Annotated in this window: 50 protein-coding genes and 4 pseudogenes (1 of these 54 only partly in view); 35 read left to right on the top strand and 19 right to left on the bottom strand. The window is 67.9% G+C overall.

Annotation, left to right across the window (positions count from 1 at the left end):
- Window positions 1–56 precede the first annotated feature (56 nt).
- From SK571_RS33830 to SK571_RS33820, 3 genes are read right to left on the bottom strand one after another with little or no spacing between them, the layout of a single operon-like run.
- Entirely contained in the window at window positions 57–401 is a 345-nt protein-coding gene (locus tag SK571_RS33830) for a DUF3040 domain-containing protein (RefSeq protein ID WP_319988169.1), read from the bottom strand.
- Between the two features lie 42 nt (window positions 402–443).
- Window positions 444–731, bottom strand: coding sequence for a hypothetical protein (locus SK571_RS33825; protein ID WP_319988168.1), 288 nt, complete (start codon window positions 729–731; stop codon window positions 444–446).
- A gap of 58 nt (window positions 732–789) precedes the next feature.
- Window positions 790–1,014 (bottom strand): DUF3188 domain-containing protein, encoded by a 225-nt coding sequence (locus SK571_RS33820; protein WP_319988167.1) that lies wholly within the window; start codon window positions 1,012–1,014, stop codon window positions 790–792.
- 630 nt (window positions 1,015–1,644) lie between these two features.
- Here SK571_RS33820 and SK571_RS33815 point away from each other — a divergent pair.
- On the top strand, window positions 1,645–2,301 hold the full coding sequence (locus SK571_RS33815) for a hypothetical protein (protein WP_319988166.1): 657 nt from the start codon (window positions 1,645–1,647) through the stop codon (window positions 2,299–2,301).
- 81 nt (window positions 2,302–2,382) lie between these two features.
- On the opposite strand, the gene SK571_RS33810 is transcribed toward SK571_RS33815, so the two are convergent.
- From SK571_RS33810 to SK571_RS33785, 6 genes are all read right to left on the bottom strand, one after another.
- Window positions 2,383–2,961 carry an NAD(P)-binding protein gene (locus tag SK571_RS33810; protein ID WP_319988165.1) on the bottom strand — a complete coding sequence of 193 codons (579 nt, stop codon included), beginning with the start codon at window positions 2,959–2,961 and terminating at the stop codon, window positions 2,383–2,385.
- Window positions 2,962–3,084: 123 nt separating this feature from the next.
- The gene (gene nhaA / locus SK571_RS33805; RefSeq protein WP_406602071.1) at window positions 3,085–4,392 is read right to left on the bottom strand and encodes a Na+/H+ antiporter NhaA; all 1,308 of its coding nucleotides are present in this window, start codon (window positions 4,390–4,392) and stop codon (window positions 3,085–3,087) included.
- A gap of 135 nt (window positions 4,393–4,527) precedes the next feature.
- Complete coding sequence (locus SK571_RS33800; protein WP_319988163.1) at window positions 4,528–5,571, bottom strand: SPFH domain-containing protein; 1,044 nt, start codon at window positions 5,569–5,571, stop codon at window positions 4,528–4,530.
- A gap of 3 nt (window positions 5,572–5,574) precedes the next feature.
- Entirely contained in the window at window positions 5,575–6,006 is a 432-nt protein-coding gene (locus SK571_RS33795; protein ID WP_319988162.1) for an NfeD family protein, read from the bottom strand.
- 132 nt (window positions 6,007–6,138) lie between these two features.
- Window positions 6,139–7,245, bottom strand: a complete 1,107-nt coding sequence (locus SK571_RS33790; protein WP_319988161.1) for a PucR family transcriptional regulator — start codon at window positions 7,243–7,245, stop codon at window positions 6,139–6,141.
- A 161-nt stretch (window positions 7,246–7,406) separates the two neighbouring features.
- The gene (locus SK571_RS33785) at window positions 7,407–8,585 is read right to left on the bottom strand and encodes a YbaB/EbfC family nucleoid-associated protein (RefSeq protein ID WP_319988160.1); all 1,179 of its coding nucleotides are present in this window, start codon (window positions 8,583–8,585) and stop codon (window positions 7,407–7,409) included.
- A 403-nt stretch (window positions 8,586–8,988) separates the two neighbouring features.
- Between SK571_RS33785 and SK571_RS33780 the strand changes: the two genes are divergently transcribed.
- Together SK571_RS33780 and SK571_RS33775 are read left to right on the top strand one after the other, a co-directional pair.
- Window positions 8,989–10,350 carry a TrkH family potassium uptake protein gene (locus SK571_RS33780; RefSeq protein WP_319988159.1) on the top strand — a complete coding sequence of 454 codons (1,362 nt, stop codon included), beginning with the start codon at window positions 8,989–8,991 and terminating at the stop codon, window positions 10,348–10,350.
- The gene (locus SK571_RS33775; protein WP_319988158.1) at window positions 10,340–11,002 is read left to right on the top strand and encodes a potassium channel family protein; all 663 of its coding nucleotides are present in this window, start codon (window positions 10,340–10,342) and stop codon (window positions 11,000–11,002) included. Before SK571_RS33780 ends, SK571_RS33775 begins: the two co-directional genes overlap by 11 nt.
- A gap of 6 nt (window positions 11,003–11,008) precedes the next feature.
- Here SK571_RS33775 and SK571_RS33770 read toward each other — a convergent pair.
- The 5 genes and pseudogenes from SK571_RS33770 to SK571_RS33750 all read right to left on the bottom strand — a co-directional run.
- A pseudogene (locus SK571_RS33770) lies at window positions 11,009–11,185 on the bottom strand (hypothetical protein); the annotation flags it as partial.
- Window positions 11,186–11,257: 72 nt separating this feature from the next.
- Complete coding sequence (locus SK571_RS33765; RefSeq protein ID WP_319988157.1) at window positions 11,258–12,118, bottom strand: hypothetical protein; 861 nt, start codon at window positions 12,116–12,118, stop codon at window positions 11,258–11,260.
- Between the two features lie 351 nt (window positions 12,119–12,469).
- Window positions 12,470–12,787 (bottom strand): annotated as a pseudogene (locus SK571_RS33760) (lysine 2,3-aminomutase); the annotation flags it as partial.
- Window positions 12,788–13,005: 218 nt separating this feature from the next.
- Complete coding sequence (locus SK571_RS33755) at window positions 13,006–13,512, bottom strand: hypothetical protein (protein WP_319988156.1); 507 nt, start codon at window positions 13,510–13,512, stop codon at window positions 13,006–13,008.
- A 7-nt stretch (window positions 13,513–13,519) separates the two neighbouring features.
- Window positions 13,520–13,981, bottom strand: a complete 462-nt coding sequence (locus SK571_RS33750; protein ID WP_319988155.1) for a hypothetical protein — start codon at window positions 13,979–13,981, stop codon at window positions 13,520–13,522.
- Window positions 13,982–14,129: 148 nt separating this feature from the next.
- On the opposite strand from SK571_RS33750, the gene SK571_RS33745 reads away from it, so the two are divergent.
- From SK571_RS33745 to SK571_RS33710, 8 genes are all read left to right on the top strand, one after another.
- Entirely contained in the window at window positions 14,130–14,903 is a 774-nt protein-coding gene (locus tag SK571_RS33745) for a class I SAM-dependent methyltransferase (RefSeq protein WP_319988154.1), read from the top strand.
- A gap of 2 nt (window positions 14,904–14,905) precedes the next feature.
- Window positions 14,906–15,442, top strand: a complete 537-nt coding sequence (locus tag SK571_RS33740; RefSeq protein WP_319988153.1) for a pyridoxamine 5'-phosphate oxidase family protein — start codon at window positions 14,906–14,908, stop codon at window positions 15,440–15,442.
- Between the two features lie 50 nt (window positions 15,443–15,492).
- A complete protein-coding gene (gene tdh, locus SK571_RS33735) occupies window positions 15,493–16,542 on the top strand; it encodes an L-threonine 3-dehydrogenase (RefSeq protein WP_319988180.1) in 1,050 nt (349 codons plus the stop codon).
- Window positions 16,539–17,567, top strand: a complete 1,029-nt coding sequence (locus SK571_RS33730; protein ID WP_319988152.1) for a GNAT family N-acetyltransferase — start codon at window positions 16,539–16,541, stop codon at window positions 17,565–17,567. The genes tdh and SK571_RS33730 overlap by 4 nt, the downstream gene beginning before the upstream one ends.
- A gap of 62 nt (window positions 17,568–17,629) precedes the next feature.
- Window positions 17,630–23,851: a non-ribosomal peptide synthetase gene (locus SK571_RS33725; RefSeq protein ID WP_319988151.1), complete on the top strand. Its 6,222-nt coding sequence runs from the start codon at window positions 17,630–17,632 to the stop codon at window positions 23,849–23,851.
- Complete coding sequence (locus SK571_RS33720) at window positions 23,848–24,051, top strand: MbtH family protein (protein ID WP_319988150.1); 204 nt, start codon at window positions 23,848–23,850, stop codon at window positions 24,049–24,051. Before SK571_RS33725 ends, SK571_RS33720 begins: the two co-directional genes overlap by 4 nt.
- Before the next feature lie 464 nt (window positions 24,052–24,515).
- A complete protein-coding gene (locus SK571_RS33715; protein ID WP_319988149.1) occupies window positions 24,516–25,046 on the top strand; it encodes a hypothetical protein in 531 nt (176 codons plus the stop codon).
- Window positions 25,047–25,412: 366 nt separating this feature from the next.
- A complete protein-coding gene (locus SK571_RS33710; RefSeq protein ID WP_319988148.1) occupies window positions 25,413–25,772 on the top strand; it encodes a hypothetical protein in 360 nt (119 codons plus the stop codon).
- Between the two features lie 583 nt (window positions 25,773–26,355).
- Here SK571_RS33710 and SK571_RS33705 read toward each other — a convergent pair.
- On the bottom strand, window positions 26,356–27,744 hold the full coding sequence (locus SK571_RS33705; RefSeq protein WP_319988147.1) for a KamA family radical SAM protein: 1,389 nt from the start codon (window positions 27,742–27,744) through the stop codon (window positions 26,356–26,358).
- A gap of 130 nt (window positions 27,745–27,874) precedes the next feature.
- On the opposite strand from SK571_RS33705, the gene SK571_RS33700 reads away from it, so the two are divergent.
- Both SK571_RS33700 and SK571_RS33695 read left to right on the top strand, forming a co-directional pair.
- On the top strand, window positions 27,875–28,339 hold the full coding sequence (locus SK571_RS33700; RefSeq protein WP_319988146.1) for an FxsA family protein: 465 nt from the start codon (window positions 27,875–27,877) through the stop codon (window positions 28,337–28,339).
- On the top strand, window positions 28,336–28,896 hold the full coding sequence (locus tag SK571_RS33695; RefSeq protein ID WP_319988145.1) for a GNAT family N-acetyltransferase: 561 nt from the start codon (window positions 28,336–28,338) through the stop codon (window positions 28,894–28,896). Before SK571_RS33700 ends, SK571_RS33695 begins: the two co-directional genes overlap by 4 nt.
- A gap of 36 nt (window positions 28,897–28,932) precedes the next feature.
- On the opposite strand, the gene SK571_RS33690 is transcribed toward SK571_RS33695, so the two are convergent.
- Window positions 28,933–29,415: a toll/interleukin-1 receptor domain-containing protein gene (locus SK571_RS33690; protein ID WP_319988144.1), complete on the bottom strand. Its 483-nt coding sequence runs from the start codon at window positions 29,413–29,415 to the stop codon at window positions 28,933–28,935.
- Between the two features lie 295 nt (window positions 29,416–29,710).
- Here SK571_RS33690 and SK571_RS46470 point away from each other — a divergent pair.
- The 4 genes and pseudogenes from SK571_RS46470 to SK571_RS33675 form a co-directional block, all read left to right on the top strand.
- Window positions 29,711–29,929 (top strand): annotated as a pseudogene (locus SK571_RS46470) (helix-turn-helix domain-containing protein); the annotation flags it as partial.
- Window positions 29,930–30,025: 96 nt separating this feature from the next.
- Complete coding sequence (locus SK571_RS33685) at window positions 30,026–33,568, top strand: nSTAND1 domain-containing NTPase (RefSeq protein ID WP_319988143.1); 3,543 nt, start codon at window positions 30,026–30,028, stop codon at window positions 33,566–33,568.
- A 100-nt stretch (window positions 33,569–33,668) separates the two neighbouring features.
- A complete protein-coding gene (locus SK571_RS33680; RefSeq protein ID WP_319988142.1) occupies window positions 33,669–33,977 on the top strand; it encodes a type VII secretion target in 309 nt (102 codons plus the stop codon).
- 14 nt (window positions 33,978–33,991) lie between these two features.
- Complete coding sequence (locus tag SK571_RS33675) at window positions 33,992–35,077, top strand: DUF6973 domain-containing protein (RefSeq protein ID WP_319988141.1); 1,086 nt, start codon at window positions 33,992–33,994, stop codon at window positions 35,075–35,077.
- Between the two features lie 4 nt (window positions 35,078–35,081).
- Here the strand turns inward: SK571_RS33675 and SK571_RS33670 are convergent, their stop codons facing one another.
- Window positions 35,082–35,477, bottom strand: coding sequence for an SsgA family sporulation/cell division regulator (locus SK571_RS33670; protein WP_319988140.1), 396 nt, complete (start codon window positions 35,475–35,477; stop codon window positions 35,082–35,084).
- A gap of 102 nt (window positions 35,478–35,579) precedes the next feature.
- Here SK571_RS33670 and SK571_RS33665 point away from each other — a divergent pair, with 102 nt between their 5' ends.
- The 18 genes and pseudogenes from SK571_RS33665 to SK571_RS33580 all read left to right on the top strand — a co-directional run bounded on the left by SK571_RS33665 (window position 35,580) and on the right by SK571_RS33580 (window position 54,944).
- Window positions 35,580–36,539: a TIGR03885 family FMN-dependent LLM class oxidoreductase gene (locus SK571_RS33665; protein ID WP_319988139.1), complete on the top strand. Its 960-nt coding sequence runs from the start codon at window positions 35,580–35,582 to the stop codon at window positions 36,537–36,539.
- Complete coding sequence (locus SK571_RS33660; RefSeq protein WP_319988138.1) at window positions 36,536–38,044, top strand: alpha-amylase family protein; 1,509 nt, start codon at window positions 36,536–36,538, stop codon at window positions 38,042–38,044. Before SK571_RS33665 ends, SK571_RS33660 begins: the two co-directional genes overlap by 4 nt.
- A 70-nt stretch (window positions 38,045–38,114) precedes the next feature.
- Window positions 38,115–39,125, top strand: coding sequence for an L-erythro-3,5-diaminohexanoate dehydrogenase (gene kdd, locus SK571_RS33655; RefSeq protein ID WP_319988137.1), 1,011 nt, complete (start codon window positions 38,115–38,117; stop codon window positions 39,123–39,125).
- Window positions 39,118–40,665, top strand: a complete 1,548-nt coding sequence (locus SK571_RS33650) for an amidohydrolase (RefSeq protein WP_319988179.1) — start codon at window positions 39,118–39,120, stop codon at window positions 40,663–40,665. The genes kdd and SK571_RS33650 overlap by 8 nt, the downstream gene beginning before the upstream one ends.
- 3 nt (window positions 40,666–40,668) lie before the next feature.
- Window positions 40,669–42,240, top strand: coding sequence for a lysine 5,6-aminomutase subunit alpha (gene kamD, locus SK571_RS33645; RefSeq protein WP_319988136.1), 1,572 nt, complete (start codon window positions 40,669–40,671; stop codon window positions 42,238–42,240).
- A complete protein-coding gene (kamE, locus tag SK571_RS33640; RefSeq protein WP_319988135.1) occupies window positions 42,233–42,985 on the top strand; it encodes a lysine 5,6-aminomutase subunit beta in 753 nt (250 codons plus the stop codon). The genes kamD and kamE overlap by 8 nt, the downstream gene beginning before the upstream one ends.
- A complete protein-coding gene (kal, locus tag SK571_RS33635; protein ID WP_319988134.1) occupies window positions 42,982–43,380 on the top strand; it encodes a 3-aminobutyryl-CoA ammonia lyase in 399 nt (132 codons plus the stop codon). The genes kamE and kal overlap by 4 nt, the downstream gene beginning before the upstream one ends.
- Window positions 43,381–43,449: 69 nt before the next feature.
- Window positions 43,450–44,862 (top strand): DUF4331 domain-containing protein, encoded by a 1,413-nt coding sequence (locus SK571_RS33630; protein WP_319988133.1) that lies wholly within the window; start codon window positions 43,450–43,452, stop codon window positions 44,860–44,862.
- A 15-nt stretch (window positions 44,863–44,877) separates the two neighbouring features.
- Window positions 44,878–45,906 carry a tetratricopeptide repeat protein gene (locus tag SK571_RS33625; RefSeq protein WP_319988132.1) on the top strand — a complete coding sequence of 343 codons (1,029 nt, stop codon included), beginning with the start codon at window positions 44,878–44,880 and terminating at the stop codon, window positions 45,904–45,906.
- On the top strand, window positions 45,903–47,219 hold the full coding sequence (locus tag SK571_RS33620; protein ID WP_319988131.1) for a nickel/cobalt transporter: 1,317 nt from the start codon (window positions 45,903–45,905) through the stop codon (window positions 47,217–47,219). The genes SK571_RS33625 and SK571_RS33620 overlap by 4 nt, the downstream gene beginning before the upstream one ends.
- Window positions 47,220–47,241: 22 nt before the next feature.
- On the top strand, window positions 47,242–47,547 hold the full coding sequence (locus tag SK571_RS33615) for a hypothetical protein (protein WP_319988130.1): 306 nt from the start codon (window positions 47,242–47,244) through the stop codon (window positions 47,545–47,547).
- A gap of 71 nt (window positions 47,548–47,618) precedes the next feature.
- Window positions 47,619–47,972 (top strand): GntR family transcriptional regulator, encoded by a 354-nt coding sequence (locus SK571_RS33610; RefSeq protein WP_266035365.1) that lies wholly within the window; start codon window positions 47,619–47,621, stop codon window positions 47,970–47,972.
- Between the two features lie 310 nt (window positions 47,973–48,282).
- The gene (locus tag SK571_RS33605) at window positions 48,283–49,449 is read left to right on the top strand and encodes an acyl-CoA dehydrogenase family protein (RefSeq protein ID WP_319988128.1); all 1,167 of its coding nucleotides are present in this window, start codon (window positions 48,283–48,285) and stop codon (window positions 49,447–49,449) included.
- Entirely contained in the window at window positions 49,446–51,434 is a 1,989-nt protein-coding gene (locus SK571_RS33600; protein ID WP_319988127.1) for an acetate--CoA ligase family protein, read from the top strand. The genes SK571_RS33605 and SK571_RS33600 overlap by 4 nt, the downstream gene beginning before the upstream one ends.
- A 71-nt stretch (window positions 51,435–51,505) precedes the next feature.
- A complete protein-coding gene (locus SK571_RS33595; RefSeq protein ID WP_319988126.1) occupies window positions 51,506–52,066 on the top strand; it encodes a DUF4360 domain-containing protein in 561 nt (186 codons plus the stop codon).
- Between the two features lie 258 nt (window positions 52,067–52,324).
- Window positions 52,325–53,341, top strand: a pseudogene (rho, locus tag SK571_RS33590) (transcription termination factor Rho); the annotation flags it as partial.
- Between the two features lie 25 nt (window positions 53,342–53,366).
- Window positions 53,367–54,506, top strand: coding sequence for a Glu/Leu/Phe/Val dehydrogenase dimerization domain-containing protein (locus SK571_RS33585; RefSeq protein WP_319988125.1), 1,140 nt, complete (start codon window positions 53,367–53,369; stop codon window positions 54,504–54,506).
- Window positions 54,507–54,515: 9 nt separating this feature from the next.
- The gene (locus SK571_RS33580) at window positions 54,516–54,944 is read left to right on the top strand and encodes an SRPBCC family protein (protein ID WP_319988124.1); all 429 of its coding nucleotides are present in this window, start codon (window positions 54,516–54,518) and stop codon (window positions 54,942–54,944) included.
- 261 nt (window positions 54,945–55,205) lie between these two features.
- On the opposite strand, the gene SK571_RS33575 is transcribed toward SK571_RS33580, so the two are convergent.
- Both SK571_RS33575 and SK571_RS33570 read right to left on the bottom strand, forming a co-directional pair.
- A complete protein-coding gene (locus tag SK571_RS33575) occupies window positions 55,206–55,760 on the bottom strand; it encodes an EF-hand domain-containing protein (protein WP_319988123.1) in 555 nt (184 codons plus the stop codon).
- A 17-nt stretch (window positions 55,761–55,777) separates the two neighbouring features.
- On the bottom strand, window positions 55,778–57,671 hold the 3' portion of the coding sequence (locus tag SK571_RS33570) for an excinuclease ABC subunit UvrA (RefSeq protein ID WP_319988122.1). Its footprint extends 503 nt past the window's final position; the window shows 1,894 of its 2,397 coding nt (coding positions 504–2,397); its start codon lies off the right edge, out of view — the gene reads right to left on this strand; its stop codon occupies window positions 55,778–55,780.

The following is a 57,671-nucleotide window of genomic DNA, read 5'->3' as shown; positions in this document are numbered from 1 at the left end:
TGGTTTGCTTCAGGAGCGCTTTGCGGCGTCTTTGCGCGCGGTGCGCCGTTGAAGGATCAGATCCGGGCGCTCTCGTCATCGTCGCCCCGCTCATCGTCGTTCTCGCCGAAGTTCATCACCTGTGTGCTGGTTGGCAGGGTGAGCCGCAGAGAGAAGCCGACGACGGCCATCAGGACACCTGGCGCCATGAACAACCAGCCGAACAACATGCCCATCAGCACGATGCCGAACCCCGCCACTGTCATGGCTGTGGCGCACCTGGCCAGGGTTCGGGTGCTGAACGGCGACCAGTCAGGAGTCAGTCGTGCGGCCAGTAGCGGGTCCTCACGTTCCAGGGACGCCTCGATGTCGCGCAGACGTTGCTCTTCGCCGCGTTTCACTGCTGGCCGGCTCATCTCCATGCCACAACGGCGGCATTGCACATGTCGTGCCGGTGGTGGCCGTCAGCGCCATTGCCGCTGTGGCGTCCGCGATGGTGCGGTAGAGCTTTCGGCCGGTACCCGTCGCGGTCCTTCAGCGTCGGGAGTGTGCAGGGCCACCAACCGATGCCGGGCAAGGTGGTGCAACATCTCGGCCAGTGCATCGGGCACGATCTGTCCGTCCAGGTCCTGATGTGCGTCGAGTACTGTTCTCGAGACGACGGTCCGAGGCAGCACACCGCTGAACTCGATCGCGAGTCCGTTGAACACCTCCCGGACATCCTTGTTCGAGGTTTCGACCTGGACGGTCATTCTGCTTCCTCCTGTGCATTTCATCTCTACGATGGGCAGTCCACGTCGTGCGTCTGTCTTAAATGGACTCAATTTCAGCCCTCGTTCGGTGATCGTTGTCTCGCTGGTAGATCAGCCGCCTGCGATCGCGGTAGCGCAACGTGTATCCCGCGACCAGCAGGCCGATGGCCAAGAAGACCAGAATCGAATTGAGGAGATTTCCGTCGGTAGCGGTTGTCGCCAGTACGACGATCACGGCCAGCAGGACCAGGCTGGGTGCGATCCAGCGGAGTTTTTTGTCCATGGCCGCTCACCCTTCGCTAGTTCGGTGTCTCCCTGTTTTATCCTCGCTGGTGCCGTGGCCGAACGACATGGTCCGACTGTGCAAGTACGACGCCCCTTCCTTGCCGAGTCTCGGCAATCGCACAGTTGATCACGTCGATGCGAAACAATGTCCTAAGTGGACTTAGAGCGTCTCGGTCGCGCATTGAGGACGGCGCTCGTCGTCGAGGTCACGGTACGGTGAGGCCGCTCATGGACAGGATCTCGCAAGGTTGTGCGGCGCGAGTTCCTGGAAGACTGGCGACACGGACACTGATCTGCCGGTGCGGGTGTCCGTGGCATACCGCGGCGGAGGATCGGGTGCCGGCCGGAGGATCGGCGGTCGGCACCCGTCCGGTGGTGTAGCGCCGAAGAGCCGGGATGAACTCGCACACCGTGCTTGTCGGATACAGCGTGCGGGCATTGTCATCGCCACGCTGCGCGAGAACGGGCACACGACTGACTTCACCGTTGTCGAATCCGATCCCGGACCGGCTGAGCCGGCCTTCGTGGACGGTGTTCGCGCCGTCGTCGGGCGAGGCTGGTGCCTGCCGCAGTCTGTGGATGGCGGATACGCACCTGGCCGATCATCTCGTCGGCGGCGATTTCGCTGGTGCCGATCGCTATCGCAGCGCTGGCGTTGCGCTACTGGCTCCGGCGCCAGACCCCCCTTGATCCGTCGTCGTGGCTGCCAGCGGCGTTCCTCGTGGTAGGCGTGCAGCAGCTGTCCATCTCGATTCCCGCCTACGGCATCGCCACCAGCAGAACACTTGATGCGCTGACCGGGCCGGCCGTCTTGTTCTTCGGCAGCTGGGCTGTCGCGGTCGCGACGTGCGTGACAGCTCACCGTGCTGGCCGTGTTCTGCTCGGGCCTCTTGTCGCCGAACTCGGATCAGCAGATCTGCGCCTGACGCTCGATGTGCGGGCCGCGGTCAACGGCCCTGAACTCGTGTCGGCTCAGATCGTCGTCGATCGTGACCGCGTCGAGTGGACCGTGTACCTGCACGCGGGCCGTGGCCGGGGTTCGCGGTTGGACAGGTCGGTCCCGTTCCGAGATCTCATTCGCGTCATGCGGGTGACCTTGCCCGTTGTCCCCGAGTTGCGGCCGTGGACCGTTCTGCCCGGAGGTATCACGTTGTACGCCCAAGCAGGACCGGCCGTCCTGCTGACGTCCATCGATGACGAGTGGCTCATCCCCGTGCACGATTCGGTGCTCGTCACCGAACTGCTGAACCGTCGCCGGGAACTGTGGGCACTGGGAACGAACTGATTCACGCCCCGGCCATGTCGGCGAGCTGGGCCAGCAGCCCCTCCTCCACGATCGGGCTCATGGTTCCCATGTACGTGCCGCTCACGCGTACTTGGTACAGAGTTCGAGTAGCCGGTCGCCCGCGCGCAACACGTGAGGTCGGGGCTGGTCACGCCAGCGATGATCGCTGCCGCGCACGGCAGCGAGGATCCTCGGTGCGCATTCGGACAGATGCAGGCCGACCTCGCTCGCGAGGACGGCTCGCTCGACGAGCACCAGGTCTCCAGGGTCACGTGTGAAGTCCTCCAGCGGTGCCTCGTCCACCACGACGTGATCGGCGCCGAGATAGAGGCCGAGTTCCCGCCATTGCGGGTCATGGAAGGCGATCACCACGATCGCATGCTCGTTGAGCCAGCGGACCGCACACAGCACGCGCAAGGCGACCGCGTCGTCCGCCACCGTGACGATCACCCGCATCGCGCGTGGGACGCCGGCTTCGCGCAGCGCGACGACATCGGTGCCGTTGCCGATCACCGGCCGGGCGCCGCGCTGCGAGATGTGGTTGGCGCGAGCGAGATCGGTGTCGATCACGGCCAGAGCTTGGAGCTGGGGTCCGAACATGGCGCTGACCACCTGTTGGCCACGCTCGCCGAAGCCGATGAGGACGGTGTGTGAGCTCACTGCAACTCCCGGGTGGCGGCGCGGCAAATCAACCGCCGACCAGTCTTCCCGGCACACTTCGTACGGAAGGTTGACCGTTGGCGATCATCACCGCGTTACAAACCCAGCGTGGTGACGTGAGCGTCAGTCGTTCGTGGTTCGGTTGCTTCCCGCGGCTTCCTGATGCACGTCGGGGATCCCGTCGTTGTTCGCGTCGCGGTTCTCTTCCTCGTAGATGCGCCGGTAGACCCGGTTGCGCATGCGCAGGATCACGGTCGCGATCAGGGCGGAGAGCACCGATCCCAAAAGGACGGCGACCTTGGCATTGCTGTAGTCGCTGCTGCCCTCGCCGAAGGAGAGTTCGCTGACCAGCAGTGAGACGGTGAACCCGATGCCGGCGAGGATGGACAGTCCGACCGCGTCGATCCACGCCAGGTCGTCGTCCAGTTCCGCCTTGGTGAACCGCGCGACGAGATAGGTGGCGGCGGTGATGCCGATCGGCTTGCCCACGAGCAGGCCGAGCACGATGCCGAGTGTGACGCTGTCGGTCAGCGAGCTGACGAACCCGCTCAGACCGCCGACGGACACACCGGCCGCGAAGAACGCGAAGACCGGAACGGCGACGCTGGTCGAGAGCGGCTGCCAGCGGTGCTGGAACATCTCGGCGAGTCCCGGGCCTTCACCGCAGCGGCGGATCACCGGCACGGCGAAGCCGAGCAGCACACCCGCCACGGTCGCGTGGACACCTGAAGCGTGCATCAGCGCCCACGTCGCCACGGCCAGGGGGATCAGCAGCCACCACGATCGGACCCTGCGCTGCACCAGGAAGGTGAACAGCGTCAGCGGGACGAACATCAACGCCAGGGGCAGCAACGACAGGTGGTCGGTGTAGAAGAGCGCGATGATCACGATCGCGATCAGGTCGTCCACGACCGCGAGGGTGAGCAGGAAGGTGCGCAGGGCCGACGGGAGACAGCGACCGATCACCGCGAGCACGGCGAGTGCGAACGCGATGTCCGTGGCGGTCGGGATGGCCCAGCCTGCCAGCGCGGGGCCGCCGCCGAGGTTGATCCCGGCGTAGATCAGCGCGGGTATCGCGACACCGCCGAACGCCGCCGCGACGGGAACGGCGGCGCGCCGGGGATCTTTCAGGTCACCGGCGACGAACTCGCGCTTGAGCTCCAGGCCGGCCACGAAGAAGAAGATCACCAGCAGACCGTCGGACGCCCATTCGGCCAGGCTGAGCCGCAGGTGCAGCGATTCGGGACCGAACTCCACGGACCGCAAGGTCTCGTAGACAGACGCCCACGGAGAGTTCGCCCAGATCAGACCGATGGAGGCGGCGGCCAGCATGATGACGCCACCGACGGTCTCCAGGCGCAGCAGGTCGGAGATGCGCCTGGCCTCGGGCCAGGAACCACGACTGAACAACCGGGTCTTCACGTGGTTCAAAGCTCACTCCGGGTGTCGTCGGCCGCAACGCCGACCAGACTTCCCGGCACACCATGCCGTTCGCCACGGCAACGACCCGACCGTACCTGACGATCGGGCGTGCCGCCCCGTTCACGTGATCTTGTCCTCGCGTGTTCAGCGATCCGCCAGTTCCGGCTCGAGCCCGTTGCGCGCCGGCACCGTTTCGGAGGCTTTTTCGGCGTCGGCCACTGCGATCGCTGCCGCTTCGCCCGCCTGGGCGACGTCCTTCTCCGCCTGTGCGGTGGCCGCCTCGACGGCGTCGTCGGTCGTGGCGGCGGCCGATCGCGGCAGAGTCTCGGAGAACGCCTTCGAGACGTCGCGCAGTGCTGTGGTGACCTCGCTCGGAATGACCCAGAACGTGTTGCCCTCGCCCTGCGCGAGCTGCGGCAGGACCTGGAGGTACTGGTAGGCGAGCAGCTTGGGGTCCGGATCGTTGCGGTGGATCGCCTGGAAGACCTGGTCGATCGCGCGGGACTGGCCCTCCGCCTCGAGGATGGTGGCGGCCCGGTGGCCTTCGGCGCGCAACACGGCGGCCTGCTTGTCACCCTCGGCCGTGAGGATCTGCGACTGCCGCTGTCCCTCGGCGGTCAGGATCGCGGCCCGCTTGTCCCGCTCGGCACGCATCTGCTTCTCCATCGCCTCCTTGATGCTCTGGGGCGGATCGATGGCCTTGATCTCCACGCGGTTGACCCGCAGGCCCCACTTGCCCGTCGCGTCGTCGAGCACGCCGCGCAACTGGTTGTTGATCGTGTCGCGCGAGGTGAGGGTCTTCTCGAGGTCCATGGATCCCACGACGTTGCGCAGGGTGGTGACGGTGAGCTGTTCGACCGCCTGCAGGAAGCTGGCGATCTCGTAGGCGGCGGACCGGGGATCGGTGACCTGGAAGTACAGCACCGTGTCGATCTGCACGACCAGGTTGTCCTCGGTGATCACCGGCTGCGGCTGGAACGAGACCACCTGTTCACGCAGGTCGATCGGCGGGTAGACGCGGTCGATGTAAGGGATGACGAAGTTGAGGCCGGGCGTGAGGGTGCGCTGGTACCGGCCCAGACGTTCGACGTTGCGGGCGCGGGCTTGCGGCACGATGCGCACGGCGCGCAGCACGGTGAACGCCGCGAAGATCGCGAGCACGAGTCCGGCGACGAGCAGTGTGGACATGGCTCACTCCCGTGGGTAGACGACGGCGGTGCTGCCGTCGATGTGCAGGACGTCGACTGTGGCTCCGGCGGGGATGACGATGGACTCGTCGTACGGGCGGGCCGTCCAGTCCTCGCCCCGGATCCGCACGAGACCCTCGTGGCCGTTGACCTCACGCAGCACGTAGCCGGACGAGCCCACCAACGCCTCGATGCCGAATCTCTCGAGCCGGGGCTGGAGCATCATCCGCCGCGCCGCCGGTCTGGCGAGGACCACACCAGCGGCGGACACGACGCTGAAGACCACGAGCTGACCGGGAACCGGCAGGCCGATCGCCGCCGTGCCTGCCGTGACGAATCCAGCCACCGCGAGCATGCCGAGCGCCGCGGTGAGCGTGAAGATCTCGGCGATGGCCAGCACCAGCGCGACGATCAGCCAGACGAGCCAGGGATCCATGGTGCGACCCTCCCTAGGTGGAGGTACGCCTCGAACGCACGACGTCTCCCCACCATCGTCGGTCCGTTTCACGCTCCAGCACAGGTACCAGCCCGGCCATTTCAGGCGCCGCTGACTGCCGACGCCCGGCAATCACGGTGCGGGGCTCGGCCAGCCGAGCAGGCGCGCGCCGAGCACCGCGACCTGGAGGGTGAACCCCTGAGCCGGATCGTCGGCGCGGTACCCGGTCAGCTCGCGGACGCGGTCGAGGCGGTAGGTGACCGTGCGAACGCCGATACCCAGAGCCTGCGCCGTGCCGGTCGTCACCCGTCCCGAAGCGAAGTAGGCGTTCAGCGTGTCGACCAGGCGTTCGGCTCCGCCTCTGGCCTGTCGCAGCGGTTCCAGCACGGCGGTGACCAGTTCGCCCAGTGCCGCGCTGTCGCGCAGGAGGACCTGGTAGACGAGGAGATCCGCGGCCTTGACCAACCGGTCGGTCAGGTCGAGGCGGTCTGCCAGCTCCAGTGCGTTGCGTGCTTGTTCGAACGAGCGGACGGTGCCGCCAGGACCGGACTGGGGCTGGCCGAGACCGACCCGCCACTGCGAGCCCCGTTCGACGACCTCGCCGACGCGGCGGGCGAACTCCTCTGGTGCTCCTGCGAGATCGTGCGGGACCACACACACGAGCAGACCTTCTCGCACGGCAACGAGCACGTGGCGGGAGCTGAAGCGCAGGCTCATGGCGGACTGGACGTCCGCCGAAGCCGCATCCGAATCGAGGAAAGGCTTGGACGAGCACGCTGCGGCCACGACGTTGGTGCCCGCGAGCCTCAGCCCATAGCGTTCGGCACGTTCCGCGAGCTGGCCGACGTCGCGTCCGGTGAGAAGATCGTCGACGAACTCGCGTCGAAGGGACTCCTCCCTGCGCACCGTCCAGCGCTGAGTTTCCTCGTAGCCCTTGGTGAGCTCCCCGACAGAGTCCTCCGCCGCCCGGATCACGGCTTCGCCGACCCGTGTCAGTGCGTCGGTCGTCTGGGCGGCCGTGACACCGGGCAAGGATGCCCAGGACCGCCACATCTCTCCCAGATGCCCCGTGATCAGATCTCGCAGCGCTGTGCCTTCTTCTGCCGCACTGGCACCCGCGTTGTGCAGCTCGTGCCTCTCCTGCACCGACAGGGCTCTTCCTGCCAGGCTGATCTCCCGCAGGGTCCGGACGAACTCCGGGACGTCGGCCGACGTCGGCCTGGTGGTCTGCTTGGCCATGTGCCCTCCTCGGCATTTCAGGTGCGGGCGAGTTCCGTGCTCACTGCGGAGACCAACGCCGTCAAGGCTTCATCGGTCCACACGTCGACTCGGCTTCCACGTCAGCGGGCATTGAACGACTCCAGGGCTGCACAATCACGCTCCTTTGTGGATGATCGAGTTCATGCAGCGGACTGCGCGGGCACCTGCTGCGCGAGAAGGGACAGCTCCTTCTTCGTCGGTGAGCTGACATAGCGCTCCACCATGAGGTCTTGCACGTGCTCACGGACAGCCGCCCGTGCCTGTTCCAGGCATGCCATGAGGTCGGCCGAGACGAGCTGGGGGTTCCTGCCGCGGATCTGTTCGGCCAGCTCGATGCTGGTGGCGATCCCGTCTGCGTTCACGGTGACCGCGACGGAACCGTCATCCGTGGTCGACGTCGCTCTCGCGGCCCCGAGCATCTCCAGCATCTCCAGGTAGCGTGCGCGTTCCTGCTCCACCGCCGCCTCAACGCGCTGCTCCCACCTGACCTTGCGCAGACGCAGGAGTTCGCACACCACAGCCGCTTCCTCCGCTGGCACAGCCCAGGTTCCCGACGACGTCCGAAGCACCAGGGCGAGACGGTCGCCTTGGCTGATGCTCTTCACCGTGACCGACACGTCGTGGAGATGGCGAAAGGAGACCCCAGCGTCGAGCCGGCCACCGTCGGCGTGGAAAGACCAGTCCACCCGGTCCGTTCCGATGACGATGCGCGAGGACGAGCTTCGGAACACCAGCCGGAACGGTGTGGAGCCCAACTCGGCGACCGGCGAGGCCAGCAACGAGCGGCATGCCCGCCGGGCCAACGGCCACGCAGAACTTGCACCCAGAACTCCCAGGGCGAGCAACGCCTTCACAGCAACAGCGGTCCCGGTAGCGGTACGCACGGCGATACCGAAGCCCGGCACCACACCCAGCACCAGCTGGGTGCCGGTCATCAGCACGGTCGCTGGAAACCACGAGGCTGGATCAGCCAAGCCGTCGCGCCGGAGCCACACCACGAGCGCCAGACCGGCCGCCGCGGCCGTGAGAACCGGAATCACGGACCACCACGGCACCTCGGCGACCTGCAAGTGGGGGAGGAGCGCGAAACACAAGCACACCAGGCTGAGCAAGAACGGGACGCCCACCATGGAGATGAGGACGAAGGCTCTCGCTCGACGCCATCGCACGGCCAGCGCGATGGCGACCTGTGGGCTGTCGATCAACGGAATCATGCGCGGAACCAGAACCACGGCACACCTCACCCCAAAGTGGTCCAGCGGCGTGAACGCCTTGGAAGACAGGAAGAAGACGAGCGCCCCACATTGGTGGCCGCTCACCGAAACCGAGCCGAACGGAGGCGCAGATCAGCGTTCGGGTGGGTGTCCCGTCGTGGCGAACCGGGGGAAAGGGAGCGCGGAGGATGATCGAATCCGGGGCATGGCACCTCAAGTCGTGTAGCCGCCGCCACCGTGTTGTGACAAGCGGGCCGACCAGGCTTCCCGGCACTCCGCCCATCAAGATGCCGTAAAAGTCTGCCAGAGGCAAACCTTCACCTGGCTGAACTTCTTGGCGGCGGTGTGTGTCGCCGCGCCGTTCCTCGGCGCAAAGATGTCGTAAAGATCCGCCTGACCTGCCTGGATCATGCGGACAAACCGGGTATTGATGACATGCGACGCGCGGCAGGTGTGCGTTGCCGCTCGGTCTCGCCGGGTGCTTCGTGGACCCCGCGTGGTGGAGCTGATGAGTTCGCGGCCGTTACCGGCGCGTCCGTGGTGGCGGCTGCTACCCGGCGCGCGCCATCCCACGCAGATCGTGGTGTTCGCGTTCGCCGCGGCCACGCTGGTGGGCACAACATTGCTCATGCTGCCGATCGCGACGGAGTCCGGCTCCAGCACGGGGGCGGTACCTGCGTTGTTCACCGCGGTCTCCGCCATCTGCGTGACGGGCCTGGTCGTGGTCGACACGCCAACGCACTGGTCCACGTTCGGGGAAGGCGTCGTGCTCGCCCTGATCCAGGTCGGCGGCTTCGGCGTCATGACCCTCGCCTCCTTGCTGACCCTGCTCGTGTCGCGACGGCTCGGACTGCGCATGCAGCTCACCGCCCAGACGGAGACCAAGGCCCTCGGGCTGGGAGACGTCCGCACCGTGGTCGGAGGAGTGATCGTCGTCAGCCTGGTGGTCGAGGCCCTGACAGCGATCGCCCTGGCGTTGCGATTCATGATCGGATACGGAGAATCACCCGGCCGCGCGATCTACCTCGGTGTCTTCCACGCCGTGTCGGCGTTCAACAACGCGGGTTTCGCGCTCTACACCGACAGCATGATCGGCTTCGCCACCGATCCGTGGATCTGCCTGCCGATCCTCGTCGCCGTGATCCTCGGCGGGCTGGGCTTTCCGGTTCTCTTCGAACTCCTGCGCCGCCGCAGCCGGAAGCGGTGGTCACTGCACACACGAATCACCCTGCCGGTCTACTTCGGACTGCTGCTCGTGGGCACGCTCGCAGTGGTGTTGCTGGAGTGGCGCAACACTCTCGGCGACCTCGACGTCGAACACAAGCTCCTGGCGGGCCTCTTCCACGGAGCCATGCCCCGGACAGCCGGGTTCAACAGCGTCGACGTCGGTGCGATGCACTCGTCCACTCTGCTGATCAGCGACGTGCTGATGTTCATCGGCGGCGGCAGCGCCGGCACCGCGGGCGGCATCAAGGTCACCACGTTCGCGTTGCTCGCATTCGTCATCTTCGCGGAGATCCGCGGTGAGCCGACCGTCCACGTGTTGGGCCGGCGCATCACCGCCCAGGTGCAACGCCAAGCACTGACCGTCGCACTGCTCGGTGTCGGAGCGGTGATGACAGGGACGATCACCCTGCTCATCATCAGTCCGTTCTCCGTGGACGACGTGTTGTTCGAAGTAACGTCCGCTTTCGGCACCGTTGGTCTGTCCACCGGCATCACAGCTCAGCTGCCCGTGGGCGGCCAGCTCGTCCTGGTGGTGCTGATGTTCCTCGGCAGGCTCGGGCCGATCACCTTGGCCTCCGCGCTGGCATTGCGAGACCGTGCTCGGCGATACGAATACCCAGAGGAGCGACCCATTGTCGGATAAGCACACGTCCCATGTCGTCGTGGTCGGCCTGGGCCGGTTCGGCAGCTCGCTCGCCCTGGAGCTCACCGCACGCGGTACCGAGGTTCTCGGCATCGACGTCAACCCGAAGATCGTCCAGCAGCACGCGCAGCACCTCACCCATGTCGTCGTCGCCGACACCACCGACGAGGAGGTGATGCGTCAGCTCGGCGTCGGCCAGTTCCAGCGCGCGGTGGTCGGCATCGGCACCGACCTCGAAGCCAGCATCCTCACCACCGCCCTTCTGGTCGACTTCCAGATCCCGCACATCTGGGCGAAGGCGGTCAACCGCCAGCACGGGCGCATCCTCGAGCGAATGGGCGCGCACCACGTCGTGCTGCCCGAGCACGAGATGGGGGAGCGGGTCGCCCACCTGGTGACCGGAAGGATGCTGGACTACATCGAGTTCGAGGACGACTACGCACTGGTCAAAACCCATGCGCCTGAGGAGGCAGCCGGTGTGCCCCTGGAGCAGAGCCGCCTGAGGTCCAAGTACGGCGTGACAGTCGTCGGTGTGAAACGGCCGGGCGAGGGCTTCACGTACGCGACTGCGGACACCGTGGTGAACCGAGGTGACGTGCTCATCCTGGCTGGGCGGACCGCGGACGTCGAACGGGTGGCAGACCTCACCTGAGCATCCTCACCGCTTGCCGCGCACACCTTTGACGGTGACGAGCACCGGGTAGATCGCCGTGACGCTGACACCGAGCACGATCAGCGCGACCGACTCCAGCGCGACACCTCCGACCAGCAGCGTCAAGCCGACCACGTAGCTGAGCAACAACAGGACGACGAACAGCGCCCTGTGCGACAGCCGGTGCTGAGGAGGCGGCTCTTGAGAAGCCGGCTCCGAGCACGAACACTTCGGCCACGACGGTCTCCAATCTGGTTATTCGGGACGCGGCAGCACAACCGGAATCAAGGTCAAGCGGATGGCGCGGCGGTTGTCTACCGTGGACGCCAGGACGAACTCCCGTGGCGCGTCGGGTTCGATCGCAGGGCCCTCGGTCAGGCACTGCTTGTGCTGCTGGATGGAGGTGGCGGCCTTGTCGATGATGGCCGAAACGTCCTTGCGATCACGGACGAACAGGATCAGGGCGATGCGGGTGTCCCGCCACACCGTGTAGCCCAGCAGTTGGTCGATGGCTTCGACGAACCTCGTCTCGCCGTGCCAGATCTTGCATTCGGCGACGAACGCGTCGCGGTCCTGCCAGCGCAGGAGGATGTCCGTCTTGCCCTTGCCCAGGAAGGTCTCGCCCGTGGCAAGACCGCGGTAGTTGGCGTTGAGTAAGAAGAGGAGGACGTCGCGGATCGCCTCCTCGGACTCGCCGACGAGCTTGTCTGCCGTGGCAGGCAACCGCTCAAGCGCAACGCCGAACGACGTGATCAGTTTGACGAGGCTGTTGGCGATGTCGCCGGCGAGCGCGTGCTCGGGCGTGCCTGATGCCTTGGAACGCTCTACTTGCTCAAGCGTCAAAAGGGTCGGCGCGAGCGGCACTGCGAGAGACGCCGTTGCCACCGGTTCAAGCGGGATCGACAGGCTGGCCGCCGCGCTGCGAAGGCCGATGACGCGCGCTCGCCGCGAGTTGATGACCGGTGATATCGCGGCTCGAACTTCGGCGCGGTGCTCACCGATCCTCTGATTGGCAACCTTGGCAGCCGCCTTCTTTGAGGATCTGTTGGACTCCTTGCACGCTACCTGATCCGACTTTGTGCCAGGCAGATCGCGGCAGTCGCGCTCGTATTTCATGGTGTGGTCGCGTCCGTGCGTGCGAGATCGTCCATGACGCGGTGGAGTGTCGTCGCGTTCGTTCCTGAGAATTGATCAAGTCCACCCCTGGCTGGTTGGCGCTCGTCGTTCAGCCTCGTCGGCGAGGTGAGGGCCTGAGTCAGCTTGGGGTGTGCCGGCCCGACGCTGGACCAATCCAAGACTTTAGGCGTCCAATGTGGATGGACAGCACTGTCCTTTATGGACTTCCTGGGGCATTCTGGGGGCATTTGACGTCGAGAGCCAATGAGACTCTATGGGGTCTGATCAGGTAAAACATGCCGATGGGGTCGTCTCCGGGAGATGTCCCGAAAACGGCCCCATCGCGACCTGTCAGGCCTGGTCCGACCACCACTTCTGGCCGGCCTCGCCAAGGGTGGAGATCGGGTCGTAGTAGGGGTAGCGGCGGTCGAGTGCCTCGGGGTCTTCGAGCTCGATCCCGGTGCGGTAGTTCTTGGTCCAGTAGGAAATGCCCAGCTCACGGTCGTACTCGGCGAGCTGGTGCACCCACCGCTTGCCCACGTACGGCACGTCGCACACGATCCGAGGCGTCGCGTACCCAGGCAGATAGCCCATGATCGCGTGCTGCAGTTCCTGCGCCTCCCACACCGACACCCGCCAGTGCTCCGCGTTCGGGATCATGTCGCACATGGTCTACCGACACGCCGACGCGGCGTCCTAACCAGGGCAGACTTGTGCTCGCAACCGAAAAAGATGATCACTGGGGCCATTCTGGGGCCATTGGTCGCACGTGCGAGATCGCGAGATATGCAACCGCGGCCCTCGTGGCCGGTCCACACGCTCAGCCGGCGTGGGCGTACTGCTCGACACAGGGGTCGCCTGACCGGCCAGACCCATCTGTGCCAGGCTCAGGATGTCGTGCGCATCCGGTCCGCGACCGCCCTCACGGCGCTGATCAGCGCGGGCGCGTTCTCCGCGGGGTCGTTCAGGCGCACGAGCCGCACCGCGAACCAGGTGGTCGCGACGCGGGCGAAGATTGCGTTGTCCTCGGCGTGTTCCTCGTCGCCGATGCCGGGCACCTCGGTGAACTCGTGCGCCAGCTCGCGGTCGATGTCGAGGAACTTCTTCGCACCGTTGCCGACGAACACCTCCACCTGGGCGACCGGTCCGCTCGTCGGGTCGGCGTAGAGGCACTGGGTGGTGTTGGTTTCGGACTCCACGCCGTCCTCGAGCGGGGTGCCCGCCAACGCCTCGGCCTCCGGTTTCGGCAGCAACCGCATGCCGACACCGAAGCTTCCGCTGTAGCGCTGGTCTCCGCTCCGGTCGGCGTGGCCTGCTGTTGCTCCTGGACCGGCGGTGCCGGCGGTTCGGCGCCTGCCGAGCAGCCCGTGAGCGCTGCGGCGAGGAGTCCACACAGGACGATCATGCGGTGCACAGGGGTACCTCCGGAACGGTCTGGCTGCGGTCGATGATCGTGCCCATCAGCTCGGCCTCCAGGTCCGCCTTGAACGGCGGCAGCCCTGGGATGAGCTTCGTGATGGCCGTGATGGCCGTGGTGGCGGTGGTGCCGAGCGCCAGGCCCAGTCCGCCGCCGCCCTTGATGACGAGGTCGGCGCGGCGGCACCGGGCGAGCGGTGCGCCGAATGCGGACCCGTTGGTGATGCCGATGGACGCGCGGACCTTGCCGTAGGGGGCCAGCGATGGCGCCGGGCCGCCCCCGGCCGAGAACTTGAGTTCGACACCGGCTGCCAGCACGACGTCGAGCGCGGTGAGGCTGGTGGTCAGTCCGTTGTGGTGCTGCTGTCCGGCGTCTGTGCTGGAGACCCGGTCGTCCCCAACCTTGGCGCGTGGCTTGATGATCTGAGGCCGGTGTCGAAACCTCATCGCCAAGTGTGTCCTCGGTGTGACACTGCGTGTCCGTCGGATCCCTCGACTGGGACAGGGTGCTACCTGATCGCTGTGCTGACATCGATGTGCGGTGGAAGCACACTGGTGTGCGGTTTGCATTCCGAAACGTGGGTGGGGTGGTTTCATGCGCGGCACCGGCGTTGATGGCGAGCGCGCGGTAGCGGACCTGCCGAGTCAGTTCGACGAACTCGCCGCTCTGTACGAGGAGTTCTCCCGGCAACCGTTCCGGCAGGAGTTGGAGTTTCCCTCGGTGCTGGCCGCGCTCGGTGACGTGAGTGGTCTGCGGGTTCTCGATCTCGGTTGTGGCAGCGGGGTGTACACGAGGAAGCTCGCCGGTCTCGGTGCGGTGGTCACGGGTATCGACGAGTCGCGGGGCATGATCGAGTACGCGGAGCGTCGGGAGCGGGACGAAGCTACTGGCGCCGTCTACGTCGCCGGGCCGTTACCTGCGGAGCTTGCGGGGACGATGGATGTGGTGCTCGGTGTGTACGTCCTTCCTTATGCCACGACGGTCGCAGAGTTGACCGGTTTGTGCCGGTCTGCGGCTGACGCGTTGCGGCCGGGTGGGGTGTTCGTGACGTTGCCGATCCATCCCGGTTTCCACGCCGACGTCGACTACTACGCGCCCTACGGGTTCCGGTTGTACACGTCCACTCGCGACGACGCTGCCCCGGTCGTGCTGGACCTTCGGGCGCTTGGCCATGAGGCGACCGTCACGGCGCGGTACTGGACGGCGGCGACACTCAACGCTGTGCTCGGTGAGGTGGGTTTCGAGGCCGTCGACTGGTTGCCGCACCGCATCTCGGCTGCAGGGGAAGCCGTTGGGACAGCCTACTTCCGGCCATACCTCGCGGTGCCTCATGCCGCCCTTCTCCGCTGTGTGAAAGGCAAGGCCTGACCATGACGACGAGCGGGAGCGAATCGCTCGGCCGACGCTGCGACGATCTGATCGAGCATGCCAGGTTCATGACCCTGGCCACGTGCGGCCCGGACGGGCCATGGGCGTCCACAGTGAACTATGTGCCGATGCGTGAACCGTTGCGCCTGCTGTGGTACTCGCTGCGCGACGCACGGCACTCACGGAACATCGAGGCTGATCCGGTCGTGTCGGGCAGTGTGTTCCGTACCGGTGTGCCGAACCCGTTGGGGCTGGACGGCGCCCAGTTCACCGGTACCGCCCGTGCCGTCGACGCCGGCGAGCTCGTGGAGCTGGCGGACTTCTACTACCGGCGGAACTTCGCGGACGAACAGACCAGGAGGAAGTGGCGGCTGCCGTTGGCGGAGTTCCGAGGGGACGGACCTCGCCGCTTCTATGTGGTGACGGTGACCGCGTGGTGGCTGTTCGACCTGGACGGGTGGCTGGCCGACATGAACGACCGTCGCGTCGCGGTTGATCTTGCCGCGTTGTCCGGGAGAAGACAGGAGATCCGGGCATGACCGCTCCCGCCTCGGCCGCTGTCACCGTTACCGACCGGGTGCCAGTCGCGATGCGTGCGCTGGTCAAGGACCGCGCCGGTCCCGGTCTGCGGTTGTGCGAGGTGCCCACCCCCACACCGGCGGCCGGTGAGGTTCTGGTGCGGGTGCTGCGGGCCGGGGTGTGCGGGACCGATCTGCACATCTACCGCTGGGACGCCTGGGCGGCCCGCACGGTCCGGCTACCGCTGGTGCCCGGTCACGAGTTCGTTGGTGAGGTTGTGGCCACGGCGGCCGGGACCGGTGGCCTGCTCGCCGGGCAGACGGTGTCCGCGGAAGGACATCTGGTGTGCGGCGACTGCCGGAACTGCCGGGCCGCCGCACCCCATCTGTGCCCACGCACGCGCGGACTGGGGATCCTCCGCGACGGCGTGTTCGCCGACTACGCCGTCCTGCCCGCCACCGCGATCTGGCAACACCGCCCCGGTGTCGACCTGGACACCGCCGCGTTGTTCGACCCGTTCGGTAACGCCGTGCACGCCGCCCACACGTTCCCGTTGCGGGACAAGGTCGTCGCGATCACCGGCGCCGGACCGGTCGGTCTGATGACCATCCCCGTCGCCCGCCACTTCGGGGCGCGCGCTGTGGTCGTCGTCGAGCCGAGCCCGCACCGGCGGCGTCTCGCGGAGTGCCAGGGCGCGACGATCACCTGCCCGGACAGCGCGGATCTCGCCGGTGCGCTGCGCGATCTGGGCCGGTGCGACGGGTTCGACGTCGGCATGGAGATGTCGGGGCACCCGATGGCGCTGACCGAGTTGCTCGCTCACATGAGCCACGGTGGCCGCGTGGTGGTCCTCGGTCTGCCGGACCGGCCGGTGCCGACTGACTGGGCCGACATCTCGCTCCGCATGCTGACCGTGCAGGGCGTGTCGGGTCGGCGCATCTTCGATACATGGCACCAGGTCACCGCGCTGCTGGACGCGGGCATCCGCCCGGCGGCCGTCATCACGCACCACTTCCCCGCCGACGACTACGCCACGGCGTTCGAGGTGGCCACCTCGACGATGGCGGGCAAGGTGATGCTCGTGTGGAGTACGGAACCGCGCACCGGAGGCCGGACATGAACTACTCCGTTGCCGTGGCGACGCAGATCGCCGAACTCGACCCCGAACGGTGGGACCGGGTCATCGACCGGACCGGGGCGTCGATCTTCTACCACCGCGTCTTCCTGGAAGCGTTCGAGAAGTTCCCATTGCACCCGGTGGAGAAAGCCGCCTACCTCACGGTGACCACCGCCAACGGGGAACCGGTCGCGGTGCTGCCCGCGTTCCTCACCCACGGCACCGACCCGATGCGCGTACTGCACAACCATTTCCCGGGCGAGGCGGACGAACCCGCGCTGCTGTCTCATGTGTGGCACTGCTACCAGAGCGCCCTGCCGACCGTCGCCGGGAATTCCGACGCGTGGCCCACGACCGTCACCGTCCTCACTGAACTCGCGGGCCAGTGGGGCGCCGCCGTGCACGGGTTCGTCAACGTCGACCGGCTCGACCCGTTCTCAGCGTGGCTGGACGAGGCCGGCCACGCCGGTGTGGACATCGAGATCGGTTGGGGAACCGACCTTTCCGGCTGTGCCGGCGTCGACGCGTACCTCGGTGGGCTGAGCGCCAAACGGCGCGGGATCATGCGCCAGTACCTGCGGCGCGGGGAAAGCGCGGGCGTCCGGCGCCGGTGGCTGCCGGCGCGCGAGGGTGACCTGGACGGGTTCGTGCGGCTGGCCCGGCACACCGCGACGAAGTTCGACAACGCCGACTACTACCAGCCCGGGTTGTTCCAGAACTTCGTCGCCCACCTCGGCACCCATGCGTGGCTTGAGGAACTGCGCATCGACGGCGAGCTGATCGGTGCCGCGCTGGTGCTGTTCGACCGGCGCCGCGTGCACTTCTTCGCCACCGGGTTCGACCTGGCCGCCTGCGACCGGTTCAGCCCGTTCTACCTGCTGTTCGCAGGTGCGGTCGAGGAAGGGATCCGGCGCGGCCTGCCGTGGCTGGCAGCCGGCCGCCGCAACCCCGACTTCAAACGCCGCCACAACCTGACCTCGACCGTGCTCCGGGCACACCTGATGAGAACCGGAACCCAGGCGTTCTAGGGAAGGACGAATTCTCGATGAAGCAGTGGGTGCGCCCGGCGGCAGCGCAGGGTGAGGTCGACGTGTCTGCGACTGCGACGCTGGCGGAGTTGTTCGAACGGCGAGTCGCTGCCGATCCGCACGCCATCGCGGTGTCTGGCCCGGCTGGTGAGCTGACCTACCGGGAGCTTGACGAGCGCGCCGACCGGTTGGCGAGGCTGCTGTGTGCCTGGGGCGCTGGGCCGGAGCAGCGGGTGGCGCTCGCGTTGCCGCGGTCCGTGGATCTGGTCGTGGCCATGCTGGCCACCGTCAAGGTCGGCGCGGCGTACGTGCCGGTCGACGTCCTTCAGCCGGTGGAGCGGCTCGCTGTGTTGCTTGCGGACTCCGAACCGGCTGTCGTGATCACCGGGGACGTGCCGCTGCCGTCCGCTGTCACGTCATCGGCCCGGCCCGTGGTGCTGGCCGACCCCGCCACTCGAGCGGAACTGGCGGCGCTCGGCGCAGTCGATCTGTCCGGTCCGGTGTCGCCGGGCAACGCTGCCTACGTGATCTACACGTCCGGGTCGACGGGAAGACCCAAAGGGGTGGTTGTCAGACAGGCCGATGTCGCGGCGCTGGCCGGTGACCGGCGTTTCGCGAACGGCGCGCACCGCCGGGTGCTCGTGCATTCGCCGCACACCTTCGACGCGTTCACCTACGAGCTATGGGTGCCGCTGCTCAACGGCGGCACCGCCGTGCTGGCCGCGCACTCCGGGCCGGACATCACGGCACTGGCGGGGAGCATCACCGCCGGGCGGGTTACCGCCGTGTTTCTGACGACCCGGTTGTTCGAGCTGATCGCCTGGGAAGCACCGGAATGCCTGGCCGGGGTGCGGGAGGTGTGGACCGGGGGAGAGGCGGTGCCCGCTGACGCGGTGCGCCGGGTTGTGGCGCGGTGCCCGGAGACGACCGTGTTCGACGTGTACGGCCCGACGGAGACGACGGTGTTCGCGACGTGTCACCGGATGGTGCCCATGGCGCCGGTGCCGGACCCGGTGCCGATCGGGCTGCCGCTGGACGGGATGCGCGCCCACGTCCTAGACGCGGCGCTGACGCCGGTGCCGTCAGGTGGCACCGGGGAGTTGTACCTCTCGGGTGCCGGGGTCGCGCGCGGCTATCTGAACCGTCCGGACCTGACCGCGGAACGGTTCGTCGCGTGCCCGTTCGGCCCGTCTGGCGAGCGGATGTACCGCACCGGCGACGTGGTGCGGTGCGAACCCGGCGGGACACTGGTGTACCGGGGACGGGCCGACGACCAGGTGAAGGTACGCGGCTTCCGCATCGAACCGGGCGAGGTCGAGGCCGCGTTGCTCGCCCAGCCGGGTGTCGCGCAGGCAGCCGTCGTGGTCCGCGAGCATGGTGACGGCGACAAGCGCCTCGTCGGATACGTCACCGGCACGGTGACCGACGTTGGTCGGTTGCGGCGGGAGCTGGCGCGCACGCTGCCGGAATTCATGGTGCCGTCCGCGCTGGTGCGGGTGGACGTGTTTCCCTTGACTCCCAATGGGAAGACCGACCGCAGGCGACTGGCTGAACTGTCGCTGCCCCGGCGCCGGACGCCTGCCTCAGGCCCACTAGAGGAGGACGTCCAGCGCACCGTCGCGCGGGTCTGGGCCGACGTCCTCGGTGTCTCGTCGGTCGGCGCGCACGACGACTTCTTCGACCTCGGCGGCAACTCTCTGCACGCCGCGCGGATCGTGCACCGCATCCGTCGAGCCTACCGGGCCGACATCGGGTTGCCCGCGATCTACGCGGCGCCCACGGTGGCCCGCCTCGCCTGTCTCGTGCGCGTGGCGGACCGCAACGGCGCCCTCGACGTCCCCGTCCAGCGGCGGCCGAGACCCGCCCGGTTGCCGCTGTCGGCGGGGCAGGCGCGGTTGTGGCACCTCAACCAGGTGGACCCCGCCGATCCCAGCTACCACCTGGTGTTCGTCGTCCGGCTGTCGGCCGCACTCGACCAGGCCGCACTCGACCAGACCGCGCTCGGCGCGGCGGTGGCCGATGTCGTGGCTCGTCACGAAAGCCTGCGCACTGTCTTCCCGGCCGATGCGGGTGTGCCGGAGCAGCGTGTCCTGGAGCCGGCGGAGAGCCGGGTCGTGCTGGTCACCGAGGAGATCGCCGACGCGGCGCTGTCCGCGCGGATCCACGAGCTCGCGACGGAACCGTTCGACCTGACCAGTGAGCTGCCGGTGCGGGCCACCGTGCTGCGGACCGATTCCGGCGACACGGTCCTGGTGCTGCGGGTACACCACATCGTCTGCGACGGCGGGTCGGTGCGCCCGTTGTTCCGCGATCTGGAGCTGGCGTACCGGGCGCGTGCCACCGGCCGGGCGCCGACGTGGGCGGCAGCGCCCCTCCAGTACGTCGACCACACACTGACCCAGCTCACCCAGCTCGGCCGTGACGACGATCGCGACAGCTACGCCTTCCACCAACTGTCGTTCTGGCGGCGCACGTTGCACGGACTTCCCACGCAGCTGACCCTTCCCACGGATCGATCACGCCCAGCCGCCCCAGGCAGCCGGAGCGAGCGGGTCACCGAGACGTGGGACGCCGACCTCCACCGCCGGTTGCTCGCACTGGCACAGAACAACCGGGCGAGCCTGCTGGCGGTACTGCAGGCCGGTCTCGCAGCGCTGCTGACCCGGTACGGCGCGGGAGAGGACATCCCGCTGGGCACCGTCGCGGCCGGACGTGCCGACCCCGCGCTGGCCGACCTGGTGGGCTTCGTTGTCAACACGCTCGTCCTGCGCACCGACACGTCCGGCGATCCGGCGTTCACGGCGCTGGTGCACCGGGCCCGCAGGACCGCCTTCGACGCCCTGGCCCACCAGGACGTGCCCTTCGACCGGGTCGTGGCGGCGCTCAACCCGCCACGCTCGGCAGGCAGGCACCCGCTGTTCCAGGTCGCGCTCGCACTGCAGAACATGGCCTGGCCGGACATCGACCTCACCGGAACACCAGCACGGATCGAGGAGTGGCCCGCGGGTGGCGCGAAGTTCGACCTGCTGTTCGAGTTCTGGGAACAGCACGACGATCGCGGCAGGCCCGCCGGTGTCGTCAGCGTGGCCGAGTACAGCGCGGACCTGTTCGACCAGACCACGGCACGACGGCTGTTGGACGGCCTGCGCCTGGTCCTGATCTCGGCCGCGACCGACCCCTCCCGGCGAGTCAGCGACCTGACGATCACCCCGGCCTCGCTGCCGGTCACCGAGGTCCACCGGGCGGGGGAGTCGGTCGCGGTCCTCGCTGAGGCCTTCGAACACCAGGCCGCACGCACTCCTGGCGCGACGGCGACGCGCGGCCCGGACGGCACGACGACCTACGCGGAGCTGAACGCACGGGCCAACCGCCTGGCGCGGCTGCTGGTGCAGGCCGGCGCGGGACCGGACACCGTGGTGGCGCTGGCACTACCGCGATCCACGGAACTGGTCGTGGCCATGCTCGCCGTGGCGAAAGCAGGCGCGGGCTACCTGCCTCTCGACCCCGCCCACCCCACCCCGCGGCTCGCGGCACTCCTGGCCGACGCCGGCCCGGTGGTGGTCATGACGGACCAGGCACACCGCCACGTGGTTCCACCCGGCCAACCGGTCCTGGTGCTCGACGACCCGGCCACGTCACGGGATCGTGCCTGCCAGGACGCCGTGAACCTGACAGACGAGGAACGTCGCTCGCCCGTGCGCGCCGGGCACGCCGCCTACGTGATCTACACGTCGGGCACTACCGGCGTCCCCAAGGGCGTTGTCGTCACCCAGAACGACGTGGTCACGCTCGCCCTCGACCCGAGGTTCGCGGGGCAGGCACACACGCGGGCACTGGTGCACTCGCCGCACACCTTCGACGCGTTCACCCTCGAGCTGTGGCCGCCGCTGCTGCACGGGGGCACCGCCGTCCTCGCCGGCTGCGACGACCTGGACCTCACCGCGCTGGCGGGCATGATCGTCGACGAGCGGGTCACCGCCCTGTTTCTCACCGCGCGCCTGTTCGAGGCGCTGGTCACCCAGGCACCGCGGTGCCTGGCCGGTGTCCAGGAGGTGTGGACCGGCGGTGAACAGGTCCCGGCCGCCGCGGTGCGCAGGGTGCGGGCCTGCTGCCCTGGCACCACGGTGGTCGACGCGTACGGCCCGACCGAGGTCACGGTGTTCGCCACGACCCACCACGTCCGCGCGGGGGAGCCGGTGCCCGCGACGGTCCCGATCGGCACGCCGCGGGACGGCGTGCGGGTCCTCGTGCTGGACGCCGCGCTGCGACCGGTGCCGCCTGGCGCGCCGGGGGAGTTGTATGTCGCGGGAGCCGGGATCGCCCGCGGCTACCTGAACCAGCCCGCGCTGACTGCGGAACGCTTTGTGGCCTGCCCGTTCGGACCGCGCGGCGCGCGGATGTACCGCACCGGTGACCTCGTCCGGTCGACGGCGGACGGTGCGCTGCAGTACCTGGGCCGCGCTGACAACCAGGTGAAGGTGAACGGGATACGGATCGAGCCCGCCGAGGTCGAGGCCGCAGTGGCCGCCGAGCCCGGAGTCGCGAACGCCGCCGTGGTCGTGCGACCGGACGGCACCGGCGGACGCCGGCTCGTCGGCTACGTCGTGTCCTCCGGTGCGGCGCGACTCGACCTCGACGCCCTGCGACGCCGGCTCACCGGCACACTTCCGGGGTACCTGGTGCCCTCGGCACTGGTGCAACTGGACGCGCTGCCGCTGACACCACACGGCAAGACGGACAGAGCGGCCCTGGCCCGGCGCGCTGACGAGGCGAGGGCACGGCCGACGACCACGAGTCCCCGCGATCCGATCGAGGAACGCGTCGTCGGCGTCTGGTCCCGGATCCTCGAACGCGACCGTATCGGCGTGCACGACAACCTGTTCGACATCGGCGGCAACTCACTGCACGCCGCCCGGCTCACCGCGGAAACGGTGCGGGCACTCGGGATCGCCCCGGACCACAGCGGTCGCCTGATGCGTGCCCTGCTGCACACACCCACGGTCTCCGCCATCGCGGAAGAGGCCAGGACCCTCCTGTCGGCACGACCGGTAGCCGCGACCGGGCGGCGCGAGGTGCCCGACTTCGCCACCGACGCCGAACTGGCGCCGGACATCCACTTCGCGCAGGCCACGGCGCGGAACACCGAACCCCGGCACGTTGTGCTGACCGGTGCCACCGGATTCCTCGGTATCCACCTGCTGCGAGAACTGCTCGACACCACACCGGCGACCGTCAGCTGTCTCGTTCGCGCCCGCGACGACCACGAAGCGCGGCACCGAATCCTCGGCAGCGCCCGCCGGTGGGGCGTGCCTGTCATCGACGAGAGCAGGGTCGGCGCGATCGCCGCCGACCTCGGGCTGTCTCGGTTCGGCCTGCCGGACGATCACTACTGGAGCCTCGCTGAGGCCGACCTGATCTACCACAACGGCGCACAGGTCAACTTCCTCTACCCTTACCACGCGCTGAAACAGGTCAACGTCGACGGCACCAGGGAGATCATCCACCTGTCGTCGGCGGGCGGGGGCGTACCGGTGCACTTCGTCTCTACCCAGGCGGTGTTCTCCTCCCTGGGACTGGCCGGGGTGCGGAGCGTGGACGAGAGCACCCTTCCCGCGTGCCCGGAGCAGCTGTTCATGGGCTACCCGGAAACCAAATGGGTGGCCGAGACCATGCTCCGCGCCGCAGCCGGACGAGGCATGCCGCTGAACATCTACCGCCCCCACGACATCACCGGCAGCACGGAAACCGGCTCGTGGCCACACGACAGCTTCCTGAGCGGGCTCCTACGGTCCTTCGTGGACATCGGGGCCGCGCCGGATGCCCGGCTCCCGCTCGACTTCACCCCGGTCGACCTCGTAGCCAGGTCGCTGGTCCGGTTGTCGCTGCACCAGGGGACGGCCAGCGGGACGTGGCACCTGAACAATCCCCGGTACGCGCTGCTCGGCGAGTTCGTCGAGCAGCTCGGCACGGTCGGCCATCACGTGGCGTTGGTCTCGATGGACGAGTGGGTGCGCCGCCTCATCACTCACTGCGAGCAGCACCCGGAGACGGCCATTGCGCCTTTCGTGCCGCTGTTCACCGAACGGTGGACACCGCACAACCTCACCGTTGTGGAGTTCTATCTGGAAGACCGCATGCCGGTGCTGCACTGCGCCCGCACCTGGGAGGCGGTCAGCGCGGCGGGCGGCCCCGCTGGTACACCCCCGACAGCTGATCTCCTCCCGCTCTGCGTCGCACAACTCACCGCGCGGCAAACCACTGCCGGGAAAGCAGGCCCATCGTGACCGAGAACCCCTTCGACGATCCTGACGGCATCTTCCACGTCCTCGTCAATGACGAGCAGCAGCACTCCCTGTGGCCCGCGGAGATCTCGGTGCCTGATGGTTGGCGCGTGGCCCTGCCTGGTGTCCGCCGGACCGAGGCCCTCGAGTACGTCAACACCCACTGGACAGACATCCGGCCCGCGTCGGTGCGAACCTGTTGATGTGAGAGCAGCGGCAGTTCAGTCGCGGAGGGTCTGGCTGGGCAGTTGGCCATAGCGGTTGCGGTGGTGGGCTGCAAAGCGGCTCGCGTGGGGAATGGATGTGGACGGCGAAGTCGCGGAACATCAGCGCACGAGAGGTCATCGCTCGCCCGGACCGTGTGGTGCGGCCTGCGTGAGCGCGTGATGGTCCTCTCCGTTCCCCCGAAGCTGAGGACGGAGGCGCTGGCTGCGGGGTGCTCGTTCTTGCAGGCGTCGAGCCTGTCTTGAAGCAGGTCGTCGAGGTCCACTGGGTAACCAGGGCGAGGCTCTCCCAGAGCGAGCAAACAGCTCTCGATGTCATCGTGACCGCTCGCAAAGCTGGTCTCTGCTGCGAAGGCTTGAATACGCGGATTGCCGCCTGTACGCCTGTGGAACTCGGTGGCTTGTGCGTCTGAGACGGAGTCAAACGTCGCGTTGAGGTAGCCGTGGGTGTACTGAAGGGTAAATCCGGTCAGCTCCAGCCGCGGCGTGCCGGCCGGTGGTTTGAGCAGGTCGATCCGTTCTGTTCGGCACAACATGACCAGCCGCACGTTCGCCGGCATCGACTCCAGCATCATGTCGGTGACGAAGGTTCGTTCGCCGATGTCGCCCGCGACTTGAGCGGCGTTGTCGGCGGCGTCGATGACGATCGCGAGCAGTGCGCCAGGAGTGCGCGCCTCCAAAGCCGCGGCAGCGGTGCGCACACGCGCGAGAAAGGCCCGGCTGTAGTCCTCCGGCTGTGCGGTCCTCACCGGGATCAATGGATCGCACAGCGAATGCGTTGCCAGCTCGTTCGCCAGGTGCAAGAGGCCTTTTCTGTGCGGATGTCGAGGCTGGCTGGTGCGCCGGTAGTCACCGTTGCCGAAGCAGTCGAACACAAGGGCCAAGGAGCCGTCCGGCATGCCTTGCTGGATCCTTGTGGTGAGAACCGACTTCCCCACACCTCCGGCCGCATGCACGATCACAGGCCGATCTGAGATCTCGACGATCCGCTGGATCGTCTCTTCGGCTTGCTCCGTCACGATGAGGTGCTCGGGAGCCTCGATCAAGCTCGGGCATGGCAACAGATCAACTTCGCTGGTTCTCAACGCCATCAAGACCGTCGAGCGTGTCACAAGCGAATCCGGCTCCAGCGACGTTGCGCGACGCTCGATCATCTCCTTCAGCAAGATGTGCTCGACGTCTGAGGCGTGAGGAAGGTAGGAGCCCACTTCCACGTGGAATATCGAGTCCAGCCGCAGCAGACCCGGCGCAGAGGTGTCGATGCTGAAGCGTTTAAAGAACGCAGCTTCGTCGCCAGCGTCAGCTGAGAATCCGGAGTACTGCCTTAGGTAGCGGACGTCGTGATCTTCCGGATCTGCTGCGGCGCCGGACGCAAGGAGGTTGATCGCTTCGAGTACCGACGAGCGGACTTGCCGGTTGGAGACGAACTCGAAGCGGACCTTGTGCAACTCGTCGGCGTTTTCAGCCTTGATCTTTCGGTAGATCGTTCCAAACCCCTGGAGTGTCTTCTTCAGCCCAGAGACGGTGAACTCGTCCTCTGTCTGGCGAGTCGAGTGTTTGAGCTGGCGGTACACGACCCGGTTGGCATCCGCGAGAGCTGTTCCTCCGTAGTAGTCGGCAAGATCGATTACCTCCTCGCCGTCACCGAGGTCGGGGTCTTCGACGGCGGCACCCTCAACGTGAATCGCTGTCAGCTCTGAACTCGGGCGCAGAAGTCGAAGTGACTGGCGGGCAGCCCAACGATAGTGAAACTGGTCGCCATCCCTGCTCGGGCGAAGTAGATCTACGCCAGCCATTCGCTCAGTCGTCCTATCGCCAGCGCCTGCCACCGCGGCTCAGTGGTGTGAACGGATGGCGATCTTCGCACGCGTCCCGGAATTTCGATAGAAGGTTCAGTAGATCGGCGTGCCACGCACTCCGACTGAAGCGATTCGCCTCAGAACGCTCGTCGGATCTGTACGTACCTCACCCCGGCGCTCTTCATCACAGGTGTCCTCCTGTGTTTGGCCTATTCGCCGACCATCGTGTGCCCCTCTGGCGTGCCGCGTCTCCGCGTGTCACTCAAGTCCGAAGTCGGCCCACGCGAGCGCCGCGAAGGTAGACCAATTACAGTCTTAGTCTATCCATTGTGGACTTATTGAAAGTCCACAATAGACTTCCTGGGTCATTGTGGGGCCATTCGACGTCGAGGCCCAATGGGACTCTATGGGGTCTGACCAGGCGAAACATGCCGATGGGGCCGTCTTCGGAAGATGTCCCCGAAAACGGCCCCATCGCGACCTGTCAGCTCTGGTCGGCCCACCACTTCTGGCCGGCCGCGCCGAGCGTGGAGATCGGGTCGTAGTAGGGGTAGCGGCGGTCCAACGCCTCCGGGTCCTCCAGCTCGATCCCGGTGCGGTAGTTCTTGGTCCAGTAGGAAATGCCCAGCTCACGGTCATATTCGGCGAGCTGGTGCACCCACCGCTTGCCCACGTACGGCACGTCGCAGACGATCCGAGGGGTCGCGTACCCAGGCAAGTAGCCCATGATCGCGTGCTGCAGCTCCTGCGCTTCCCAGACGGACACCCTCCAATGTTCTGCGTTGGGGATCATGTCGCACATGTAGAAGTAGTACGGCAGGATGTTCGCTTCCCCTTGCAGCGCAAAGCAAAGATCCAGCAGGTCGTCCGACGTCGCGTTGACGCCCTTCATCAGAACGCCCTGGTTGCGCACATCCCGCACGCCGACTTCCAGCGCGGTGCGCGCGGCCTCGGCGACGAGGGGGGTCACGGACTGCGCGTGGTTCACGTGCGTGTGGATCGCGAGGTTCACTCCACGCCGGGAAGCCGTGCGCGCGACACGCTCCAGGCCCTCGACCACGCGCGGCTGGAGCCAGTGCTGGGGTAGACCGGCCAGGGCCTTGGTGGCCAGGCGGACATCACGCACCGTCTCGATGTCGAGCAGGCGCATGAGGAACGACTCGAGTTGTGGCCACGGCACGTTCGCCACGTCGCCTCCGGAGACCACGACGTCGCGGACGCCCGGGGTCTTCTTCAGGTACTCGATCATCTGGTCCTGGCGGTCGACCGGCTTCAGCGAGAGCTTGTGCTTGTCGATCAACGGCGTGGAGTTGCCGACCAGGTCCATGCGGGTGCAGTGCCCGCAGTACTGCGGGCAGGTCGACACCATCTCGGCCAGGACCTTGGTGGGGTAGCGGTGGGTGAGGCCCTCCACCACCCACATCTCCGCCTCGTGCAGCGAGTCGCGCTGGGAGTGCGGGTGCGACGGCCAGTCGGGGTCGCGGTCCGAGGAGACCGGCAGCATGTAGCGGCGGACCGGGTCGTTCAGGAACGCCTCGGTGAAGGCGTCGGGAGAAAGTTCGGCGTCGACCGCCATCGTGTTGAACATCTGCGGCGGGATCAGCATCGACATCGTCGCGAAGGCGTCCATGTCCTTGGCGAGGTCGTCGTAGAACCGGTCGGTCAGCAGGTCGCCCGCGACCTTGCGGAGCTGCTTCACGTTCTTGACGCAGTTCACCCGCTGCCACTGGGCGTCGCGCCACTGCGCCTCGGTCACGTGTGACCAGCCGGGAAAGCGTCGCCAGTCTGGTTCGACCAGCTCACGGCGGACGTACGTGTACGGCTGGCGGTCCAGCCGCTCCAGCGCCGTGGGGGCGTCGTGCACCGCGGTCATCCGTACTCCTCTGCGTCGAGGTCGCGTAAAGATATCCTGTCATATCGCTAGCTCGCCGTAAATATTTCAGATCAAGCCCTGGTCGAGGGCCGGTCGGGAGCAAAGACGCGCTGTTGTGCGTTGAACGGGCATGCCCCTCTTCGCGCTGCTGCTGCTCGGGATGTTCGCCGAGATCGCGGTCATGGTCGCCGTCGGCAACGCCATCGGCGGGCTCTGGATGATCGCGTTGCTCCTGCTCGGCACCCTCGTCGGACTGTCGCTGGTGCGCCGTCAGGGCGCGCAGACGATGGCCGCGTTCTCCGAGTCGGTGTTCAAGCGCCAGCAGCCCCACCAGGAGATGGCGGACGGCGTGCTGATCGCGGCGGCCGGCGCGTTGATCATGGTTCCGGGCTTCATCAGCGACGTCGCCGCGTTGTTCCTGCTCTTCCCGCCCACGCGCAAGCTCGTGAGCCGGCGGATCGCGCGCAAGGCGGAGGCGGCGGCGCTCAAGTTCGAGCACGAAAGGCGCTTCGGCGCCGGTCAGGTCGTCGAGGGCGAGGTCATCGACGTCGACACCGACCCGGTCGTCATCACGGAGCGGCGCGAGATCCGGTGATCCGCGCGTACCGGCCCGCCGACCTGGACGCGCTGTACGACATCTGCCTCGACACCGGCAACGGTGGCCTCGGCGCGCGTCACCTGTTCGACGATCCACGCCTGATGGGCCACGCCTACGTCGGCCCGTACGTGGCGTTCGAACCCGACCTGGTGTTCGTGGCGGAGGACGACGAGGGGATCTGCGGCTACGCGCTCGCGGCGTCCGACACGGAGGCCTTCGAGGACCGCTGCGACCGCGACTGGTGGCCTGACCTGCGCATCCGCTACCCGTTGACACCGAACGCGAACCGGATCGTGCAGCAGATCCACCACCCCGCCCGTGTCGATCTGATGGTCGCTAGCGACTATCCGGCGCACATGCACGCGAACCTGCTGCCCCGCGCGAAGGGCAAGGGGTTCGGTGGCGCGCTCGTCCGCAGCGTGCTCGAACGCTTGGAGAAGGGCGTTCATGTGCACGTGCGGCACCACAACGCACACGCGGTCGGCTTCTGGGAGCACATGGGCTTCCGCGTGGTCGACTCCGCGGAGAAGCTCGTCCTGGGACTGCGCCTCTAGCTCGCGCCGCACGTCCAGCGGTGCTCGGTCCCGCCTTCAGACGCTGGGGTTGACTCCGGTGATACCCCAGCGAAGCCGTCGCAGCGCCTCTGGGTCACGTACAGATCCACGGAACTGAACGAAGTTGAGCTGACGCAACAACAAGAGCTCTAAAGGGAGTTCGCCCGCTTCCGGAAGCAGCACCGGCACCAGTGGAATGCCGTCGGTCGCGCATCGTTCGACGAACGCCCTGATCTCCAGCCGCTGCCACCTCCCGGCTCCGCACTGCCCGAGGAACACTGCAGCGGTGCGGGTAGAGCTGATGGCCTCCTCGATCGCGTCCTGCACCCAGGTGCCGGGACGAACCCGCTCCACGTCGATCCATGGGTTGATGTCCTGCTCTCGCAACGCGGCGCACACATCCAGCACCGCGGTCAGGTCGGCCGAGTTGTAAGCGACGAAGACGTCGAAGGGCCTGCTCTGATCCAGAGCGGCGCTCCCCTGCGCGCAGCGGGGAAGTGGAATCGATGTCGCCTGCATGGGTCTCTCCTGCTCGTGGCGGCTTCCTCCTCGAAGTCAAGCAACTGGCGCGGCGAGTTAGAAGTGCGGAAGAAAATTCCGCATGAGGCCACTTGGTGACGTGTAAATCCCACACGAATCCGCACGATCCTGGCGTTTTCTCGGCCGGTTGTAATCATCCGGGTTTCATGCTGCGGGCGAGTCAAGCTCAGTCAAGGACAAGTAGTGGGCAAACTCGTGAGTAACCTTTGATTTCCCATACGATCCCGCACGATGCTCTGGCTCTGGATGGTTCATCGTCGAGGAGTGTGTTCACGTGCCGGAGGAGTACCCGCTTGACCTGGATCGGGTGTCCAGTCCGGAGGAGTTCGGTGCGACCCTCACCAGGCTGCGCAACTGGGCGGGCCTCTCCATCCGGGAGCTGGCGAAGAAATCTGGTGTCGCATCCGGCACACTGGGCAGCTACTCATCTGGTCGTCACCTTCCCCGTGACGCGAACGTGCTGCGCGACATTCTCCGTGCGTGCGGTGTCGAAGATCCAGTGCGGGTCCTGCAATGGGTCGACTGCCTCTTGCGAGTACGGGCTCCGCTCGGAAAGCCGTCGCGGTCGGGAACACCTCCGTATCGCGGCTTGGAATCGTTCCAGCTCGAAGACCAGGAGTGGTTCTTCGGCAGAACGGCGCTCACAGAACGGCTGGTGGCGACTACGACCGACCCCACCACGGAAGGGCCGGTCTTGGTCGTCGGACCGTCGGGTTCCGGCAAGTCCTCACTGTTGCGAGCAGGCGTCGCCGGGCGGCTCGCGAACACCGAGCCTGGCTGGCAGCTGGCATTGCTGAAGCCCGGCCCTGATCCGATGACGGCGCTGGCAGAGCAGTTCACGTTGCTGAGCGACGAGACCGATCCGGTGACCGGCCAAGGTGATCTCCCCGGGGTCATCGCCACGGTGCTGAGGCAGCGGCAGTCATCCGTGCTGGTACTCGTCGACCAGTTGGAGGAGCTCTTCACGCACGACGTCGACGTGGCCGGTCGGAGCGAGTTCGTTTCGGTGTTGCACTCGATCTCCTCGATCACGTCCGATGGGCACCGCGTGCAGGTGCTGGCGTCTCTGCGGTCGGACTTCTACGACGCTGCTCTGCAGATTCCGGAACTGCGGGAGTCCCTGCAGGCGCGTCAAGTCCTCGTTGGAGCGATGACACGGGACGAGTTGCGTGAAGCGATTGCGGGCCCGGCGGCCAAGGCGAGCGTGACAATCGACGGCGGGCTCGTCCACCTGATCCTGCGCGACCTGGCTTCATCGCATGGTGGATCTGGGCACGACGCTGGAGCGTTGCCGATGCTCTCCTACGCCTTGCTGGCGACCTGGAAGCGCGGCAACTCGAAGAGGATGACTGTCCAGAACTACATCGACGCGGGAGGCATCAACAGCGCGATCGCCCACTCGGCGGACGCGGTCTTCTCCGAGTTGACCGGTCATGAACAGGCGATCGCCCGGCAGCAGTTCGTGCGTCTGGTGCACGTCAGCGACGATGCTCCCGACACGCGACGGCGGGTGCGGCTGAGCGAACTGGTGGGCGGTGAAGACGAGCAATCCCGCACGAGAAGGATGGCCGTGTTGCGTCGCTATGTCGACGCCCGCCTCATCACAGCGGACTTCGACTTCGTCGAGATCAGCCACGAGGCCTTGCTCTCAGCGTGGCCGCGACTGCGTGAGTGGATCGATGCGGACCGTGCGGGCCACCGCATTCGTACCTCGCTCACCAGCGATGCGACCCGCTGGGACGAGGCGGGTGAGGACGCGGGAATGCTGTACCGCGGGCAACGGCTCGCCATGGTGCTGGAATGGCGTGACTCGGCCAGCGCTGATTGGCAGCTGAACGCGTTGGAACAGAGGTTCTTGGAGCAGAGCGCCGCAGCTGTGGACGCGGAACGCTTCCGGGAACGGCGCAACAATCGCGTGCTGCGAGTCCTCGTGTCAGTGCTGGCGGTGCTGGTACTGGTCGCGGCCAGCGCCGCCACGTTGTCCTTCGTGGAACGCGCCCGTGCGGACCAAGCACGTGAACTGGCGGTGTCGCGTCAGATTGCCGGAACCGCTGACAGGCTGAGGGAGACCGACCCGGCGCTCGCCGCGCAACTCGCTGTGGCCGCACTACGCGTCGCACCGACGGTTGAGGCGAGGTCCGCGCTGGTCACCGCGACCACCATTCCGATCGGCACCAGGCTGCCCCGTCCGAGTGGCGGGAAGCAGTCGATGGCGGTGAGCCCGGACGGCACGCTGCTCGCCGCGGCCGGGGCCACGACCACCGATGCGGACTTGCTGTTGTGGGACCTCCGCACCGCAGGCACCACCCGCTCCGCGCCGAACCCGCTGAAGGGCCACAGCAGTGGCATCTACGCCGTTGCGTTCTCGCCCGACGGGCAGCTTGTGGCGACGGCGTCTGACGATCGGACCGTGCGATTGTGGGACGTACGTGATCGTGAGCGTCCTGCAAAGCTCGGTGAAGCGCTCACCGGGCCCACAGACAGGCTTCTCTCCGTCGAGTTCTCTCCCGACGGTCGGATGCTGGCGGCGGGAACGCGCAACGCCGAGCTGTGGGTGTGGGATGTGTCGGTTCGTGATCAGGTGAAGCACTTGGCCGGTCCGGTGAGCGGCGGGGGTGAGGCGCTGCAGTCACTGGCGTTCCACACGGAATTACCGCTGCTCGCGGCGGCCGACGCCAAGAGGGCCGTTCACCTCTGGCGGGTTGACGGTGGCCGGCTCGGCGACCGCCTGCCTTCGATCCCGGTACCGACCAAGGTGAACGTTGTCGCCTTCCAACCGGGCACGGGCGTACTGGTGGCTGGTGGCAACGACACGTTGCTGCGGTTCTGGGACGTGTCTGTCCCGGAATCGCCGCGTCCGGCGGCCGAACCGCTCGCGGCTGCCAGCGGTTGGATCAACGCGGTGGCGTTCGACGGGGACGTCGTCGCGGTTGCGAGCGCGGATCACAAGGTGCACGCGTGGGATCTGGAGACTCGGAGCGAGCTCGTCGTGCTGCCTCACCCAGAACCTACGACAGGTGTGGCGTTGCGCGGCCGGCACACGCTCATCACCAGTGGGGCGGACGGCGTGGCGCGGGTGTGGCCGTTCCCGTCTCCCTCGATCCCCGGTGCGGGAAGAAAGACGACCGGTGTCACGTTCGACGGCAAGGGCACGCTGATCGCGGACGCGGGCACAGACGTCCGGATTTGGGATCTCGGTGCCGGGAGAACTCCTTCGCGGCTGGCAGGTCCGTTGCCACTGCCCGCAGGCGTCACCGCGATGGCTGGACTGGCGGAGATCGACGACGACAGCACCCTGTTCGTGTCGAGCGCACGCGACACCTTCGACGTGTGGCTCTGGGACATACGCGATCCCGCAGCTCCTCGTTTGCAGCCAAAGCCGCTGCGCGCACACACCGCCTTGGTGGAAGCGGTCGTCTTCAGCCCCATCCGGCGGCTGCTGGCCACCGGCGGCGATGACGGACGGATCGCGTTGTGGAATGTCACCGACCCCGCGAACCCGCTTCAGCACGCCTTGCTCGAGCCCAACGCACGCAACGTCTTCACCATCGTGTTCAGCCCGGACGGCAACACGATCGCCGCAGCTACCCAGTCCGGTCGTTTGCTGAGGTGGGACGTCACGAACCCCGACGCGCCGCGTGAGCTCGAACCCGTCGTTGTGTCGTCGGACTATCTCTACTCCGTGGATTACACCTCCGACTCGTCCCTGATAGCCGCCGGCACGGCGACGGGAGTTGTTCAGCTCTACTCGGTGGACGCCCAACAACGGATGACCAAGCTCGGTGAGCCGATCACCGGGCCGGACGGTTACGTGCACAGCGTCGCCTTCAGTCCGGACAACCGGACGCTCGCCGCCGGCACCAGCACTGGCCAGGTGTGGTTGTGGGACATCACCGACCGCGACGCGCCGACGGTCGTCGCTCTCGTGCAGGGACCCACGGAGGGTACGTGGAAGGTGACGTTCAGCCCGGACGGCAGTTCACTCGCCACGGTACTGGGCAACGTCACTGCAGTGCTGGATCCCGACCCCGATCGGGTGGCTCGGACAATTTGCGACTCGGCAGGTCTGCTGATCACCCGAGACGAGTGGCGCAAGCACGTCCCTGGTGAGGAGTTCCGGGCCATCTGCTGACGGTGTGGGGTTGTGTGGCTATTCGCCAAGCTGTTTCGCACACCCCCTCGTCTTTCGTTCACTGTGCTCGGCACAAGGCGGGTAGTTGAGGAGGACTCGGGTGTTCGACTGCATCGATGTGGACGCGGCGGCGCTGCGCGGCGCTGCGTCCGCAGCTCGTGAGGCGAGCGAGACGATCGTCAAAGCCGGGGAGTTGGCTGACTTCGGGGAGACGGTCGAGCGCGCTTTGAAGGGCTCGAGGACGGCCAGGTACGCGGCTGGCCTCGAAACTCTCTGGCATGAGGAGCTCATCAGGTGGTCCAGGGACGTCGCCGACTACGAGGAGAAGATGTCCGGCACCGCGGAAACCTACGAACGGGTCGATGAGGAGCGCGCCGATGCTCTACGGCGTGAGGGGAACGGCAAATGATCACCTACGGAAACGTGCGTGAGTGGGACGCCCGTCCGCTTGACGAAATGATGACCCGTCTGGACCGCAGCATCGGGCAGCTCAGGGCGGTGCTCGACGACTTCCTCCGCCGTCAGCCGTTCAAGTCCTGGGCGTCCGCGAGCGCTGAACTGGCGGCCGCCAGGCAGCGTGAGCTGGTCGAGAGGCTCGAACGGATCGAGGAAGCGATGATCCAGATTCGCAGGACGCTTTCGGAAACGAAACACCGCGTCCTGAAGCTGCGCTGTCAGGTCCGCAGGGCCGAGGACTTGGCCACAGAGAAAGGGTTTCGCATCCAGGATGACGGTGAGGTGGTGCCGAAGGCGGATCTCTCAAGCTTCCTCGACCTCATCAAGGGAGGAGGTCCGTTCGCGTACTACGAGGTGAAGGGACACGTGGAGGCGATCTTGACAGAGGCTGTGGACCTCGACGTCGACTCCAGCAAGCAGTTCGGACGCGCGGCGGCGATGGCTCGTGACAACGCGTTCGACGAGACTCTTCTCCGAGACTTCCACGTTTCGGAAGACTCCAGGGAACCTGGCTTCCAGGGCTTCCTCTGGAACTTGCTGCCGGTATCCGACTTCAATCATGTAGAGGCGGATCTCTTCTTCGGCCTCACCGATGCGGAGAAGATCGTTGCCGGCTGGATCAAGCACCACTCGGAGCAGGTTGCGATCGACCTGTTCGCCGACAAAGGCGGTGACGGCGCCTATTACGGCTACTACGAGAGCGGCGTTGTTGCCGACAACAAGGCTGACGCGTTCCGGCACGCCTACGCGAGTGCGCTGTTGGCGCACCACATCAGTCCTGAGTTCTCCGAAAGGTTCACGACGGCGCACGAGCAGAGCGGCGGCAACTCGGCGACCGCACACGCGATGGACCTGCACAACAACGCGGTCGGCCGTGAGATCGCGATCAACAGCCCGCACGCCACGACTGAGCAGCTCGCGACCCTTGTGCGCAGTGCGGTCATGAACGGGGAACTCGCCGTCATCTCCGCAGCAGGAGACCTCGTCAGGTCGAACGACACGATCTGCCGACCGGAAGCACCCGGCGTGGACCGCCCTCGTCAGGTGTGGTGACAGGTCAGCCGAGGAGGTCCTTCACCAGCAGGTCGAAGTCGACGACCTCACGCCCGGCCGGGACCGCCGCGTAGGTCGAGTCGAGGAACCGCTGCAGCTCGGCCGCCGACAGGTGGAACACCGCGTGCGAGTCCTCGGTCAGCAACTCCAGCACGAGCACGTCGCCGTCGCCCGGCCGCAGCCGCACGTCCCCGAGCCCGGTCGGGGACAGCAGCCCCTCGGCGAGCAGCTCGCGGCCGACGAGCCAGGTCGACTCCTGGTCCCGCGCCTGAAAACGCAAGGTCACGGCGTGCGGATCGTCTGATCGGTACTGGAAGTCGACGTTCATCGGCTCGACCGAGCCGTCCGGCCGAATGAACTCAACGACGGTGGCTGTGCCGACCCGGGTCTCGTTGAACATCGCCGTTCCTCCTCCGCGGTGAGGGTGCTGCACTCAACACGGACGCCGTTCGGAGTCGGTTCAAAGCTTTCCCGAACTTCTTCATTGGGTACCTGAAGTCCCATGACGGTCTATGGCATCCATGCGTCACACGAGCAGATACACCCCGCAGACCTGCTTACCGCCGTGCGCAGGGCTGAGGAGGCAGGGTTCGGCGCGGCGATGAGCTCAGACCACTTCTCACCCTGGAGCGCACGTCAGGGACAGTCCGGGTTCGCCTGGTCCTGGCTCGGCGCGGCACTGCAGGCCACCGAACTGCCGTTCGGCGTGGTCACGGCCCCGGGGCAGCGCTACCACCCGGCGATCACCGCCCAGGCGATCGGCACGCTGGCCGCGATGAACCCCGGCCGGTTCTGGGCCGCGCTCGGCACCGGCGAGGCGAGCAACGAGCACATCACCGGCGACGGCTGGCCCCGCAAGGACGTGCGCACCGCACGGTTGCGTGAGTGCGTCGACGTGATCCGCGCGCTCCTGTCCGGCGAGGAGGTCAGCCACGAGGGCCTGGTCACGGTCGACCGCGCCCGGTTGTGGACGTTGCCCGACGAGGTGCCCCTGCTGATCGGCGCCGCCGTGAGCCCGCAGACCGCCCGCTGGTGTGCCGAGTGGGCCGACGGGCTGATCACGGTCAACGCGCCGCCCGACCGGCTGCGCGAGGTCGCGGACGCCTATCGGGACGCGGGCGGCAAGGGCAAGCTGCACCTGCAGGTGCACCTGAGCTGGGCCGAGGACGACGACACGGCTCTCGCGATCGCGCACGACCAGTGGCGCTCCAACATCTTCCGCCCACCGGTCTGCTGGGACCTGGAACTGGCCGAGCACTTCGACGTGGTCTCCGAGCGCGTCACGCCGGCCGAGGTGGCCGAGGTCGTGAACGTGTCCTCCGACCTGAAGTGGCACGCCGAGCGGCTGACCGAGTACGCGTCGCTGGGGTTTGAGGAGATCTACCTCCACCACGTGGGCCAGGACCTGATCCCGTTCGTCGACGCGTTCGGCGAGCACGTGTTGCCGGAGGTGACCGCGTGATCCGCACGTCCGACGTTTGGTGGAAGAACGCCGTTCTGTACTGCCTGGACGTGGAGACCTTCTCCGGCGAGGGCTTCCGCGGCGCAACCGAACGCCTCGACCACCTCCACGCGTTAGGCGTCACGTGTGTGTGGTTGATGCCGTTCTATCCCACCGCCGAACGCGACGATGGCTACGACATCACCGACTTCTACTCCGTCGACCCAAGACTGGGCTCGCTCGGCGACTTCGTGGAGTTCGTGCGCGCCGCACGGGACCGAGGCATGCGCGTGATCGCCGACCTTGTGGTCAACCACACCTCCGACCAGCACCCGTGGTTCCACGACCCGGAGAAACGCGACTGGTACGTGTGGGCGGACGAGCCCCAGAGCGACGGACCGCAGGGGATCACGTTCCCGGACAAGGAGGACTCGCTCTGGGAGTACTCCGAGGAGGTCGGGAAGTACTACCTGCACCGCTTCTACAAGCACCAGCCCGACCTCAACGTGACCAACCCCGAGGTGCGCGACGAGATCGCCCGCATCATGGGCTTCTGGATGGAACTGGGCCTGAGCGGCTTCCGCGTGGACGCCGTGCCGTTCCTTCTGGAGCAGAACGACCCCATGGACGCGGCTGCGCTGCCCGACCCGCACGACTACCTCACCGACCTGAGGGCGTTCCTCAACCGCCGCAACGGTGAGGGCGTGCTGCTGGGCGAGGTGAACCTGCCGTACAAGGACACGATGGCCTTCTACGGCCAGGGCGTCGGCGACGAGCTGACCATGTGCTTCGACTTCGTCGGGATGCAGGCGATGTTCCTGTCGCTGGCACGGCGGTCGAGTGGACCAATGGTCAAGGCGCTGCAGGAACGCCCGGAGCCGCCACGGGACGGGCACTGGGCGACGTTCGTGCGCAACCACGACGAGCTGACCCTGGACAAGCTGCCCACCGACGAACGCCAGGAGGTCTTCGACGCCTTCGGGCCGGAGAAGTCCATGCAGCTCTACGGACGCGGCCTGCGCCGTCGGCTGCCCGGCATGCTCGACGGCGACCAGCGCCGCATCCGGATGGTCTACAGCCTGCTCTTCACGCTGCCGGGGACGCCGGTGCTGTTCTACGGCGAGGAGATCGGACTGGAGGAGGACCTGTCGCTGGAGGGCAGGATGGCGGTGCGCGTGCCGATGGACTGGGACGCCGCGGGCGATCAGCGCCACGACCCGGAGTCGTTGCTGTCCTGGATGCGGCTGATGATCGCGCGGTACCGGGAGTGCCCGGAGCTCTCGTGGGGCACGTTCCAGGTGCTCGACACAGGTGAGCCGTGCGTGTTCGCTCACCGCGCCGACTGCGACGGCGGCTCTGTGATCGCCGTGCACAACCTCGCGGATCGGGACGTCACCGTGCGGGTCCCGGCCGAAGGCGTGCTCGCCGATCTGCTGACGGGCGGCCGCGTGAAGCCCGCGAAGATCGGCGCCAAGGTCGACCTCGGGCCCTACGACTGCCGCTGGTACCGCCTGATAACTGAGTGATACTTGCGCAATCTTGACGCCTCACGTGAAGATATCTTCGAGACAGCGTCGTCGACCGAAGGATTTTCGCGTGAGCGCGTACGGACTGCACCGCGTCATCGAGCCCGCCGGTGTTCTGCCGCAGCAGGCCTGGCGGCTCGACGCGGAACCCGTGCCCGCTGCCGACGAGGTGATCGTCGCGGTCGAGCGGCTCAACCTGGACGCCGCCTCGTTCCGGCAGCTCAGGGAGCAGCACGGCAGCGGCGCGGCGGTCCGGCAGGCCGTGCTCGACATCGTCGGCGAGCGCGGCAAGATGCAGAACCCGGTCACCGGCTCGGGCGGCATGCTGCTCGGCACCGTGCTCGAGGTGGGGCCGGAGTCGCCGCTCGGCCTCAAGGCCGGCGACCGGATCGCGACGCTGGTCAGCCTCACGCTGACGCCGCTGCGGATCAACGACGGCCTGCAGGACTGGGACGGCGAGGACGAGCAGGTGCCGTGCCGGGGGACCGCGGTGCTGTTCGGGCGGTCCATCGCGGCCGTGCTGCCGGACGACATGCCGAACGAGCTGGCGTTGTCCGTGCTCGACGTGTGCGGTGCACCGGCGCTGACCGACCGTGTCGTGCGCAAGCACCCTGGTGGCTCGGTACTCGTGCTTGGTGGTGGCGGCAAGTCCGGGTCGCTTTCTCTCGCGGCCGCGCGTCAGGCCGGTGCGTCGCGCCTCGTCGCGTTGGTGCCGACCGAACGTGAGGCAGCGCAGGTGCTTGAAGCCGGTCTCGCGGACGAGGTCGTGATCGCGGACGCACGCAATCCGGTGGCCGTGGCCGAAGCCGTGGGCAAGCAGGTCGATGTCACGGTCGTGTGTGTGGACGTGCCGGGGTGCGAGCACGGTGCCATCCTCGCGACCGCGGACGGCGGCACCGTGATCTTCTTCTCGATGGCGACCTCGTTCAGTGCCGCCGCTTTGGGAGCGGAGGGTCTCGCCGCGGACGTGGAGATGATCGTCGGCAACGGGTATGTGCCTGGTCACGCCCAGTTCGCGCTGGACCTGGTCCGGACCCGGGCGGGTGTGCGGGCGTTGTTCGAGCAACGGCAGACTGCGTGACGTGAGTACGCAACTTTTGGTCGGCGGTCGCATCTACGCACCGGATGCGACGGCGATGGCCGTCACGGACGGTGTCGTCGTGTGGATCGGACAGGACTCGGTCGGGCACGCGCTGCACCCGGACGCCGAGGTCGTCGAGCTCGGCGGCGCCTTCGTCGCGCCCGCGTTCGTCGACGCGCACGTGCACGCCACGTCCGCGGGCCTGCTCCTGACCGGCCTCGACCTGACGAAGACGTCCTCCGTGGACGAACTGCTCGACCAGGTGCGCTCCGCCGAGGGCCCCCTGGTGTGGGGTCACGGGTGGGACGAGACGCGCTGGCCGGAGAACCGCCCGCCGACGCGCGCCGAGATCGACGAGGCCGCTCAGGGCAAGACGGTGTACCTGTCGCGCATCGACGTGCACTCCGCCCTGGTCTCCTCGGACCTGATCAGCGACGAGGCCCGTGCCGCCGACGGCTTCTCCGCCGACGGCCCTCTCTCGCGTGCCGCACACCACCACGTGCGCGGCACGGCGAAAGCCGCCATCACGCCCGAAAAGCGCCAGGCCGCACAACTCGCGTTCCTGAACTACGCGGCGTCAAAAGGCATCGCGTCCGTGCACGAGTGCGCCGGCCCGGACATCTCCGGCGAGGACGACCTGCGCGAACTGCTCGCGCTCACCGAAGGCCCCGAGGTGGTGGCCTACTGGGGTTCCCACGACCTGCCGGACGTTCCGGTCCGCGGACTCGCCGGCGACCACTTCGTCGACGGTGCCATCGGCTCCCGCACGGCCGCGCTGACCGAGCCCTACGCCGACGCCGACACGTCCGGAGCGCTCTACCTCGACGGCCGTCAGATCGCCGACCACCTGGTCAAGTGCACCGAGCTGGGACTGCAGGCGGGGTTCCACGTCATCGGCGACGCCGCGATGGCCGCCGTGATCGAGGGCTTCTCGCTCGCGGAGAAGGCACTCGGCACCCCCGAGCTCGCCTCGGCCCGCCACCGCCTCGAACACGTCGAGATGGTGTCGAAGGAGCAGGCGGAGAAACTGGCCGGGTGGGGCGTCGTCGCCTCCGTCCAGCCGCTGTTCGACGCCGAGTGGGGCGGCCCGGCCGGGATGTACGCGCAGCGACTCGGTGCGGAGCGCGGTGTGGGGCTGAACCCCTTTTCGCGGCTCGCCGCCGCGGGCGTGGTGCTCGCGTTCGGTTCGGACACCCCGGTGACCGCCATCGACCCGTGGGCCGCCGTGCGCGCGGCGGTGCACCACAAGACCGATGGTCACGGCGTTTCCCCGCGTGCTGCCTTCACCGCGCACACGCGTGGTGGCTGGCGTGCGGCGGGCGTGAACGACGGCCTGACCGGCACCCTGCAGCCCGGCGCCCCCGCGACGTACGCGGTGTGGGAGACCGGTGACCTGGTCGTCGCGGGCAGCGACGCGCGGGTGCAGCGCTGGTCCACCGACCCGCGTTCCGGCGTGCCCGGACTGCCCGACCTCACCGGCCCGGCGCCGGTCTGCGTGCGAACCGTCCTGAACGGCCGGACGATTTACGAGAGGAAGTGACTCATGGCGTTGCTCGACCTCGACCCCTCGGTGGTCGCCACCGCGCGCGCACTCGCGGCGCGGGCGGCCGAACCGGTGGTGTCCCTCGCGAAGGCGCACACCACCGTCGCCGTCGAGCGCGCCACACTCCGCCTGGCGGGCATCACCGGCGCGGACTCCACGCACCGCGCCGGTGACGTCCCGTGGGTCAACCGCGTGATCGACACGGTCCGCGAGCAGTGCGGGTTGGAGCACGGTGTGGTGCTGCCGGCGTTCCACGCGCTGCGCGAGCACGATCTCAGCACCCTCACCGAACTGGCCGAGGCCACCGCGGCGGGTCAGATCCAGTTCAGGATCCCCACCGGCAAGGACCTGACGGCGGCGCGCAAGGCCTCGACGTCCGCCGTCGCCAAGGGCCTCAAGTCGGTCGACCGCAACCGGGCCCAGCGCGACAAGCTGATCACCAAGCTGGGTGATCCCGCGCAACGCCCGTGGATCTACCTGATCGTCGCGACCGGCGACATCGACGAGGACGTCGTCCAGGCCCAGAACGCGGCCCGCGCGGGCGCCGACATCATCGCGGTGATCCGCTCGACCGGGCAGTCGCTGCTCGACTACGTCCCGGAAGGCGCCACGCACCACGGGTTCGCGGGCACGTACGCCACGCAGGAGAACTTCCGGATCATGCGCGCGGCGCTCGACGACGTGTCGAAGGAGGTCGGCCGGTACGTGCGGCTGACCAACTACGCGTCCGGCCTGTGCATGCCGGAAATCGCCGTTCTGGCAGGGCTTCAGCGCCTGGACATGATGCTGAACGACTCGATGTACGGCATCCTGTTCCGCGACATCAACCCGATCCGCACGTTCGTCGACCAGCGCTTCTCCCGTCAGGTGCACGCGCGCGCCGGCATCATCATCAACACCGGCGAGGACAACTACCTCACCACCGCGGACGCCGTCGACGCCGCGCACACCGTCACCGTCTCGCAGCTCCTCAACGAGCACTTCGCCCACGAGGCGGGACTGCCCGACCACCTGCTGGGCCTCGGTCACGCCTTCGAGATCAACCCTAAGGTGCCCGACTCGTTCCGGCTCGAGCTCGCGCACGCGTTGCTGGCCCGCGAACTCTTCCCGGACGCGCCGCTGAAGTGGATGCCGCCGACCAAGCACATGACCGGCGACGTCTTCGACGGCTATCTGCTGGACGGGTTCTTCAACCTCGCGGGTGTCCTCACAGGACAGTCCATCCTGCTCGTCGGCATGATGACCGAGGCCGTCGTGACACCGTTCCTGTCGGACCGCGACCTGGCTCTGAAGAGCGTCCGGTACGTGCTGAACGCGGCGGGTAGCCTCGCCGAGGACTTCCGCCCCGCGCCGGACGGTCTGATCGTCAAGCGCGCGCACCAGGTGCTCGGCGAGGCCGTCGACCTGCTGGAGCGCATCGTCGACGACGGGCTGCTCAACGCCATCGCGGACGGCACGTTCGGCCTGATGAAGCGCCCGGCGGACAAGGGCAAGGGCGCGGACGGCGTCGTCGAGAAGGCGCCCGAGTACTTCAACCCCGCGAGCGAGATGCTGGAGGCCCAGGGTGCCTGACGCGAAGAGGTACGTGCGGCCCTACGGCGACACCACCGGCGACGGCATGATCCAGACGTCGTTCACGCTGCCGATCCCCTTCGGCCCCAAGGCGGACGGCGCGGCGCTGCAGCTCGCGAACAAGATGGGCATGGACCCCGCGATGGTGGTCCACTCGAACCCGATCGGCGACGACTTCACGTTCTTCGTCGTCTACGGGTCGGTGAAGCACCTCGTGGACCTCGACGAGGTCAAGGTCGTCGAGCGCGAGTACCCGCTCCTGACGCCGGCCGAGGTGAACTCGGTGCTCAAGAAGGTGTTGCGGCGCAAGCTGGTCGTGGTCGGCGGGTGCATCGGCACGGACGCGCACACGGTCGGCATCGACGCGATCCTCAACATCAAGGGCTTCGCGGGCGAGAAGGGCCTGGAGTACTACCGGGAGCTGAAGGTCGTGAACCTCGGCGCCCAGGTCTCGGTACCGGAGCTGGTCCGTTCCGCCCGTGCCGAGAAGGCCGACGCGGTGCTGATCTCCCAGGTCGTGACCCAGCGCGACGCGCACATCCTGAACACGCAGGAGATGTCGGCGGCGTTCCGCGAGGCGATGGGGGACCGCAGGCCGTTGCTGGTGGCCGGCGGTCCGCGGTTCGACCCGTTGATGGCGGGCGAACTGGGGGTCGATCGAGTGTTCTCCCGGGGTACCACCCCGGGTGAGGTCGCGAGCTACCTGGTGCACGCGATGCAGGCGAAGAAGGGGGTTGCCGCGTGAGCGGGGCTTTGGTCGAAGGTTTCTCGGTGACGCACCGCCGTTACGTCCCGCACTCGCACGCGCACTACGGAGGCAATCTGGTCGACGGGGCCTACGGGCTCGGCATGTTCGGCGACGTCGCCACCGAGCTGCTCATCCACACGGACTCCGACGAGGGGTTGTTCGCGGGGTACAGCTCCGTGGAGTTCGTGGCGCCGATCCAGGCCGGTGACGTCATCGAGGCGTCCGCGACGCTGGTGCGCATCGGGAAGCGGTCGCGCGAGATCGAGTTCGAGGCGCGCGTCGTGTGCCGTTCGGCGCCCGAACGCGGTCCGTCGGCGGCCGATCTGCTCGTTGAGCCGATCGTCGTAACGCGTGCCCGCGGCACGGTCGTTGCTCCGAAAGCCGCTGAATAACCTGGAAAATCTGGTCCGAACCGGTTGGCGTCCTGCTTCGAATCCCCGCCGTGGGAAGGGAGCAGGACAATGCCAAGTAGCAACAAGGAACGATTACGCCGGGGTGCGATCGCCGCGGCAGTGGTCGCGGTGGCGGCGGCGATACCGGCGGCACAGGCCTCCAGTCACCGCGAGGCACCACTGATCGCGGCGGACCCGGCCGTCGACAACACCGACGTGTACGCCTTCACCAGCCCCGACAAGCCCGACACGGTCACACTCGTCGCGAACTGGTTCGGGCTGCAGGAACCCAACGGCGGCCCCAACTACTACCCGTGGGCCACGGACGCGCGGTACGACATCAACATCGACGCGGACGGCGACGCGGTGCCGGACAGGACGTTCCGGGTCACGTTCCGCACGGACGACCGGCGGGGCAGGGCGAACACCTTCCTCTACAACAACGGGCCGGTCACGTCGATCAACGACGACAACCTGCTGTTCCGCCAGAACTACACCCTCGAGCTGATCGAACCGGGCAGGACCACCCGGCTCGTGAAGGACGGCCGCGCGGCGCCGTCGAACACCGGACCCGCGTCGTTCCCGGACTTCCGCGCGATCAGGGACCAGGCGACGGTGAAGATCCCCGGAGGCGGCCAGGTCTACATCGGACCGTCCGAGGACTCGTTCTTCCTGGACCTGCGGGTGTTCGACCTCCTCTACGGCGGAAACCTGAAGGAGGTCAACCAGGACACCCTGATGGGCTACAACGTCAACACCATCGCCATCCAGGTGCCCAAGACGATGCTCGCGCTGAAGGGCGACCCGAAGCGCAACCCGGTGATCGGCGTGTGGAGCGACACCGAGCGCCGCACGCTGAAGCTCGACCCCGGCAAGGCGACCCCGCAGGGCAACTTCGTGCAGGTGTCGAGGCTCGGCAACCCGCTGGTCAACGAGGTGGTGTCGTCCGCGCCGCTGAAGGACGCGTTCAACGGGCTCGAACCCGTGGGGGACGCGCGGGTCCAGGCGTTGCTGGACCGGGTGAACGACCCGGAACTGGCGCGGCTGATCCAGGCGATCTACGGCATCCCGGCGCCGAAGACCCCGCGCGCCGACCTCGTGGAGATCTTCCTGACCGGCATCACCACGAAGGCGGGCGGCCCGATCAAGGCCGACCTCAACTCGCAGCTGAACAACGCGGACGTGGACCCGAAGAGGTTCCAGCCGTCGGAGATGTTGCGGCTCAACATGTCCACGCCGGTGACCCGGAACCCGAACCGGCTCGGGGTGCTGGGCGGGGACCTGCAGGGGTTCCCGAACGGGCGCAGGCTCACCGACGACGTCGTGGACATCGAGATCCAGGCCGTGGTCGGCGCGGCGTTGACCGGCAAGCTCGTGCCGGCGCTCGCCAAGGGTGACCGGGTGAACGGCAACGACGTTCGCTTCGGTGACCGGTTCCCGTACGTCGGACTGCCGAGCAACCAGGCGGTCAACTCCCGCTAGATGAGGGTGCCTCCCATGTGGAAAGTACTTCCGCTGCTGGCTGCCCTCTTCGCGGTCGCCGCCTGCGCCTCCCCGCAGGCGGCGACACCCGCCGCCACGCAGACCACCTCCTTGCAGCGCAACGCAGAGTCGTTGCAGGCCAAGCTCCGCCGATCGCCTCAGGACGCTTCCGCCTGGGCCCAGCTCGGGACCACGCACGTGGAGCTCGCTCGCGTCACCTTCGACCCCCAGCACCACTCCCGAGCCGACAAGGCGCTCACCGAGTCGTTACGGCTCAGGCCGGACGGCAACGGGGAGGCGTTCATCGGGCGGGGCGCACTCGCCAACGCCCAGCACGACTTCGCCGCGGCCCGCGAGTGGGGCCTGCGCGCCGCGGCGGCGTTGCCGGATTCCGCTTCCGCTCAGGGAGTTCTGGTCGACGCGCTGACGCAGCTCGGTGACGACGCGGGCGCGTCCGTTGCACTGCAACGGATGCTGGACCTGCGACCGGGTGTCGCGTCGTTCAGCCGCGCCGCCTACCACTTCGAGCTGCACGGCCGGATGGACGACGCCCGCGGGGCTTGGGAGCGGGCGCTGGAGTCGGCTTCCTCGCCTGACGAGGTCGCCTTCTGCCGCCTGCACCTGGACGAGCTGGAAGGGCGGGCCGACAAGTCGCTCGAGACCTCTCGCGGGCTGGTGTCGAAGGTGCCGTCGCCCGAACACCTCGTGCAGTACGGCGAGGCCCTGGACCGGGCGGGGAAGTCTGCCGAGGCTCGGGTGCAGTACGACCTCGCGTTGCAGCAGTTGCGCGCGTTGGGCGGTGACGACCTGACTGCGGCCTTGATCGCAGCTGATCACGGCGATCCCGTCGAGGCGTTGCGGTTCGCGGAGAAGGAGTGGGCCAAGCGGCAGAGCGTCTTCACCGCCGATGCCCTCGCCTGGGCTCTGCACGTCAACAAGCGGTCCGCGGAAGCGCTGCCGTACTCGGATCGGGCGGTCGCGCTGGGCTGGCGCGACCCCGACGTGCTGCGGCACCGCGAGGCGATTCTGGGGGCACTGCGATGAGGGTCTTCCTGCTGGTGCTGTTCGGGATGCTGCTGACGGGCGGGGTGGCGCAGGCGCACCCGTTGAGCAACCTCAGCGTGAACCACTACGACGGGCTGAGGGTGTTCGCGGACCGGATCGAGCTGCGGTCCGTTGTGGACAGTGCGGAGATCCCGACCCTGCAGGACCGCGAGTTCGTCGACGCCCGCAAGCGGTGCGCGGAACGCGCGAAGTCGTTGACCGCGATGGCCGACGAGCAGGAACTGCGGTTCGAGGTGCGCGACTCCGGTGTCGTGCGCCCGCCGGGCGAGGCCGGCCTGCCCACGATGCGCCTGACCTGTGAGTACACCGCGCCGCTGCCGTCGCGGGGTGAGGTCGAGGTGACGTTCAGCGACTCCTACCTCAAGGACAAGCCGGGCTGGCGCGAGATCACCGTCGTCGGTGTCGACGTCTCGGTGTCCGGGGCGCCCGCCGAGTCCGTGAGCAACGAACTGCGCACCTACCCGGACGACCTGCTCTCGTCGCCGCTGGACGTCCGGGCGGTGCGATTCCTCGCACAACCAGGTGAAGGGTCAGCCGTGACCCCACCTGGTGTCCTGGGTGAAGCCACGAAGGCGGCCGTCGGACTGGTGGGTGATCTCACCCCGGTGGTCGGAGTCGGTGCGGTCCTGCTGTCTCTGGTGCTGGGCGCGTCACATGCCGCGCTGCCCGGCCACGGCAAGACCGTGATGGCCGCCTACCTGGCGGGTTCGAGGGGAACCCGCCGCGACGCACTCCTCGTCGGCGCCACCGTCACCATCACCCACACGGCGGGTGTCCTGGTGCTGGGGCTGCTGCTCAGCGCGTCCAGTGCGATCGCGGGTGAGTCGGTGTTGCGCTGGCTCGGCCTGGCGAGCGGTCTGCTGGTCGCGGTGATCGGAGGGGTGCTGCTCCGCTCGGCGGTGCGGTCCCGTGGTCGTCAGCGGCACGACCTGGGACATGGTCATGGACACGGTCATGGACACGGCCGCGGTCATGGTCATCGGCACCGCCGGGCGGGGCTCGTCGGCATGGGGGTGGCGGGAGGGTTGGTGCCGTCCCCCTCCGCGCTCGTCGTGCTGCTCGGTGCCATCGCGCTCGGCCGCACCTGGTTCGGGGTGGTGCTGGTGCTCGCGTACGGCCTGGGCATGGCGGCGACGCTGACCGCCGCCGGGCTGCTGCTCGTCTCGCTGCGGGACCGCTTCGGGCCGCGGCTGGCCCGGTTCCGCGGGTTCACGGACTTCACACCGTTCGGCACCGCGGCGCTGGTGACGCTCGTCGGAGTCGGTCTGGCCGCGCGTGCGCTGGCCGGTTAGTCGTCAGTCGAGGAGGAAGAACATGAAGAAGTTGATCGTGCTGGCCGCGCTGGCGTTGACCGCGTGCACCACGCAGGGCACCGCCACCGCGCGGTTCGACGACGAGCTGCAGTCCGACGTCTCCTGCATGAAGCACCAGGAGCAGACACCGGGGGAGGAGTACTTCGACGAGGGGAACTGGGACACCGTCGTCTCGTTATCACTGCTCCGGTACTACACGGCGAACGGCACAAAGCCGTACTGCGACGGCAAAGCGGCCACCGGTGCCGACCAGGCCTGGCGCAGGCTCTACGTGCAGATGGGAGCGGATCAGACCAATTTGCGCTGAATCGACCGCAACCTTCGCCGCCTTCTTCCGTTGGTCAATACAGAAGTAGCTACATGCGGGGAGGATGCGGCGTGGTGAAGATCGACCACCAGGGGGAGACACCTCCCTACGAGCAGGTGCGCGTGCACTACGCGCACGCGATCTCGAATCGAGAACTGCCGGTGGGCGCGAAACTGCCCACGGTGCGTGCTCTGGCGAAAGACCTGGGTCTGGCGGTGAACACGGTCGCCCGCGCCTACCGTGAGCTGGAAGAAGCCGGGCTCGTGGAGACCAGGGGCCGCGCGGGCACCGTGGTCAGTGCCAACGGTGACAGCAACCGCGAGCGCGTCCGCGCGGCGGCGGCCCAGTACGCGGCGATGTCCGCCGAGCTGGGCCTGTCGTCGCAGGAGGCCATGGAGATCGTTCGCGCGGCCCTGCGGACGTAGTCACTCTCCCGGGTGTATCGCGGTTCGTGGAACCGCTGCCCGATCGTCGCGCGGAGGTAGTCGAGCCGGCTCCTCCGCGCAGGCCGGTCATCGCGCTCTCGTGCCACGTCAGGTCCTGCTGGACCCCGGGCTGCTCCATGCAGGTGATCAGTACTCCTTCGGGGCTCGCGCCGGGTCGGCCGGACCGACTCACCGTTGTGCATTTGCCCTGGTAGTCACCCATTCGCGACCCTGCCCACGCGCTTCGGCGCAGCTAGGCTGCCCCGTGGATCCTGAATAACTGATTCGTCAGTCAAGCTAGGAGAGCGCGATGGGGCGGACCGTCCGCGACGGGCTGCGGCTCACGGCCGAGCAGGAGCAGTTCGTCGAACTGGCGAGGGAGTTCGCAGCCAGGGAGATCCGGCCGCGGGGGCGCGCCGTCGACGAGGCGGACACCGAGTCGCCGCTCGACGTGTGGGAGAAGGCGTCCGCGCTCGGGCTGACCTCGTTCATGCTCCCCGAGAAGATCGGCGGCGGTGGTGTCACCGACCTGCTGACCCAGGTGCTGGTCCAGCAGGAGCTGTGCCACGGCGACATCGGCATCGGCAACCTGGTCACCTCCAACGGCTTCTTCGGTGCGCCGATCGAGCACCTCGGCACGCCCGAGCAGCAGGACCGGTTCCTCAGCCCGCTGGCGGCCGCGTGCCCGCCGCTCACCGCCGTCGCCGTGACCGAGCCCGGCAGCGGATCGGACGCGGCGGGCATCCGGACGTCGGCGCGGCGCGAGGGTGACGAGTACGTCCTCAACGGACAGAAGACCTGGATCTCGAACGCCCCGTACGCCGAGATGTTCGTGATCTTCGCGACGGTGGACCCGTCGCTGAGGTCCCGCGGTGTCACGGCATTCGTCGTGCCGCGCTCCGCGGCGGGGCTGACGGTCGGGCCGCCGTTCCGGAAGATGGGGCAGCGCGCGATCGTCAACGCCGAGGTGTTCCTGGACGACGTGCGCGTGCCCGTGGAGGACCGGCTCGGCGACGAGGGGCAGGGCTTCGCCGGGCTGATGCGGACGTTCGACGCGTCGCGCATCCTCATCGGCGCCGCCACGACGGGGCTCGCCCGTGCCGCGCTGGACTTCGCCACCTCCTACGCGGCGGAGCGCGTGCAGTTCGGGGTGCCGATCATCCGGCACCAGGCGGTGGCGTTCCGGCTCGCGGACATGGCCACGCGCGTCGACACCTCGCACCTGCTGACCGTGCGCGCGGCGACCTTGTACGACGCGGGGCACGCGGTGGGTCAGGAGTCGGCGATGGCCAAGCTCGTCGGCTCCGAGAACGCCATGTGGTGCACGCACGCGGCCGTGCAGACGTTGGGGGGCAACGGGTACTCCCGTGACTACCCCGTCGAGCGCTGGATGCGCGACGCGAAGCTCGAGGAGATCGAAGAGGGCACCTCGGACATCCAGCGCCTGATCATCTCCCGCGGCCTCGGTGCGAGATGATCTTCTCCGATCCCGCGTCCGTCGCCGTCGTCGGCGCCAGCGACGACCCCGCCAAGTGGGGCCACTGGCTCGCGCGCGGCGCCCTCGTCGGTCATGATCGCCGCGCCGTGCACCTGGTGAACCGGGGCGGTGGCGCCGTTCTGGGGCAGCCCACCGTGCGCTCGCTCTCCGAACTCGCCGAGGCCCCCGAACTGGTCGTGCTCGCCGTGCCCGCGGCGCACGTGCCCGCCGTGGTGGACGAGGCGCTGGCCGCCGGCGTGCGCGGTTTCGTCGGCATCACCTCGGGAATCGACGATCGCGTCATCCGCCGGATCCGTGACGCGGGCGCGCGGCTGCTCGGGCCGAACTGCCTGGGCGTGTTCGACGCGGCGACGTCGCTGCACCTCGCCTGGGGCCGGTTCCAGGCGGGCTCGCTGGGCGTGGTGTCGCAGAGCGGGCAGGTCGGGCTGGAGATCGCCGGGCTCGCGGCGTCCTCGGGCACGGGGGTCTCGCGGTTCGTCTCGGTGGGCAACCAGGCGGACGTGACGGCCACGGAAGCGTTGCTGGACCTGGTGTCCCACGACCTGACCACCGTGGTGGGGGTCTACCTGGAGAGCTTCGGCCCCGGGACCGTGGCGGCCATGTCGGAACTGCGCGCGGCCGGCAAGCCCGTGGTGCTGCTGACCGTCGGGTCCTCGGTCGCCGCCCGCGAAGCCGCCCGCACGCACACTGGTGCCCTGACGTCGTCGTCGGACGTGGTGGACGCGGCCTGCCGCCGGGCGGGTGCGGTCCGCGTGACGACACCCGCGGCTCTGGTGGACCTGGCGGCGGTGCTGACGTCCGGGGTGCCGCGCGGGGGCAGGGTGGGGGTCGTCTCCGACTCGGGCGGGCAGGGCGCGATCGCCGCGGACCTCGCGGTGGCGGCCGGCCTGACGATGCCCGCGCTGTCCGTTGTGGACGGTCTGCCGGCGGGTGCGTCGACGCGCAACCCGATCGACCTCGCCGGAGCGGGGGAGCAGGACCTGGCGAACTACTTCCGGGCGGTCGAGGTGCTGGCGCGCGGGGGTGAGGTCGACGCGGTCGTGCTGTCGGGTTACTTCGGCAGCTACGGGTCGGACGCACCCTCGCTGGAGTCCGCGGAAGTGTCGGTGGCATCCCGGATCTGTGCCCTGGCAAAGGAAACCGGTGTCACCGTCGTCGTGCACAGCATGTGCGAGGACTCCGCCGCGGTACGTGCGCTGCGGACGGGCGGCATCCCAGTGCAGCACACGATCGAACGCACCGTCGCCGCGCTGGGCCACGCGAACCGGCTGGGCAGGACCTCGCTGGAGGTGGTGCCGCGCGCGGTGGCCGTCACCCCCTTCCGCCCCGGTTACCTCGCGGCCCGCGAACTGCTGAGCTTCGTGCAGTTCCCCAGGGCCCACGCCGTCACGACCGTCGCCGAGGTCACCGCGACCGCTTTGCGGGGTCCCTTCGCACTCAAGGCCGACTGGCTGCCCCACAAGAGTGAGCACGGTGGAGTGCGGATCAACCTCACCGACCCCGCGGCGGCGTTCGAGGAGATGCGGGCAGGACTCGGCCCCGGCACGTACGTCCTCGAGGAGATGGACACGCGCGAGCACGCCGTCGAACTGATCATCGGCGCGAAGCGCGACCACTCGTTCGGCCCGGTCGTTCTCGTCGGCGCGGGCGGCGTTCATGCGGAGCTGTTCAGGGACACCGCGGTCGAGCTCGCCCCGGTGACCCCTGCCACGGCACGGGACATGCTGGCCCGCCTGGTCTCCGCCCCGCTGCTGTCGGGCTGGCGTGGCGCCCCGGCACCCGACGTGGCGGCGTTGGCCGAGGTGATCGCCCAGATCTCCGAGACGCTCGCGGCCAGGCCGGACCTCGCCGAGATCGAGCTGAACCCCGTGCGCGTGGGTCCCGACGGCGTGCTGGCCGTCGACGCGCTGATCGTCCCTTCGGAGGAAGCGGTGAACGACACGGGCGGACAGCGCGTGGCCTGACCTCCCGGCTGGTCCGATTGCGGGATTGCGGGCCCCGATAGGTTCTCCTGCAGTGACGTGAGGAGGCCTCGATGCTGGTTGTGGTGGCGCTGCTGGCCTTCCTCGTGCCCCCGCCCGGCCCGGTGACGATCGACGTCGTCAGCGTGGGCGGCTCGGGGTGCCCGGCCGGCACGGCGAACGTCGCCATGTCGCTGGACAACGAGGCGTTCACGGTCACCTACAGCGACTTCCTGGTGCAGGGCAACGGGAGCGAGGCCAAGCGGAGCTGCACGATCGCCCTGCGGATCAACCACGCGGCCGGGTACACGTTCGGCATCGCGGCCACGGACTACCGGGGGTTCGCGCACCTGACCGACAAGGCGCGCGGTGTGGTGCGCAACGACTACTGGTTCCCCGGTTTTCCCACGCGGCACAGCAGTCGCACGTATCAGGCGCCGATGAGTGACAACTGGCAGGTGACCGACACGCCCAGTGGCGTGGCGCACGGGCCGTGCAAGGATCGCAAGCCGTTGACCGTGGAGACCGAGCTGAAGCTCACCGGCAAGGGGGCCGGCAGCTTCATGACCATGGACTCGACCGACTCGAGTGTGAGCACGACGTTCCGGCTCTCGTGGAAGAAGTGCGCGGAATAACCAGCGCGCTGTTGACGTTCTCTGCTACAGTCCGTTCGTACCCGGCGGTGCGCAGGTAAGCGCACGTAAGTTCCGACCAGCTGCTGGACGATCACAACGCCGCAGCCGACACCCCGGCTTCTCACGCCGGTGGACCCAACATCAGATGCAGTCGGATCAACGGCATCTGCAGCGCTCTCCTCCCGTCGCACCTCGTGCGCGGAGTCGACGAAGCGCGCTTCGAACAACCCTCCTGAAAGGACAGACCCGATGCACATCGGTGTACTCGACGTACGTAACAACAAGGCGTTTCTCGTGGACGGACCGCAGGTTCCGCAGAGTCTCGTCAGGCAGTACGACCTGCGCCGCGGCGACCAGATCAGCGGCGAAGCGGAGAACGACAAGCTCGTCAGCGTCGACACGGTCAACGGACGTGCGCCGCACAAGCGGCCCCGGTTCGAGGACCTGACGCCTCTTTACCCCAACGAGCGGCTGCGGCTGGAGCACGATCCGAACGAGCTCACCAGCCGGGCGATCGACCTGGTCATGCCGGTCGGCAAGGGGCAGCGGGCGCTGATCGTCGCGCCGCCCAAGGCCGGTAAGACCATTGTGCTGCAACAGATCGCGGCCGCGATCGCCAAGAACCACCCCGAGGCCCACCTCATCGTCGCGCTCGTCGGCGAACGGCCGGAGGAGGTGACCGACATGCGCACCACGATTCCGGGCGAGATGTTCACCTCGACCTTCGACGAGCACCCTGGCGAGCACATCCGGGTCGCCGAGCTCGCGGTCGAGCGGGCCAAGCGGCTCGTGGAGGACGGTCAGGACGTGGTGATCCTGCTCGACTCGCTGACGCGGCTGGGGCGTGCCTACAACCTCGCGCAGCCCAACGGCGGGCGCATTCTCAGCGGCGGGATCGACGCTCGTGCGCTGACGCCGCCGAAGCAGTTCCTCGGTGCGGCACGGAACATCGAGAGCGGCGGCAGTCTCACGATCTTCGCCACCGCGCTCGTCGAGACCGGGTCGCTCGCGGACACGGCCATCTTCGAGGAGCTCAAGAGCACCGGCAACGCCGAGCTGAAGCTCGACCGCAAGGCGGCGCAGCGGCGGATCTACCCCGCGATCGACCTCCAGCAGTCGAGCACGCGCAAGGCGGAACTGCTGGTGTCACAGCAGGAACTCACCATCACGGACGCGTTGCGCCGGGCCATGGCGGACCGGGACATCGACGTGATCGTCGACGGGCTGCGCAAGACGCAGAGCAACGCGGAGTTCCTCATGCAGATGTCCAGGTGACGCTGCAGGTGGTTGACTGGCGGCGATGAGCTTCCTCCAGATCACGTGGACCGATCCGGCAACCCGAGCGCGCGGCTACCTGGTCATCGACCGGCTGGTGCGCGGGGTCAGCAGCGGGGGTCTGCGGATGCGCGCGGGCTGCACGCTCGACGAGGTCCGCGGGCTGGCGGAGGGGATGACCGCCAAGGAAGCCCTCAACTACGACCCCGACGCGCGTTACGTCCCGCTGGGCGGCGCGAAGGGCGGTATCGACTTCGACCCCTACGACCCGCGGGCGAAGGACGTTCTCACGGCCTACCTGTACGCCATGTCCCCCTACATCGAACGCTTCTGGACGATGGGTGAGGACCTGGGGCTGCGGCAGTCCACCATCGACGAGGCCATCGAGAAGATCGGCCTCCAGTCGTCCATCCAGGCCGTCTACCCGCTGCTCGACGACGAACGCAAGGCCAGGCAACGCCTCGCGGACGCCTTCGAGGTCACCGTCGACGGTGTCAGTCTGGACGAACTGGTCGGCGGCTACGGCGTCGCCGAGGCCGCGCTCGCCGGTGTGGAGCATCTCCACCTGCACAACCCCACCGCGTTCGTGCAGGGCTTCGGCTCGATGGGCGGCGCCACCGCGCGCTACCTCGCCCAGGCCGGCGTCAAGGTCGTCGGTCTCGCGGACGTCCACGGTGTCGTGGCCAACCCTGCCGGGCTTGACGTGGAAACCCTTCTGCTGTCCCGGGACGCGCACGGAGCCATCGACCGGACGAGACTGCGTGCCGAAGACCGCGAACTCGACGGCGCACGGTGGCTCGACGTCGAGGCGGACGTCCTGGTCCCCGCCGCCACGAGCTACGCGATCGACGAGCACAACGCGAACAGGGTCAACGCCAGGCTGATCGTCGAAGCGGCGAACATGCCCGTGACGCCCGAGGCGGAGGCGATGACCGACGCGTTGATCATCCCGGACGTCGTCGCGAACTCCGCCACGAACTCCTGGTGGTGGTGGACCCTGTTCGGCGACATCGACGCCACGGCCGAATCGGCGTTCGAGAAGATCGGCACGACCATGCGCCGGCTCGTCGCGAAGATCCTCGACGACCCCGAGTCACCACGCGCGGCAGCGCGACGACTCGCGGCCACCGCGCTGGACGAGATCGAGCAGCGGTTCCGGTCGTAGACTCGGCACATGCCAGGCCTGGAGCACACCATCACGATCGCGGCCCCGCCCGAACGCGTCTGGGCGGTGCTCGTCGACGTCGAGCGCTGGCCCGAACGCATCCCGACGGTCGACTCCGTGGAACGTCTCGACGAAGGCCCGTTCACCGTCGGCTCCAGCGCCCGCCTCCGGCAACCGAAGCTGCCCGAGGCCGTGTGGACGGTGACCGAACTGACCGACGGCACCTCGTACACCTGGGAGTCGAAGTCCCCCGGCGTCCTCGGCGTCGCCTCGCACGTCGTCGAGCCGCATCCCGAAGGCACCCGGCTCACCCTCGCGGTGACCGTGTCCGGCCCGCTCGCGGGGGTCGGCTGGCTGATGACGAAGGCGCGGGCCAAGCGGTACGTCGAGACCGAGGCCGCCTCGATCAAGAAGGTCGCGGAGCAGGGCGAGAACTAAGCATAAGCAGGTTGCCGGAAGCTGTGTCCGTTACTCGCCCGGCGGACATGCGTCCGGCTCCCTGGCGTCTGCAAGTACCACCAACTCAACATCAACAGGCACTTCGCTACCACCAACAGGCCTGTTCTGGCCTGAGGGAGGTACAACGGTCCGGCGGGTTGGGGGTGGTTGACGGCGATTCGATCATGAGTTGGTGGTACTTGCAGGCGCACTCGGCGCCACCGAGCCCAGATGTTCCGGACAACACCTCTGGTCAGGTGCTTAGAGCGGGCCGAGCAGCCAGCCTCCCGGCCCGTCCTCGTCCTCCGAGAAGTAGAACGCCCGCCAAGCGGCGAGCAGGTCCTCGGTCCCGATCAGCCCGTCACCGTCGTGGTCGAGCCGCGCGTGCACGGCCCGTGCGTCGGCCTCGGACACGTGCATCAACGCCGTGGACCACCGCACGTGCTCGTCCACGCCGAGCCGGCCGTCGCCGTCGTGGTCGGCGACGGCCAGCAGCGCGTCGAGGTACGGCACGTAGACGTCGTCGAACGCCTCGGGACGTCCCAGCAGGCCGAGCACGAACGCCGTCCGGTACTCGGCCAGGCTGATCCGGTCGTCGTCGTTCGTGTCCGTCACGGCGACCAGGTGGTCCCACACGCCCAGCAGCTGCTCGTGCAGCCGCTTCGCGCGCACGTCGTCGTCGGTCAGGCCGAACGCCGAGGTCAGCCGGGTGCTCGCCAGGTCGAAGTCCTTGCGCTCGACGTACCCGTCCCGGTCGCTGTCGTAGGTCTCGAACCTGCGGGTGAGCCTGCGGTCCAGGAACGGCGTGATCTTCATGCCCCTTGTGTACCCCGTCAGCGCTTCTTCTTGCGTGCCGGGGCGCCCACGTAGTCCGCGAGGTGTTCGCCGGTCAGCGTCGAGCGGCCGGCTACCAGGTCGGCCGGGGTGCCCTCGAAGACCACCTTGCCGCCGTCGTGGCCGGCGCCGGGGCCCAGGTCGATGATCCAGTCGGCGTGCGCCATCACGGCCTGGTGGTGCTCGATCACGATCACCGACTTGCCCGACTCGACGAGGCGGTCCAGGAGCGCCAGGAGCTGTTGGACGTCGGCCAGGTGCAGGCCGGTCGTCGGCTCGTCCAGGACGTAGACGCCGCCCTTGTCCGCCATGTGCGTGGCGAGCTTCAGGCGCTGCCGCTCGCCGCCGGACAGGGTCGTGAGCGGCTGGCCCAGCGACAGGTAGCCGAGGCCGACGTCGTTGAGCCGCTCCAGGATCGCGTGCGCGGCGGGCGTGCGGGCCTCACCGGAGCCGAAGAACTCGACGGCCTCGGCGACGGGCATCGCGAGCACCTCGGAGATGTCGCGGCCGCCGAACTTGAACTCCAGCACGGCCTGGTCGAACCGCTTGCCCTCGCAGACGTCGCAGGGGGACTCGATCGTCGCCATGATGCCGAGGTCGGTGAACACCACGCCGGCGCCGTTGCAGTTCGGGCACGCGCCCTCGGAGTTCGCGCTGAACAACGCGGGCTTCACGCCGTTGGCCTTGGCGAACGCCTTGCGGATCGGCTCCAGCAGGCCGGTGTAGGTCGCGGGGTTGGACCGGCGCGAACCCTTGATGGGCGTCTGGTCGACCACGATCGCCCCGGCGTCGCGCGGCAGCGACCGGTGGATCAGCGACGACTTGCCCGAGCCCGCCACACCCGTGACCACGGTCAGCACCCCGAGCGGGATGTCGACGTCGACGTCGCGCAGGTTGTTCGCGGACGCCCCGCGGATCTCCAGGACGCCGGTCCTCTCCCGCACCGACGGCTTCAGCGACGCGCGGTCGTCGAGGTGGCGGCCGGTCACGGTGTCGCTCTTGCGCAACCCCTCCAGCGTTCCCTCGAAGCAGATCGTGCCGCCGCCCCGCCCGGCGCCGGGACCGAGGTCGACGACGTGGTCGGCGATCGCGATCGTCTCGGGCTTGTGCTCCACGACGAGGACGGTGTTGCCCTTGTCCCGCAGGCGGAGCAACAGGTTGTTCATCCGCTCGATGTCGTGCGGGTGCAGCCCGATCGTCGGCTCGTCGAACACGTACGTCACGTCGGTCAGCGCGGACCCGAGGTGCCGGATCATCTTGACGCGCTGCGCCTCACCACCGGACAGCGTGCCCGCCGGCCGGTTCAGCGACAGGTACCCGAGACCGATCTCCACGAACGAGTCCAGGGTGTGCGCGAGCTTGTCCACCAGCGGCGCGACGGACTTGTCCTTCACGCCGCGGATCCAGTCCGCCAGGTCCGTGATCTGCATGTCGCACAGGTCCGCGATCGACACGCCCTTGATCTTGGATGACCGCGCCGCCTCGGTCAGGCGGGTACCGGAGCACTCGGGGCAGGTGCCGAACGTCGCCGCGCGGTCCACGAACGCGCGGATGTGCGGCTGCAGCGCCTCGCGGTCCTTGGACAGCATGGACTTCTGCAGCTTCGGGATCAGGCCCTCGTAGGTCAGGTTGATGCCGTTGACCTTGATCTTGACCGGGTCCCGGTACAGGAAGTCGTGCAGTTCCTTCTTGGTGTACTTGCGGATCGGCTTGGCCGGGTCGATGAAACCGGACTGCGTGAACGTCTGCACGGTCCACTGGTTGTCGACGTTGTAGCCGGGCACCTTGATCGCGCCTTCGAGGATCGACTTCGACTCGTCGTAGACCTCGGTCAGGTCGATGTCGGAGACCTGCCCGCGGCCCTCGCACCGAGGGCACATGCCGCCGGTGATG

The sequence above is a fragment of the Lentzea kristufekii genome, assembly GCF_033949925.1.
GTDB classification, from domain to species: Bacteria; Actinomycetota; Actinomycetes; order Mycobacteriales; family Pseudonocardiaceae; genus Lentzea; species Lentzea kristufekii.
This window is presented reverse-complemented; position numbering and strand designations above follow the sequence as displayed.

Bases quoted from the DNA above. Each gene is read 5' to 3' on its own strand.
- SK571_RS33615 (WP_319988130.1), top strand. From the start codon at position 47,242: ATGAAGAAGTTGATCGTGCTGGCCGCGCTGGCGTTGACCGCGTGCACC.
- SK571_RS33630 (WP_319988133.1), top strand. From the start codon at position 43,450: ATGCCAAGTAGCAACAAGGAACGATTACGCCGGGGTGCGATCGCCGCG.
- SK571_RS33795 (WP_319988162.1), bottom strand. From the start codon at position 6,006: ATGGATCCCTGGCTCGTCTGGCTGATCGTCGCGCTGGTGCTGGCCATC.
- SK571_RS33820 (WP_319988167.1), bottom strand. From the start codon at position 1,014: ATGGACAAAAAACTCCGCTGGATCGCACCCAGCCTGGTCCTGCTGGCC.
- SK571_RS33580 (WP_319988124.1), top strand. From the start codon at position 54,516: ATGCCAGGCCTGGAGCACACCATCACGATCGCGGCCCCGCCCGAACGC.
- SK571_RS33700 (WP_319988146.1), top strand. From the start codon at position 27,875: ATGCCCCTCTTCGCGCTGCTGCTGCTCGGGATGTTCGCCGAGATCGCG.
- SK571_RS33790 (WP_319988161.1), bottom strand. From the start codon at position 7,245: ATGGCCAAGCAGACCACCAGGCCGACGTCGGCCGACGTCCCGGAGTTC.
- SK571_RS33740 (WP_319988153.1), top strand. From the start codon at position 14,906: ATGACGACGAGCGGGAGCGAATCGCTCGGCCGACGCTGCGACGATCTG.
- SK571_RS33575 (WP_319988123.1), bottom strand. From the start codon at position 55,760: ATGAAGATCACGCCGTTCCTGGACCGCAGGCTCACCCGCAGGTTCGAG.
- SK571_RS33620 (WP_319988131.1), top strand. From the start codon at position 45,903: ATGAGGGTCTTCCTGCTGGTGCTGTTCGGGATGCTGCTGACGGGCGGG.
- SK571_RS33665 (WP_319988139.1), top strand. From the start codon at position 35,580: ATGACGGTCTATGGCATCCATGCGTCACACGAGCAGATACACCCCGCA.
- tdh (WP_319988180.1), top strand. From the start codon at position 15,493: ATGCGTGCGCTGGTCAAGGACCGCGCCGGTCCCGGTCTGCGGTTGTGC.
- SK571_RS33690 (WP_319988144.1), bottom strand. From the start codon at position 29,415: ATGCAGGCGACATCGATTCCACTTCCCCGCTGCGCGCAGGGGAGCGCC.
- SK571_RS33625 (WP_319988132.1), top strand. From the start codon at position 44,878: ATGTGGAAAGTACTTCCGCTGCTGGCTGCCCTCTTCGCGGTCGCCGCC.
- SK571_RS33730 (WP_319988152.1), top strand. From the start codon at position 16,539: ATGAACTACTCCGTTGCCGTGGCGACGCAGATCGCCGAACTCGACCCC.
- SK571_RS33750 (WP_319988155.1), bottom strand. From the start codon at position 13,981: ATGAGGTTTCGACACCGGCCTCAGATCATCAAGCCACGCGCCAAGGTT.
- SK571_RS33595 (WP_319988126.1), top strand. From the start codon at position 51,506: ATGCTGGTTGTGGTGGCGCTGCTGGCCTTCCTCGTGCCCCCGCCCGGC.
- SK571_RS33745 (WP_319988154.1), top strand. From the start codon at position 14,130: ATGCGCGGCACCGGCGTTGATGGCGAGCGCGCGGTAGCGGACCTGCCG.
- SK571_RS33605 (WP_319988128.1), top strand. From the start codon at position 48,283: ATGGGGCGGACCGTCCGCGACGGGCTGCGGCTCACGGCCGAGCAGGAG.
- SK571_RS33670 (WP_319988140.1), bottom strand. From the start codon at position 35,477: ATGTTCAACGAGACCCGGGTCGGCACAGCCACCGTCGTTGAGTTCATT.
- SK571_RS33800 (WP_319988163.1), bottom strand. From the start codon at position 5,571: ATGTCCACACTGCTCGTCGCCGGACTCGTGCTCGCGATCTTCGCGGCG.
- SK571_RS33830 (WP_319988169.1), bottom strand. From the start codon at position 401: ATGGAGATGAGCCGGCCAGCAGTGAAACGCGGCGAAGAGCAACGTCTG.
- SK571_RS33825 (WP_319988168.1), bottom strand. From the start codon at position 731: ATGACCGTCCAGGTCGAAACCTCGAACAAGGATGTCCGGGAGGTGTTC.
- kamD (WP_319988136.1), top strand. From the start codon at position 40,669: ATGGCGTTGCTCGACCTCGACCCCTCGGTGGTCGCCACCGCGCGCGCA.
- SK571_RS33705 (WP_319988147.1), bottom strand. From the start codon at position 27,744: ATGACCGCGGTGCACGACGCCCCCACGGCGCTGGAGCGGCTGGACCGC.
- SK571_RS33600 (WP_319988127.1), top strand. From the start codon at position 49,446: ATGATCTTCTCCGATCCCGCGTCCGTCGCCGTCGTCGGCGCCAGCGAC.
- SK571_RS33585 (WP_319988125.1), top strand. From the start codon at position 53,367: ATGAGCTTCCTCCAGATCACGTGGACCGATCCGGCAACCCGAGCGCGC.
- SK571_RS33780 (WP_319988159.1), top strand. From the start codon at position 8,989: ATGAGTTCGCGGCCGTTACCGGCGCGTCCGTGGTGGCGGCTGCTACCC.
- SK571_RS33765 (WP_319988157.1), bottom strand. From the start codon at position 12,118: ATGAAATACGAGCGCGACTGCCGCGATCTGCCTGGCACAAAGTCGGAT.